39 protein-coding genes and 4 pseudogenes are annotated in these 42,440 nt (G+C 62.8%); 30 read left to right on the top strand and 13 right to left on the bottom strand.

From position 1 onward, the window contains the following. Together ACYQ8K_RS19635 and ACYQ8K_RS19630 are read right to left on the bottom strand one after the other, a co-directional pair. On the bottom strand, positions 1–955 hold a 955-nt coding region (locus ACYQ8K_RS19635), incomplete at its 3' end, for a CaiB/BaiF CoA transferase family protein (RefSeq protein WP_459971568.1). Continuing rightward, the gene (locus ACYQ8K_RS19630) at positions 952–2,448 is read right to left on the bottom strand and encodes an aldehyde dehydrogenase family protein (RefSeq protein ID WP_459971566.1); all 1,497 of its coding nucleotides are present in this window, start codon (positions 2,446–2,448) and stop codon (positions 952–954) included. The genes ACYQ8K_RS19630 and ACYQ8K_RS19635, both read right to left, overlap by 4 nt. A 112-nt stretch (positions 2,449–2,560) precedes the next feature. Between ACYQ8K_RS19630 and ACYQ8K_RS19625 the strand changes: the two genes are divergently transcribed. From ACYQ8K_RS19625 to ACYQ8K_RS19605, 5 genes are all read left to right on the top strand, one after another. After that, the gene (locus ACYQ8K_RS19625; protein ID WP_459971564.1) at positions 2,561–3,766 is read left to right on the top strand and encodes an acyl-CoA dehydrogenase family protein; all 1,206 of its coding nucleotides are present in this window, start codon (positions 2,561–2,563) and stop codon (positions 3,764–3,766) included. Positions 3,767–3,786: 20 nt separating this feature from the next. Next, positions 3,787–4,737, top strand: a complete 951-nt coding sequence (locus ACYQ8K_RS19620; protein ID WP_459971606.1) for an acyl-CoA dehydrogenase family protein — start codon at positions 3,787–3,789, stop codon at positions 4,735–4,737. 6 nt (positions 4,738–4,743) lie between these two features. After that, a complete protein-coding gene (locus tag ACYQ8K_RS19615; protein WP_459971562.1) occupies positions 4,744–5,886 on the top strand; it encodes an acyl-CoA dehydrogenase family protein in 1,143 nt (380 codons plus the stop codon). A 100-nt stretch (positions 5,887–5,986) separates the two neighbouring features. Then, positions 5,987–6,727 carry a FadR/GntR family transcriptional regulator gene (locus ACYQ8K_RS19610; protein WP_459971560.1) on the top strand — a complete coding sequence of 247 codons (741 nt, stop codon included), beginning with the start codon at positions 5,987–5,989 and terminating at the stop codon, positions 6,725–6,727. Continuing rightward, positions 6,724–7,557, top strand: a complete 834-nt coding sequence (locus ACYQ8K_RS19605; protein ID WP_459971558.1) for a PaaI family thioesterase — start codon at positions 6,724–6,726, stop codon at positions 7,555–7,557. The genes ACYQ8K_RS19610 and ACYQ8K_RS19605 overlap by 4 nt, the downstream gene beginning before the upstream one ends. On the opposite strand, the gene ACYQ8K_RS19600 is transcribed toward ACYQ8K_RS19605, so the two are convergent. The 3 genes from ACYQ8K_RS19600 to ACYQ8K_RS19590 are packed head-to-tail and all read right to left on the bottom strand — an operon-like array spanning position 7,548 to position 10,752. Then, on the bottom strand, positions 7,548–8,369 hold the full coding sequence (locus ACYQ8K_RS19600; RefSeq protein WP_459971556.1) for an enoyl-CoA hydratase-related protein: 822 nt from the start codon (positions 8,367–8,369) through the stop codon (positions 7,548–7,550). The two genes, ACYQ8K_RS19605 and ACYQ8K_RS19600, sit on opposite strands and share 10 nt — an antisense overlap. Before the next feature lie 8 nt (positions 8,370–8,377). Further along, positions 8,378–9,538 (bottom strand): thiolase C-terminal domain-containing protein, encoded by a 1,161-nt coding sequence (locus tag ACYQ8K_RS19595; RefSeq protein ID WP_459971555.1) that lies wholly within the window; start codon positions 9,536–9,538, stop codon positions 8,378–8,380. Continuing rightward, the gene (locus ACYQ8K_RS19590; RefSeq protein ID WP_459971553.1) at positions 9,535–10,752 is read right to left on the bottom strand and encodes a Zn-ribbon domain-containing OB-fold protein; all 1,218 of its coding nucleotides are present in this window, start codon (positions 10,750–10,752) and stop codon (positions 9,535–9,537) included. The genes ACYQ8K_RS19595 and ACYQ8K_RS19590 overlap by 4 nt, the downstream gene beginning before the upstream one ends. A 111-nt stretch (positions 10,753–10,863) precedes the next feature. Between ACYQ8K_RS19590 and ACYQ8K_RS19585 the strand changes: the two genes are divergently transcribed. The 6 genes and pseudogenes from ACYQ8K_RS19585 to istA all read left to right on the top strand — a co-directional run bounded on the left by ACYQ8K_RS19585 (position 10,864) and on the right by istA (position 16,715). Then, on the top strand, positions 10,864–11,721 hold the full coding sequence (locus tag ACYQ8K_RS19585; RefSeq protein ID WP_459971551.1) for an SDR family oxidoreductase: 858 nt from the start codon (positions 10,864–10,866) through the stop codon (positions 11,719–11,721). 7 nt (positions 11,722–11,728) lie between these two features. After that, positions 11,729–12,877 (top strand): acyl-CoA dehydrogenase family protein, encoded by a 1,149-nt coding sequence (locus ACYQ8K_RS19580; protein ID WP_459971549.1) that lies wholly within the window; start codon positions 11,729–11,731, stop codon positions 12,875–12,877. After that, complete coding sequence (locus ACYQ8K_RS19575) at positions 12,874–13,950, top strand: acyl-CoA dehydrogenase family protein (protein WP_459971545.1); 1,077 nt, start codon at positions 12,874–12,876, stop codon at positions 13,948–13,950. The genes ACYQ8K_RS19580 and ACYQ8K_RS19575 overlap by 4 nt, the downstream gene beginning before the upstream one ends. A 41-nt stretch (positions 13,951–13,991) precedes the next feature. Further along, the gene (locus ACYQ8K_RS19570; protein ID WP_459971543.1) at positions 13,992–14,771 is read left to right on the top strand and encodes an SDR family oxidoreductase; all 780 of its coding nucleotides are present in this window, start codon (positions 13,992–13,994) and stop codon (positions 14,769–14,771) included. A gap of 461 nt (positions 14,772–15,232) precedes the next feature. Further along, a complete protein-coding gene (locus tag ACYQ8K_RS19565; protein WP_459971542.1) occupies positions 15,233–15,490 on the top strand; it encodes a hypothetical protein in 258 nt (85 codons plus the stop codon). A gap of 55 nt (positions 15,491–15,545) precedes the next feature. Further along, a pseudogene (gene istA / locus ACYQ8K_RS19560) lies at positions 15,546–16,715 on the top strand (IS21 family transposase). Between the two features lie 101 nt (positions 16,716–16,816). Here istA and ACYQ8K_RS19555 read toward each other — a convergent pair. Then, the gene (locus ACYQ8K_RS19555; RefSeq protein WP_459971541.1) at positions 16,817–17,395 is read right to left on the bottom strand and encodes a zeta toxin family protein; all 579 of its coding nucleotides are present in this window, start codon (positions 17,393–17,395) and stop codon (positions 16,817–16,819) included. Between the two features lie 14 nt (positions 17,396–17,409). Beyond that, on the bottom strand, positions 17,410–17,820 hold the full coding sequence (locus ACYQ8K_RS19550; RefSeq protein WP_459971539.1) for a TA system antitoxin ParD family protein: 411 nt from the start codon (positions 17,818–17,820) through the stop codon (positions 17,410–17,412). Between the two features lie 580 nt (positions 17,821–18,400). Between ACYQ8K_RS19550 and ACYQ8K_RS19545 the strand changes: the two genes are divergently transcribed. Beyond that, complete coding sequence (locus tag ACYQ8K_RS19545) at positions 18,401–19,165, top strand: tyrosine-type recombinase/integrase (protein ID WP_459971537.1); 765 nt, start codon at positions 18,401–18,403, stop codon at positions 19,163–19,165. 263 nt (positions 19,166–19,428) lie between these two features. Here ACYQ8K_RS19545 and ACYQ8K_RS19540 read toward each other — a convergent pair whose 3' ends face one another. The 4 genes and pseudogenes from ACYQ8K_RS19540 to ACYQ8K_RS19525 form a co-directional block, all read right to left on the bottom strand. Next, positions 19,429–19,932 carry an IS30 family transposase gene (locus ACYQ8K_RS19540; protein ID WP_459971535.1) on the bottom strand — a complete coding sequence of 168 codons (504 nt, stop codon included), beginning with the start codon at positions 19,930–19,932 and terminating at the stop codon, positions 19,429–19,431. A 531-nt stretch (positions 19,933–20,463) separates the two neighbouring features. Next, positions 20,464–21,003 (bottom strand): hypothetical protein, encoded by a 540-nt coding sequence (locus ACYQ8K_RS19535; RefSeq protein ID WP_459971533.1) that lies wholly within the window; start codon positions 21,001–21,003, stop codon positions 20,464–20,466. 817 nt (positions 21,004–21,820) lie between these two features. Further along, positions 21,821–22,050, bottom strand: a pseudogene (locus tag ACYQ8K_RS19530) (hypothetical protein); the annotation flags it as partial. Between the two features lie 178 nt (positions 22,051–22,228). Beyond that, on the bottom strand, positions 22,229–22,741 hold the full coding sequence (locus ACYQ8K_RS19525) for an SDR family NAD(P)-dependent oxidoreductase (protein WP_459971531.1): 513 nt from the start codon (positions 22,739–22,741) through the stop codon (positions 22,229–22,231). Positions 22,742–22,847: 106 nt separating this feature from the next. Between ACYQ8K_RS19525 and ACYQ8K_RS19520 the strand changes: the two genes are divergently transcribed. The 9 genes and pseudogenes from ACYQ8K_RS19520 (at position 22,848) to ACYQ8K_RS19480 (ending at position 32,877) form a co-directional block, all read left to right on the top strand. Then, positions 22,848–23,906, top strand: coding sequence for an amidohydrolase family protein (locus ACYQ8K_RS19520; protein WP_459971529.1), 1,059 nt, complete (start codon positions 22,848–22,850; stop codon positions 23,904–23,906). 246 nt (positions 23,907–24,152) lie between these two features. Beyond that, positions 24,153–25,664, top strand: coding sequence for a flavin-containing monooxygenase (locus ACYQ8K_RS19515; RefSeq protein ID WP_459971528.1), 1,512 nt, complete (start codon positions 24,153–24,155; stop codon positions 25,662–25,664). Positions 25,665–26,169: 505 nt separating this feature from the next. Beyond that, positions 26,170–26,706 (top strand): TetR/AcrR family transcriptional regulator, encoded by a 537-nt coding sequence (locus ACYQ8K_RS19510; protein ID WP_459971527.1) that lies wholly within the window; start codon positions 26,170–26,172, stop codon positions 26,704–26,706. Continuing rightward, entirely contained in the window at positions 26,703–28,052 is a 1,350-nt protein-coding gene (locus tag ACYQ8K_RS19505; protein ID WP_459971525.1) for a cytochrome P450, read from the top strand. Before ACYQ8K_RS19510 ends, ACYQ8K_RS19505 begins: the two co-directional genes overlap by 4 nt. A 13-nt stretch (positions 28,053–28,065) precedes the next feature. Beyond that, positions 28,066–28,739, top strand: a pseudogene (locus ACYQ8K_RS19500) (LLM class flavin-dependent oxidoreductase); the annotation flags it as partial. A 46-nt stretch (positions 28,740–28,785) separates the two neighbouring features. Next, on the top strand, positions 28,786–30,006 hold the full coding sequence (locus ACYQ8K_RS19495) for a hypothetical protein (protein ID WP_459971523.1): 1,221 nt from the start codon (positions 28,786–28,788) through the stop codon (positions 30,004–30,006). Between the two features lie 59 nt (positions 30,007–30,065). Further along, positions 30,066–30,881, top strand: coding sequence for an SDR family NAD(P)-dependent oxidoreductase (locus ACYQ8K_RS19490; RefSeq protein ID WP_459971521.1), 816 nt, complete (start codon positions 30,066–30,068; stop codon positions 30,879–30,881). Continuing rightward, complete coding sequence (locus ACYQ8K_RS19485) at positions 30,874–31,761, top strand: IclR family transcriptional regulator (RefSeq protein ID WP_459971520.1); 888 nt, start codon at positions 30,874–30,876, stop codon at positions 31,759–31,761. Before ACYQ8K_RS19490 ends, ACYQ8K_RS19485 begins: the two co-directional genes overlap by 8 nt. 28 nt (positions 31,762–31,789) lie before the next feature. Further along, a pseudogene (locus tag ACYQ8K_RS19480) lies at positions 31,790–32,877 on the top strand (NAD(P)H-dependent amine dehydrogenase family protein). A gap of 717 nt (positions 32,878–33,594) precedes the next feature. Here the strand turns inward: ACYQ8K_RS19480 and ACYQ8K_RS19475 are convergent. Both ACYQ8K_RS19475 and ACYQ8K_RS19470 read right to left on the bottom strand, forming a co-directional pair. Next, a complete protein-coding gene (locus tag ACYQ8K_RS19475) occupies positions 33,595–34,164 on the bottom strand; it encodes a TetR/AcrR family transcriptional regulator (protein ID WP_459971518.1) in 570 nt (189 codons plus the stop codon). A gap of 105 nt (positions 34,165–34,269) precedes the next feature. Further along, complete coding sequence (locus ACYQ8K_RS19470) at positions 34,270–34,434, bottom strand: MmpS family transport accessory protein (protein WP_459971516.1); 165 nt, start codon at positions 34,432–34,434, stop codon at positions 34,270–34,272. A 398-nt stretch (positions 34,435–34,832) separates the two neighbouring features. Between ACYQ8K_RS19470 and ACYQ8K_RS19465 the strand changes: the two genes are divergently transcribed. The 9 genes from ACYQ8K_RS19465 to ACYQ8K_RS19425 form a co-directional block, all read left to right on the top strand. Further along, the gene (locus ACYQ8K_RS19465) at positions 34,833–35,675 is read left to right on the top strand and encodes an SDR family NAD(P)-dependent oxidoreductase (protein WP_459971514.1); all 843 of its coding nucleotides are present in this window, start codon (positions 34,833–34,835) and stop codon (positions 35,673–35,675) included. Then, complete coding sequence (locus ACYQ8K_RS19460) at positions 35,672–36,049, top strand: hypothetical protein (protein WP_459971512.1); 378 nt, start codon at positions 35,672–35,674, stop codon at positions 36,047–36,049. Before ACYQ8K_RS19465 ends, ACYQ8K_RS19460 begins: the two co-directional genes overlap by 4 nt. Before the next feature lie 111 nt (positions 36,050–36,160). Then, complete coding sequence (locus ACYQ8K_RS19455) at positions 36,161–37,009, top strand: TIGR03621 family F420-dependent LLM class oxidoreductase (RefSeq protein WP_459971511.1); 849 nt, start codon at positions 36,161–36,163, stop codon at positions 37,007–37,009. Positions 37,010–37,518: 509 nt separating this feature from the next. Beyond that, entirely contained in the window at positions 37,519–38,403 is an 885-nt protein-coding gene (locus ACYQ8K_RS19450; protein WP_459971509.1) for a TIGR03619 family F420-dependent LLM class oxidoreductase, read from the top strand. Positions 38,404–38,411: 8 nt separating this feature from the next. Beyond that, entirely contained in the window at positions 38,412–39,554 is a 1,143-nt protein-coding gene (locus ACYQ8K_RS19445; protein WP_459971507.1) for a sulfotransferase family protein, read from the top strand. Beyond that, complete coding sequence (locus ACYQ8K_RS19440; RefSeq protein ID WP_459971505.1) at positions 39,544–40,902, top strand: hypothetical protein; 1,359 nt, start codon at positions 39,544–39,546, stop codon at positions 40,900–40,902. The genes ACYQ8K_RS19445 and ACYQ8K_RS19440 overlap by 11 nt, the downstream gene beginning before the upstream one ends. Before the next feature lie 25 nt (positions 40,903–40,927). Next, positions 40,928–41,542, top strand: a complete 615-nt coding sequence (locus ACYQ8K_RS19435; RefSeq protein ID WP_459971503.1) for a nuclear transport factor 2 family protein — start codon at positions 40,928–40,930, stop codon at positions 41,540–41,542. Between the two features lie 28 nt (positions 41,543–41,570). Then, positions 41,571–42,218, top strand: coding sequence for a TetR/AcrR family transcriptional regulator (locus tag ACYQ8K_RS19430; protein ID WP_459971502.1), 648 nt, complete (start codon positions 41,571–41,573; stop codon positions 42,216–42,218). Between the two features lie 21 nt (positions 42,219–42,239). Further along, the coding region (locus ACYQ8K_RS19425) for an SDR family NAD(P)-dependent oxidoreductase (RefSeq protein WP_459971500.1) at positions 42,240–42,440 on the top strand (201 nt) is incomplete at its 3' end.

The raw sequence follows: 42,440 nt of genomic DNA, 5'->3' as shown, positions 1-42,440 counted from the left end.
CGCCAACCCTTCTCATGCCCCCCCCCCGTGGCCCAACGTGGGGGGCCCATATTGTTTGCGGTTGTCCCCAACCTCTGGGGCCGGGTTTTACTACCCGGCCCGCCGCGGTGGCGAAGCGCTCGTGGTCGATGAGATCGGCACGCCCGAGCCGAGTGCAGAACTGCGCCCAAAAGCGATCGGCCTGCAACAGGACGAACGCGATGTGACGGCCGTCCTGGGTTTGATAGATGCTGGCCACGGGGTTGGGCATCTCGGCCAGGTGAAATTTCGGGATGTCTTGTCCGGTCACCCCGGCGCCGACGATGTCGGGCCCGAGTTGCCAGATCGCGGCACTGAGCAGCGAGACGTCCACCACGGAGGGTGCCCCGGTGCGTTCTCTTTTGAACAACGCGCCCACAATGCCTGCAGCGATGGCGAATCCGCCGTAGACGTCGCCGAACGCGGGCCGCTGCACCGGCGGATAGGATCCGTCGCCGGCTGCGTAACCCTCGCCGACGCCGCCGCGAGCCCAGTAGGCCGCCAGGTCGAAGCCGCCCTGCTCGGCGAGATCACCCTTGGCGCCGTATCCGTGCCCGCGGGCGTAGACGATCTTGGGGTTGCGCGCGCGTACCTGCTCGACGTCGATGCCCATCCGCTTGCGCGATCCGGGCAACAGATTAGTGATGAAAACGTCGGCGGTCTCAATGAGCTTCATCAGCAGCTCGAGGCCCTCGGGGTTTCTGGTGTCGAGTCCGACGCTGCGCTTGCCCCGATTGGGCTGTTCGATGAAGTGGTTGACGCCGCGGGCGGCGGCGACCACACCGGAGTTAATCAGCCCGCGCTGGGGGTCACCGGTCTCGGGATGCTCAACCTTGATGACGTCGGCGCCCCAGTCGGCAAGCACCGCCCCCGCGGAGGGAACGAAGCTCCACGCGGCAAGCTCGACGACGCGGATTCCGTTGAGGATGTCGGTCATGCGATCGGGTATCCGATTGTCTTGGTCTGCAGGTGCTGTTCGAAGCCCTCGTGGCCGTTCTGCCGGCCGAGTCCACTCATGCGATAGCCCCCGAACGGCGCGTCGCTGCCGTAGAACAGCGCGCCGTTGACATTGACCGTCCCGGTTCGGACCCGGCGTGCCACCGCCATCGCGCGTTCATTGGAACCCATCACCGTGCCCGACAATCCGTAGAGGGAATTGTTGGCCATGGCAACCAGACCGTCGTCTCCTCCGTCGTAGGGCGTGATCGAAAGCACGGGCCCGAAAATCTCCTCCTGGAAGATGCGGTGTTCGGGTGCGACGTCGGCGAAAACCGTCGGTGCGACGTAATATCCGCGGTCGAGCCCGTCTGGCTTGGCGCCGCCGACGGTGACGCGCGCACCTTGTCGCTTACCGATGTCGATGTAGTCGAGCACTCGATCGCGCTGCTTGGCCGACACCAACGGCCCGCAGAAGTTGACCGGGTCGCTGGGATCGCCGACGCCGATGGCGCCAAAAGTGGCGGTGGCGACCTCGACCGCTTGGTCGTAGAACTGGCGCGGCACCAGCATGCGGGTCGTCAACGCGCACCCTTGACCGGAGTGAATCAATGCCCCGATGCAACCGGGTAGCGCCGCGTCCATGTCGGCGTCATCGAGCACCATGTATGCCGACTTCCCGCCCAGTTCGAGCAGGTTGCGCTTCATGGTGTCGGCAGACAGGCGTTGAATGAGCTTGCCCACCGCGGTGGATCCGGTGAAAGACACCATATCCACGTGTGGATCGGTGACCAGCAGTTGCGCAATGTCGTTGTCGGAGGTGGGCACGATGTTGATGACGCCCGGGGGGATGTCGGTCTTTTCGGCGATGATCCGGCCCCAGCGCAGCGCACTCCACGGCGTCTCGATCGCGGGCTTGAGCACCATGGTGTTGCCGGTGGCAAGGATCTGGCCGATCTTGTTGCTGATGATTTCGAAAGGGAAGTTCCACGGCGTGATGGCGCCGACGACGCCCATCGGCTCTTTGACCACCTGACGGTGATAGGGCGCGCCCATCAGGGCAGCGTCGGGAAGTGCATGCTCCCATGCGAACTCCGAAATGTAGTGAGCCGGCCAGCGGATTGCATCGGCCAGTGGCCACTCCAGCTGGGCTATATGAGTGGCCGACACCGGTGCGCCGACTTCGGCGACCAACTCGGCCCTAATGTCTTCTTTCTCGTCCTGCAGCGCCCGGTGCAGCTGGAGCAGACAGTGCTGACGGAACTCGTGATTGGTCGACCAGTCCGTGGTGTCGAATGCGCGGCGGGCAGCCGCGACGGCCTCCGCCATGTCATCAGCGCTGGCGTCGGTGCAGTCGCCCAGCACTTCCTCAGTGGCCGGATTGATGTTGTCGGCGACTTTTCCTGTCGAAGATTCGCGCAGCGTACCGCCGATATACAGCCGGCTTTCGGGGTTGAAGTTCACAACGGTGGCAGCGACCGACGACGCCGTCATTGACCCATCCTCTCGCTGGACTCGGAGCGTGACCTAGTGTACCCATTATAGATAATTGTTTATCTAATTCGACCCCAACCTTGCCAGGTCGAGACGATGAGGAGGTGGCGCCGTGACGGTCTCAGTCGATGATGTCGCCAGCGTGGGCCGCTCAGGCGACTACTTGTCACACGTTGCACGGTATCGGCAGGATCTTCGCGGATATTTGGGCACGCTGGATTGCGCCAAGGAGTGGAGGTCGGGCTCATTCCGCTCCGCCGAGGAGGGGCTGCAGCGCGACGCCGAAGTGATGGCGCGCCTGCATAAGGACGGCTGGAACCGCTATGGGTGGCCGCAAGCCGTCGGAGGTCTAGGTGGCAACGAGATCCACCGGGCCGTGCTTTACGAGGAGATGGCCTTCGCGATGCTACCCATCCCCGCTCAGGCGTGGACGCTTGAGGTGATGGGCGCGGCGATGCAGAAGTTCGCACCGCACCTGGCAACTGAGTACCTGCCTCGTTATCTCGACGGCTCCGAGTGGTGGGGGCAGGGTTTCTCCGAGCCGGAGTCGGGCAGCGATTTGGCCTCGTTGAGGACCCGGGCAGCCGAAGATGGCGCGGGCGGATTCGTCGTCAACGGTCAAAAGATCTGGACTAGCCAGGGAGCGACGGCCAAGCGCCTGATGGTGCTGGTGCGCACGGGATCACCCGATAGCAGGCACCGTGGTCTGACCATGACGCTGGTCGACACCGACGCACCCGGCGTCACAATCCGACCGATCGCGCTGGCCAGTGGGCGGCGGGAATTGGCCGAAGTGTTTTTTGACGACGTGCGGGTCCCCCGCGAGCGGCTGGTCGGTGACGTCGGCAGCGGGTGGGCCGTCACGATGTTCCTCATGCAGTACGAGCGCGGCATGTACGGCTACGCCGTGTTGAACAAGGTTTTGACGGAGTTGGCACGACTTCGCGAATACATGGTCAACGGGGCTGCCACCGCCGCGCAGCGCGAGCGTTTCGCCCGCGTTTACGTCGATGTGGTCGCAGCGCAGGCCCGGGCGGCCACGACGGTGCGCAAACTCGCCGAGGGCTGCTCGGTGGGCCCGGACAGCAGTGTTGACAAGTTGCTGTTCAGCAGGGCCGAACAGGAGGTCAACGATCTGATCTTCGACGTGGCGCGTGACCGCATGACGGCGGGGTTGGGTGGCGACGCCGAACTCGACACCGCCCGGGCCGAGTGGTGGTTTTCGCGTGCCGCCACGATCATGGGCGGCACAGCCGAGGTTCAACGCGGGATCATCGCCGACCACATTCTGGGGTTGCCGAAGGAAAGGCGCGCGTAGTGACCGACGAATCGTGGCCGATGGTCGAGGAAGCAGTTTTTCGGCTGTTCGACGAGGCGGCAGCCAAGGACGAGCACGTTTGCCTCGGTCCTCGTCTGGCCGATCTGGGGTGGGCTGAGATTGAGGCCGAATACTCGGCGGAGGCCGGTGAGCTGTTGTGCCGCGCGCAGGGCCGTTCTTTGGCGCGGACCGACGCCCTGGACCGGCTGATGCTGGCCGAACTGCGTGCGCTATTCGATGGACAGGTTGACGGCATCGTGCTTCCCTGGCTGTCGTCTGGCTGGGTGCCCAGTTCCAGCGACGGCCGAGTACATGGACTTGTGCTAGGTCCGCTGCGCGGTCGTCTGCTGGTGCCCTGCTCGGGCGCAATGGGAACGGTCGCCGTTGCCGTGGTCGATGCCGACACTTTGCACGGCGAGCGACTCGACACCTTTGACCGATCCGTCGTGTGGACCGCTGTCAAGGGCACGTGGGCAACAGAGCCGATCGACGCCTCGACGGAGTGGGCGCGAGCCCTCGCGGCGGGTCATCGTGGGCTGGCCACGGAGTTGGTTGCGCTCGCCGATCAGGCGTTGCGCATCGCCGTCGAACACACCAGTGTGCGTGTCCAATTCGGCTCGCCGATCGGGTCGCTGCAGGCCCCACGCCATGCTCTGGCGGATTCGGCCGCCACACTCGAGGGCGCGCGGGCACTGCTCAATCACGCCTGGCGGTGCGGCGGAGCGTTAGCGGCCCAGGTTGCCAAGATCGCCGCCGGCCGGGCGCACCGTGCGGTCACCGACGCGGTTCTTCAGGCCTGTGGCGCCGTCGGCTTGACCGCCGAACACGATCTGCATCGTTATGTTGCGCGCGGCTTTCAGGCAGATGCTCTGTGCGGCTCCTACCAGCAGCTGGAATCCTTACTTGCCGAGCAGCTTTTCGATGCCTACGCGCCCGGCAAGGCACTTCCCGCGATCATCAACGCGAACTGAGGAATTATGCGGCGCAATATTTTCAAATCCGTCCACGACGATTTCCGGGCAACTGCGCGCGCCTTCTTTGAGCGGGAGTGTGTCCCGAACGTGGAGAAGTGGGAGCGCGACGGCAAGGTCAGCCGTGAGGCGTGGCTGGCTGCGGGTGAACACGGCCTGATCGGGTGGGAGTTCGACGAGAAATACGGCGGTTTGGGCATTAAAGACTTCAGGTTCAACCAGATCATCTCCGAGGAGATGTTCATGTCGGGGTCGGTCGGTATCGGTCTGGGTGTCCAAAACGACATCCTGATGCCCTATCTCAACAAGCTGACCACTGAGGAGCAAAAGCAGCGCTGGCTGCCCAAGTTCGTCACCGGCGAATACATCGGGTCTATCGCGATGTCTGAGCCGGCGGCAGGGTCTGATCTGGCCGGAATCAAGACCACCGCCCACGATGGGGGTGATCACTGGGTGGTGAACGGCCAGAAGACGTTCATCAGCAACGGCTTGTTGTCCAAGCTGGTGCTCACCGCGGTGAAGACCGATCCCTCCGCCGGCCGCAAGGGCATCAGCCTGCTGATGATCGAAGACGGCATGGAGGGCTTCACCCACGGTCGCAAGCTGGACAAGATCGGGCAGCACTCAGCCGATACGGCCGAGTTGTTCTTCGACGACGTCAAGGTTCCCAAGGAAAACCTCGTAGGAGAGCTCAATCGGGGCTTCTATCACTTGGTGTCCAACCTGCCCTACGAGCGCGTCGGGGTGGCCTGCTATGCGCTGCCGGCTGCCCGGCGTGCCTTGGAATTGACCAAGGCGTACGCGTTGGAGCGCACGGCTTTTGGGCAACCGATCGGGACGTTTCAGGTCAATCGGCACTTCATCGCCGAGATGCAGGTGAAGCTCGATGCTGCCCAGACCTACCTTGACCAGTGTGTCCTGTCGGTCAACGACGGCACGCTGTCTGACGCGGATGCGGCAGGGCTCAAGTGGTGGACTTCGGAGGTACAGTGGGAAATCATCGATCGCTGCCTGCAGCTTCATGGCGGGTACGGCTACATCAACGAGTACGAGGTGGCGCGCCTGTGGCGCGACTCGCGGGTGCAACGACTCTATGCCGGCACCACCGAGATCATGAAGGATCTGATGGGTCGAGCGATGGGTTACTGAGCATGACCTTGCTCACCCATCGGCGCCCCATGATCCGCTTTCTGTCGGGAATCCGTTAATCTTCTAACATTTAGCGGTTACTGAGCGGGTGGAGTATGACATGCAGGTGATCAACCTTCGCGAGCCCAAGATGGCCGACCGGGTCGCAACTGTGCTTCGCCGCATGTTCATCCGTGGCGAGATCGAAGAAGGAACGATGCTCCCGCCCGAGTCGGAGCTAATGGAGCGCTTCGGTGTTTCGCGGCCCACTTTGCGCGAGGCATTTCGTGTTTTGGAGTCCGAATCGCTGATCGTCGTCCAGCGCGGCGTTCGCGGCGGCGCCAAGGTTACCCGGCCGCAGCGGGCGACGCTTGCCCGCTACGCAGGATTGATCCTCGAGTACGAAGGCGTGACGCTCAAAGACGTTTATGACGCCCGCAACGCCCTGGAAACACCGATGGTCATCCAGATGGCCAAAGACCGCAATGCGAAAGTGATCGCGGCGCTGGAAGAGATCGTTGATCGTGAGGCGCAATTGAAGCCTGGCGGTGACGCGGTGGATCAATTGACTGACTTCCATGCCGCGATAGCTCGGCTTTCCGGCAATAAGACGCTGCAGATTGTTTCGGACATGCTGCACCACATCGTCGAGAAGGCGAATCGGTCAATGCAACCCACCGACGACACTCGCGCGGCGCAAGCCATGCGCCGCTCGGCTAAGACTCACCGGATGGTGTTGGACATGATCAAAGCCGGAGAAGCGGAAAAGGCCGGCGAACTGTGGCGGCGCCACCTGCAGAAGGCCGAGGAATTCGTGCTGTCCGGTAGTGAGCTGTCCACCGTCGTCGATTTGCTCGAATGACTGAATCAGCGACGCGCTCGGACTACGGCATTGAGACACCGGGCCATATTCTGCGCCGCTTCGATATCGACGTAATCGAGATCAACACCGGCAAACGCACAGCACAGATGTCGATGTCGCTGCGGGATTTGACCAACCCGTTCACCGACCTGCCTGCTATGGGACCGCTGGCGATCCTCGTCGACGCGGTAGGCGGTCTGGTCAATCATTTCTGGCACGAAGCCCACGAGTGGACGGTGTCGAGCGAATTGGCGATCGAGCTGAGCCCTGATGCCAGCGAGCGTGCCACCGCTCCGGAGGCGCCCCCCGTGCTGGCCGTTGCGAAGACGCTGGGTCCGCGCAGCAGCACGTCACTGTCGCTATGCGAGCTACGGTGTGGACAGGCCGTGATCGGCAGCGCCACGGTACGCTCTTACTTCATTCCGCCTGACAATGTGGTTCTCGCAGAGCTTCGAGACGACCTGACCAAGACTGAGCGAACCGGCTTGGCCGATTTAATGGCCGTCGAACCTGTTGCCCGATCGGATCAGATGCGGGTTCTGCGACAGCGTCGTGATGCGTTTCTCGACAACGCGATCGGTGTGGTCAACGGCGGTGTGGCTTCGGCCGCCTTAGAACTGGTGGCATCGGCGGCGATGCACCGACCGGGGATTCCGATGTGGACTTCGTCGTTGCGGGTGAATTTCTTGCGGCCATTTTTGTCCGGCGCCGCTTCGCGCTATGAAGGGTCGCCAGTTCGCCTCGGCCGCGGTAGCGCCGTTTGCGACGCCCGTGCGGTAGGCGATGACGGCAAAACGTCGCTTACTGCGCGCGTCACCGCTTACCGCTGAGGCTTATTTTGCGTACGTGTCCTAAATGCCACTACCCGTTCATTAAACTCTGGTGTGGAGAACGAGGTGAATTCTTCAGCGAGGGCGTACTCGAGTATTCCCTGGGCGGCACGCGAAAGGTGCATGTTCAGCGCCACTTTGCTGGCGCGAAGGGCCTGCGGTGGCAGTGCGGCCAGCCGTTCGCCGAGTGCGAGTGCCTCGTCGAGGACCGCGTCGTCGCCGGCGACCTTGGTGACCAGATTGAGTTTTTCGGCGATGGCCGGCGTGATCCGGTCACCAAGCAAGACGTATTCCTTGGCCTTCATCATGCCGATCAGCAAGGGCAGCATCGCTGCTCCCCCGTCGCCGGCCACCAGCCCAACGGCGACGTGCGGATCTGACAGATAGCTGCTTTCCCCCATCACCAGAAAGTCGCTGAGCAAGGCGATGGAACAACCTAAACCGACCGCCGGGCCATTGACCGCCGACACCAGCGGCTTGGGAAAATTGATCACCTCCAGGAAAACCGTTCGCGCCTCGGCGATCTGGACCTGGCGTGCGACCGCGTCCTCGATCAGCCGGCCGAACATGACCATGTCGCCGCCGGCAGAGAAGGCCTTACCCACGCCCGTCGTCACGACGACACGAACATCGTCGTCTTTGTTCAGTGTCCGCCAGATCGTCGCGAATGCGTGGTGCATGTCTTCGTTGACGGCGTTGAAGGCTTCGGGCCGGTTGATGCTCACGACGTGGACGTTGCCGCGCTTTTCTACCAGCAGTGCGGGTGCGAACTTTTCGTAACCGGGCAGGGTGGCGATCTCCGAGGTGGTCATGCGGGCTCCTAGTTCTTGTCGCTGGAAAGTATGGTCACCGCGGAAACGGCGGTCGGGCCACCGATGTTGTGCGCCAAGGCGATCCGGGCACCGTCGACTTGGTTTTCGGCGTCTCCTCGCAGCTGATTGAACAGCTCGTAGCACTGCGCGACGCCGGTGGCGCCTGGCGGGTGTCCCTTGGCTTTGAGGCCGCCGCTGGGGTTGATCGGAATGGAACCTCCCACGTAATTGTCCCGTGCTTCCACCACTTTGTAGGCTTCAAAGCGGTCGGCGAAGCCCAGATCCTCGTAGCTGATCAGCTCCACACCGGTAAAGCAGTCGTGCACCTCGGCGACGTCGACGTCGCTGGGAGTTATGCCTGCCATTTTCATCGCCGACTTGGCGGCGCGCACCGTGGGCGGAAATGTCGTCATGTCCGACTTGTGCTGATGCATTACACGATCCATTCCAAGGCCCACACCACGGACCCAGACCGGGCGGTCAGTGTAGCGGGCTACGACATCCTCGGACGCCAAGATCACGGCGGCGGCGCCGTCGCTTTGCGGCGTGCAGTCATACAGGCCGAAGGGTTCCACGACGATGGGAGCGGCCAACGCCTTTTCGACGGTGATCTCGTAGCGCAGTTGAGCTTTGGGGTTCTTCAACGCGTGAAAGTGATTTTTGACCGCGACCATGGCCATGTGTTCCTTGGTGGCCGGGGACTCGTGCAGATAGCGGTTGACGTGTAAGGCGAAGTTAGCTGGCGCTACCAGCCCGAGGGGATAGTCCCAGGCGTTGTCGCGGGTCATGGCAGCCCAGTCCCAGAAGGTGGTGTTGGAGGCGGTCTCTCGAACCTTGTCGGCGCCGGCGACGAGCACGACGTCATACAGCCCCGAGGCGATGGCCAGCACGCCGTTGCGGATGGCGTCGTTTCCCGTCGCGCAGGCGTTTTCGACGCGTGTCACGGGGATATCGGTGAGGTCGAGGGTGTCGGCCAGTATTCCCGAAGGGAATCCGTCGGTGGTGGACAGCTCGCCGAACCAGGCGGCCTCGATGTCAGACTTCGCGATCCCTTTGTCCACCCGCGCGACCGTTTCGGCGTAGGCCATCGGAAGCAGGTCTTTGATGCCCAGTTCGAAGTGCTCGGCAAAGGGTGTCATGCCCGCCCCGACGATTGCGACGTTTCTCATGCCTTAGCTCCTTGTTCGACGCGGCCCGGCCAAAAGGCGTACCCGTAGTCTGGTATGCCCGCCCGAGTAGCGATCCGGCGCAGCACCACTGATCCGGCTTGTCCGATCGTGGTCTCCCCGGCGGGCACGCCGGTGACCTTCATCAGGACTCGCACTGGGCTGCCGTCTAACTGGACCAGGGCCAACGAGTAGGGGCTGGGCAAGCCTGGGACCGGTATCCGGATCGTGGTGTGCGTGTACACGGTGCCCGTGCGCGGCAGCGGCTGCATCCGGTAGTCGGTGGCCAGTCGACCGTCATCATCGACGCGAAGCCGGGGTGGGAATTGGGGCGCGGCGTCGATGCCGGCACGCTCCTCGAAAACGGCGGCTTCCCAGCGTATTTTCGGCTCGAACGCGCGACTGTAGGCCGGCATAGAGATCGGGATGCCCACGCCCTCGGCGACCCGGGTGGTCGGCAGTTGCTGGGCGGGCGCCTCGTCGCGGATGACGCGCGGTGTGCCACTTGCGCACAGCTGGGCGACACTCATCGTGGACTGCTCGACGGCCAACACCAAACCGGCGCAACCTTTTTCGGTCGCCTCGGCAATCAGGCAGATGATCGCAGACCCCGACGGCCGCGGATCATCGATGGCGGCTGACGTGTCCAGTTCGCGGCCAAGCTGCCCGGCCGCGACGCCGCCTACGGCCACCACGGACGCCGCTTGCTCGAGCGCTAGTTTCTTTAGCGTGGCCCGTATCCCGACTTCGCGCTGCAGTCGTGGGTCAGCGTAGGAATGGCGTCCGCCATCAGCTCCGCGAGCTTGCAGCGGAAGGCTACGTGTCTGTCGGCCAACCGGAGTCAACATCACCTCGCCTGCACCCGTGAGCACCGCTGCTGCACCCACCGCTGCATCGTTGTCGTCGGCCGCGATCACCAGTGTGTCCGGCGGCGCGGACACGAGTTGGTCTAAAACCGCCGGGGCCCCGCCCAAAACTTCGGTGACCGGCGTGTCACCCGGCAGCGAGAGAGCCGCCAGCAAGACCGCGCTGTTGCCGCCCTGCAGAAGGGGAAAATCACGAGACACCAGCACAACACGGTGTGCAGAAACGTCGGGGTCAGCGGCGCGACCCGCAGCGACCGCCATGGTCAGGGCGTCCTCGTCAGGTCCTTTGGTTGGGCGGTCGCCTACGCGCCACGGCGGTGCGTAGGTGCCGATCGAGATGAGCTGAGTCATGGTGCCTTACTCCTGGGCCGCCGGAGGCGGCTGTCTTCGCCCGAACTAATAAGCTATATAGTTATAGCATTCTCGCGGATCGGTCCGGATGTCGGCTGAAAGGAGCCACCAGTGAGCAGTTCGCAGGCTCGAAGTCTTCAGGGCCGCGTCATCCTGGTCACCGGTGCCAGCCGGGGCATCGGCCGCGAGATCGCCGTTCGGGTCGCCGCAGACGGCGCCACGGTGGTGCTGCTGGCCAGGACGGAGACCCCCAACCCGAAGTTGCCCGGCACCCTGCAGGAAACGGCCGACGCGGTTCGCGATGCGGGAGGCCACCCGTTGCCGGTTATCTGCGATGTCCGTGATCCCGCTGCCGTCGAGGCCGCAGTGGCAACGGTCGCAGCCCAGTGCGATGTGATCGACGCCGTCGTGAACAATGCCGGCGCGCTGGACCTGCGCTCTACTTCCGAACTGCCTCTCAACATTTTTCACCGACTGCTCGAAGTCAACGTCGAAGGGCCATTTGCACTGGTACAGGCGGCCCTGCCGTACCTGATAAAGTCCGCCAACGCCCATATCGTCAACGTATCGCCGCCGCTGAATCTGGCGCCCCCGTGGGTGGCTGCGCATGTAGGGCATACGACGGGCAAGTACGCCGAGAGCTTGTTGACGCTGGGGTGGGCGGCCGAATTCGCGTCCATTCCCGTCGCGGTGAACTCCGTGTGGCCGGCGACCACGGTCGCCAGCACCGGGATGATCGTTGCCATGGGGGATGGGGTGCGAGCGCGAGCCCGCGAGCCGCAGATCATGGCTGATGCAATACGTGCCCTGCTCGCGCGGTCCACGGACTGCACCGGCAATTTCTACACCGACGAGGAGATTCTTCGCGACGAAGGATTAAGTGACATGTCCGGCTATCGTCTGGCCGCCGCCGAGGCGGATCTGGTGCCCAACTTCTATCTGCCGTCCACGGCACTACCGACGCTGTAGGCCCGCTGTGAATCAGTACGACACCTTGCGCGCCAACGAGCCCGAAATGGCCAAGCTTCGGGCTTCGGTCCGCGACTTCCTCGACGCTGATCGGGCCGAGTTCGGCTGGGCGCCCGCAGTGGACTCGTGGCTAGGACAATGGGATGAGCAGTTCAGCGCCCGCTTGGGTGCAGCTGGATTCGTCGGTGTCACCGTCCCGGGGGAATACGGTGGCCAGGGCCAGAGCCACCTGCATCGCTACGTCGTGACCGAGGAGCTGCTGGCCCGTGGCGCCCCGGTAGCGGCGCATTGGGTCGCCGATCGCCAAGTCGCGCCTGCATTGCTGGCCTACGGCAGCCAGTCGCAGCGACAGCGACTACTGCCGCGCATCGCGGCGGGGGAGTTCTATTCCGCGATCGGAATGAGTGAGCACGGCGCAGGCTCGGATTTGGCCGCGGTGCAGACCAAGGCCGTCAAAACCGATGGCGGCTGGCTGCTCAACGGCACCAAGGTCTGGACGAGCGGCGCCCATCGCGCACATCAGGTTGTCGTGCTTGCGCGCACGAGTCCGGCGGACTCGGCCCGACGGCACGTAGGCTTCAGTCAATTCCTGGTGCCCTGCGACGCCGCGGGTGTCCGCATCGAACCGATCCTGCTGATGAACGGAGAGCACCACTTCAACGAAGTGATGTTCGAGGACGTCTTCGTACCCGATAGCGAGGTCTTGGGAGAGATCGGCAACGGCTGGCACCAGGTCACTGCGGAGTTGAGCTTTGAACGCAGCGGGCCCGAACGGTTCCTTTCAACGGCGCCTTTGATCGTGGCTGCGATTCGTGCGCTGCGCAACGATCGGCCGCTGGACGACAACACTGCTGGGGTCATCGGTGATCTGCTGGGTCGGCTGATTTCGTTGCGGCAGCTTTCGGTGTGGGTGGCACGGACGCTGAGCCAAGGCGCGGACGCGACTAATCATGCGGCGCTGGTCAAGGATCTAGGCACCCGATTCGAGCAGGAGTCCGTCGACCTGCTTGCCGACGTCCTCGATCGGATGTCCGTCACGCCCGAGTTGGCCGCCCTCAGGGCCGCGGCCACATTGCACAAGCCGCTGTTCACCTTGCGTGGCGGCACCAACGAGGTGCTGCGCGGCGTGGTAGCGCGCGGGATGGGGTTGCGATGACAATTTTTTCGGCCGGAGTGTTCGCCGGCCGCGCGGCAGACGACGACGAGCACGCTCAACTTTACGAACTCGTCGTCGACATCGGCCAGCGCGCCTTTGATGCCCGCCTGGGGCGGCGCCGTATCCCCGAGCACTTCGATGAGCAATTGTGGCGCACGCTCGATGAAACCGGCCTGACGCGGTTGACGAGCACTGCCGAGCTCGAAGCGGGTCCCTGCGAGCTTGCGATCGTTCTGGCCGGGATCGCCCGGTTCGCTGGTGCCGTCCCGTTGGCCGAGACCGATTTGCTGGCGGGCTGGTTGGGCACGGCGATCGGCCTTGATTTGCCCCAGGAGGCCTTAACGGTCGCGATTGCCGATGCGCAGATCGGCGAGGGACGGGTCCGCGGGACAGCCCTCGATGTGCCGTGGACACGAGCTGCGGGCGTGGTGCTACTGATGGCTCGGGCGGACGACGAGGCCCGGGTGGGGTTGCTTGATCTCGACCGGGTCGACCTGGTCGAGGGCCACAACTTGGCTGGGGAGCCTCGCGATCGCGTGAGCTTTGATTTGCCCTCCGCCGATTTCACCGTCGTCGATGTGGCCCTCGCTGAGGAGTTGGTACGACGGGGTTCGTGGTGCCGTTGCGTCCAGATCATCGGAACGCTGGATGCGGCTGCGGCGATGTGCGTGCAACACACTAGGGAACGCGAGCAATTCGGCCGCGCGCTGAGCAAGTTCCAGTCTGTGCAGCACGCGCTGGCATCGATGGCCGGAGAGATCGAACGCGCCCGGGCGGCCACCGCGCTCGCGGTCGCCGCGGCAGCCGACTACGGATTCGGGGCATACCAGACCGACTATGCCACGACAGTGGCCAGAGTCGCGGTCGGCCGTGCCATCACCCCGGTCACGACGATTGCGCACCAGCTGCACGGCGCGATCGGCGTGACCGCCGAACACCCGCTGTGGTCGGTCACCATGCGTGCGCAGAGCTGGGCAACCGAATACGGCACCACGCAAGGGTATGTGCACCGCCTGGGTCGCGTGGCCCTGGAACAAACCGACCCGTGGGACCTTGTGATCGGCAACTTTTAACCCGCCGATCGCCACTGCAGTCGAAACCAGAAGGAGAATGAGTGGGAGTCGAGAAGTTTGATGGCGCGTCGGCGATCGTCAGCGGTGGCGCGGGCGGCCTGGGTGAGGCGACGGTACGGCGGTTGCACGCTGAGGGCCTCGGGGTGGTCATCGCCGATCTTGCCGAAGACAAGGGCAAAACGCTCGCCGACGAGCTGGGCGGGCGTGCGGTGTTCGTGAGTACCGATGTCACCAGCGAAGATTCGGTAACCAAGGCCATCGATCAGGCCAATGAGCTGGGTCGGCTGCGCTACGCCGTCATCGCCCACGGCGGTTTTGGTGTCGCCGAGCGCATCGTGAAGCGTGACGGCAGCCCAGCTGCTTTTGAGGGCTTCACCAAAACCATTGAGCTGTATCTGAACGGGACCTACAACATTGCGCGGCTGGTCGCCGCCTCGGTCGCTAAGGCCGGGCCGCGGGCTGACGGCGAGCGCGGCGCGCTGGTGCTTACCGCATCGATCGCCGGGTATGAGGGCCAGATCGGGCAGACCGCCTACGCCGCCGCTAAGGCCGGGGTGATCGGATTGACCATCGCCGCTGCGCGCGACCTCAGCTCGACAGGTATTCGTGTAAACACGATCGCCCCCGGCACGATGAAGACCCCAATCATGGAATCGGTCGGCGACGACGCTCTTGCCGCGTTCACAGCCAACATCCCCTTCCCTAAGCGTCTGGGCGCACCGAGCGAGTTCGCTGACGCTGCAGTCTTTTTGCTAAGCAATGGCTACGTCAACGGAGAGGTCATGCGTTTGGACGGCGCTCAGCGTTTCACTCCGCGCTAGGCGCCGAGCTGGCCGGGAACAGGTTGCTGCGATCCGCGCTGCTTTCCGTCGCGGCCTGCCGCGAGCCATGGCGTACCAAGTTACCGACGAGATGCTCTGGGCGGTCGCGGTGTGCGGTGACTCCGCACAGGCACGCCAGATGATGTCGGACCGAAATCACCTGCCAGAACTGAGTTTTTGGTGCCGCCAATTTTTCTTGTCGGCAAACGCCGCCGGTCTGGCTATGATGCAGCGGCAATCCAATTGATGCGCGATGTGAGTGCCTGACGGCCTGCTGTCGCGATCGGACGTGCTTGCGCGGGAGGCGTGAGCATCTCGTCACCCTCCACCGGGCAACACGCTCCTGGATAACTGCCGATGTCAACGAACGGCTGTCATGTTGGGAGGGTGCCTGGGACACGACGCCATCGAAGTCAGCTCCTCTCCCCTGCCCCGGCTGGTTCAACGTCCTGGCTGACTGCGTGATTCGTAAGCCATCCCCGCACACGGCGAAGGCTTACCGTCAGGATTTCGAAGCGATCTCCGTTGGTGGCCGGCTTGCCGGAGATGTTTTTTGCTTTCGAGCGAAAGACTTGAGTAAAGATAATCTGCGTGCGGCGTTCGCCGCCTGCGCCGAAAAACACTCGCCGGCCTCGATTTGGCGTTGCTGGTCGACGTGGAACACCCTGTGTAGCTACCTTTTCACCGCCGAACTCCTCGACGCTGTCGCTTCCGGTTGAAGACTGACCCGGTGATTCCGAGGGAATCCTGACCCACCCTGTGAACGATCATGAGGTGTTGAAGGTGGAGGACTGGGCGGATTCGGCGGCTGCATCGGGCCGAGGGTTTGGCGATTCGTGCTATCGCGCGAAGGCTGGGTGTTTCGAAGTACACGGTGAAGAAAGCGGTGGCGTGTCATGCGCCGCCGCGTTATGAGCGGGCGCCGCGCGGGTCGGCGGTGGATGGGTTTGAGCCGGCGATCCGGGCGTTGTTGGCGGAGTTCCCGGAGATGCCGACATCGGTGCTGATGGAGCGGGTCGGCTGGTCGCGGGGCCGGTCGGTGTTCTATGAGCGGGTCGCGGCGCTGCGGCCGTTGTTTGGGCCGGTGGACCCGGCCTCGCGCACGGAGTATCAGGCCGGCGAGCTGGCGCAGTGCGATCTGTGGTTTCCGCCGGTGGATGTGCCATTGGGGTTCGGCCATGTGGGGCGGCCGCCGGTGCTGGTGATGGTGATGGTGTCGGGCTATTCGCGGATGATCACTGCGACGATGATCTCAACTCGGCAGAGTCCTGATCTGTTGGCCGGGCACTGGGCACTGATCTCGCGCTGGGGACGAGTTCCGCGAGCCTTGGTGTGGGACAACGAGTCCGCTGTCGGTAAGTGGCGTGGTGGTGCGCCGCAGTTGACGGATGCGATGAACGCATTTCGTGGCGTTCTGGGCCTCAAGGTGGTGCTGTGCCGGCCCGCTGATCCGGAGGCCAAGGGTCTGGTGGAGCGGGCCAACGGCTATCTGGAGACCTCGTTTCTTCCCGGTCGAATCTTCACCGGCCCTGCCGATTTCAACACTCAGCTCGACCAGTGGCTGATCAGGGCGAACCAGCGCAAGCACCGCCGGTTGCAGTGCCGCCCGGTCGATCGGTCGGACGCCGACCGCGCGGCGATGCTGGAGCTGCCCCCCGTGGACCCGGTGATCGGATGGCGTCATCGACTCGGCTACCGCGTGACCATTACGTGCGTCTGGACGCCAACGACTACTCCGTGCACCCGAACGTCATCGGTCGTCGCGTAGACGTGCGCGCTGATCTCGAGCATGTGGTGATCACCGCGGGGAGCGCGGAAAGGGCAAGCGATCTTCAGCGGCCACGGGTCATTTACCGAGGAGCCGCGGTGATCAGTCTTGCAATCTTTCGGGTGCCTTGCGCCCACTGTCGAACGGCCCTGGTCTCGTTCACTCGGCTGAGGTAACCGATCAGCTTCGCACCGAGCAATTTTCGCCGTGCGGTCACCAGATCCGCGATGCCCCTCACCACAACTTCGTTGTGCGCGGCGAGGTGCGGTGGCTGGTGTTATAGCGTCCACCGCGACGCCAGACCCTGCGGGGACCAAGTCGGCCAGCGCGGTGCGCCGAGCGGGTGGCCAAGGCTCATCTGGGCGACGATGAGGGGGCCTTTGCGTGCGCTGTTGTCATAGACCGTGGCCGAGTCGCACCGGGTGATCGCAGTCGCTACTAGCGCCCAGAGGCGTTGGTAGCGTTGCCGAATTTTGTCTTCGGGCACGTCGTGTCCGCCGGCTTGGACCCGGTGTCTGACCCGTTGCACGGCGAGCTCTTCGGGAATGAGCAGCACGTGCAGGGCGACGGTATATCCCGCGTGGTGTGCGGCGTCGATCAGCTCGAGCTTGGAGGGGTGGGAAAACACGGTTTCGGCGATGAAGGATCGTCCCGTTTCGATCAGTCTCATCCGCGTGTCGGCGGCGACTCGTGCCGCCTGGTAGGCGTGTGTGGTCGGGTCGGTGGGCCAGCGGTGCTTGGCGATCTCGTCGGCGTTGACGAAGACGCTTTTGGGTAGCAATGGCGCGAGGGTGAGTTCGACGAAGGTCGATTTGCCGGCTCCGTTGGGTCCGACGACGAGGTCGAGCCGGTTCATCTAGAGGCTGGTGGTCAGGTCGGGCGGCGTACGCGCCGGCGTTTGGCGGGAAGCGCCTTCGTGCTGCCGTCAGGTCGGTATTCGATGATGTCACCGGCCTCGTCGAGGGCAACGGTGGTGATCCCCCGGTTGGCCAACAGGTCGCCGTAGTGAGCGTTGGCCAGATTTTCTTGGATCGACGCGGCGATCTCGGCGTTGAAGACGACGCCTTCTTCGACACTGAGGTCGCGCAATTCGATCTCGCCGGCGAGCGCGGCTTCGACGCGTTGACGAGCTGCGGTCTGCTGACTCGACACTGCCCGGCCCACTCGCGCCCAGTGGTCGAGCTGTTGCTTGGCTGAGCGGCTTTGGCGCGCGCCTTCAACCGCTGCGCTGTCCAGTAGGTCCGCAGCGAACCGTGTGACCCGATCGGCGGTGTCAGCCATCACTTTTCCGTTCTGTAGCAACCTGATACAAGCGTATCATTTTGCTACACGATCGGCACGGGTCCTGACCGCGGGACAAGTTGGCCGCTCGGCAGACCCCCGCTCCCGGCATTGTCGTGGCTGGTGTGCGCTGAGGCTTCCCGCGCGACAATGAGGGCGTTACGCTAAAGCCGTCCCAAACACCGTGTCCGGGGCTCGAAGACGTGATGCCGCTTTCGGCTGCGCTACCAGACGAGATTGCTTGCCGACACGGTGCGCGGGGTGGCTGGCGTGACGGCAAACCGGGGTCGACGGGCGACGACCCTTGAGCCGCGCCGGTCGCTGTGCCTTTCACCGGGGTCTGGCTGATCGTTGTCTTGCCGCCTCGGCTGGCTTTCTCAAGGACGCCGATCCAGGTGAGGCACGGCTGATGGTGTTGGTCAAGGTGCGGTGCTGACACCGCTCACAACCTCACCTCGATTATTGCTCGTGGGGCAGATGAAAGAGGAGCCGGCCGCCATGGTTGTCGTCGGTGTCGATGTACATAAGGCCACTCACACACTGGTCGGGGTTGACGCCGGGGGCCGCAAACTGGGCGAATGTGTTGTGCACCTTTCTCTATACCGGCGAACAGCTTGCCGCTAATCCAATGCAGCTAGTCGGTCGGCCTAAGCCCGCCAAAAGCTTGCCGAAAGCCCTCCCCCGCACTGCCGTCGAAGCACTGCTAGCCACTGTCGCGCGAGACCGCAATTTGCAACGCGAATCCGACTGGGCTGAGCGTGATCTCGCGATCATCCTGACGGCACTATTAGGCGGACTACGCGCAGAGGAACTTCGCGGAGCCAATGTTGGTGACATACGTACCACCGATGAGGGCGCTGCCGTCATCCACGTCAAGGGCAAAGGCGGAAAAGAACGTAGCGTGCCGATTGAGGCCGAGCTCCTATCGGTCATCCAGACTTACCTGCACAGCCGCGCCGTTCGCTACTCTGCTACCGAAAAGCGCTCAGCCACGGCGAGATCAGAGCTATCGCGCTGGCCGGCACGCTCACCGCTTTTCGTCGGGCGCGATGGTGAGCGCATCACCCAGGGCACACTGCAGTCGCGGATTAAGCGGGCGTTCAAACGCGCCGGACCCGACGCGCAGCCAGTACCCGGTGCGCTTGTGCACGGACTGCGCCACACCTACGCCACGGAGCTTGCCAGCTCCGACGTGAGCGTCTACACACTCATGAAGCTGCTCGGGCATGAATCCATGACGACTTCGCAGCGCTACGTGACCGCTGCCGGGACCGAAGCACGAAGTGCCGCAGCGCAGAATCCTCTTTACGCGCTCATATCGGACGAAGACCAACGCGATCGCTAGGTTATGAGCTACGCACCAAGGGTTTTGCCGTCTCCACGTAGTCTCAAAAGCGCAGGTCAACGACCTTCACGTGTCTGGTCCGCGGTGCGCCGCACCGCGGCGATTCCTGGCGGTTTCACCTTATTTTGTTCCCAAATTCGTTCCCAAATGTCGGTTCCGGTCGAAAAGTGAGCAGGTGATTCCGGGGTGGTTTCCAGCGGTCATTGCAACAGGGGACCGTTTAGGAGGTTAGCAACTCGGTGAAGATCTCGGCTGGCGTTCGGTCATTGAGGACGCGTCGGGGCCGGTTGTTGAGTTCGTTGGCAACGTGGGCCAGCTCGTTGAGGCCGTGACGGGACAGGTCGGTTCCGTTGGGAAAGTATTGGCACAGAAGCCCGTTGGTGTTTTCGTTGGTCCCGTTGCCAGGGGCTGCCCGAATCGCAAAAGTAGACCTTGGCGGCGGTGGCCGCGGTGATCTGCAGGTGGCGGGCCATCTCGCTGCCTTGGTCCCAGGTGGTCGATTGCAGCAGGTGGGTGGGTAAGCCGTCGACCGCTCGTAGCAGTCCGTCATGCAGATCAAAGGAGTCGGGGCGCTGGAGGTAGATGAGTTTGACGAAGCGGGTGTGTCGCTCGACGAGCGTGCCGATCGCTGAGCGGTGCTGAGGGCCGACGATGACGTCACCTTCCCAGTGCCCGGGTTGGGTGCGGTCATACGGTGCGAAGGGGCGTTGGTGCACGCTGAGCATCGGTTCACCGAAGCGGCGCCGGCGTCGGGTAAGCCCCCGCATGTGGGCGCGTCGGTGCGTCCGCTGCGTAGCGGTGAGGCGGCGGGAGGGCGTAGCAGCGGGCTGTTGGGCCGGTATGGGTACGCGACTCCAAGCCGACCGCGGGTAGACGTCACCCGCGCCGCCCTTTGGATGACCTGAGGGGTCCACCGAGAACCGCGTCGTCGACACCTCTCAGACACCACCGGGCCTTTTCACGCCTGTGTCGGTTCTGGGGGCTATCGTCCGTCTTCGCACAGGAGATGGGAGACGAAGTGGGCAAGCGAGGAGACAGGACGCGGCAAAAAATCGTGCGCGCGAACGTAAAAGGCGCCGCCATCAGACGGGTGACCTGTCAAAGGAGTGCTGTGGGGGTAACAACCATGGACTCGATCGGGCTGCAAGCAGGAGTCGCGCCGAGTATTCAGTTTCGGTCGGTTTGGGTGAGCGACTGAACGGTGCGTTCGGAGCGAGCATGCAGCGGGCAGAGCAGTGCTGAGGACGCCCGGAATCGCTGTCTGGTCGGCAACGCTGGATGACGGGCTCCCGATGGCTTCAAAGCCCGGCGCTCCGTGTCGGTGCTCCAAGAATGCCGCGGTTGGATTTCAGCGAATAGAGCGTCTCGTGTGTGGCCACCCGCTCCGTCGCAAGCTCAGCCGAGACCATCGCTTGAGTTTTGAACACGCGCGCGGCGTTGCCAAGCGTGTAGCGCAACGCTTTTGACTCGTGCGGAGCGACGCGTCGGCCGTTGGGATCCCACAGCCAGACGTTGGTATGACGATCCCGGCTCGCCTTTACAATATGTCGGCGAAGTGCTTGGTCACGCTCGTACAGCTCAGTCGAAGCGACGACCAGATTGACGTTTTCCGCCGAAGGCCACGATGCATAATCGATCTCGCGGGCACTGATTCCGAGGATATTCAGCGCAGAGGACTGGGCGGGTTCGCTAAGCATCACCGAGATCTTCCATCCTTGCCTCGCGTGATCGAACAGCCACCCCCCGATGCCGACGACCACATCGTGAGCACATGTGGCGATGGTATGTATTTGGTAGGCCCGCGGCCACTCCGGGGTGATCACGATGCTTGCGCCCACCAAATGTTAGGAACCCCAGTGGTTGTGGGCGCGGACAGGACCGCACACAGATACGTAGTTGAGCCGCCATGGTTGCTTTCACCTGCCCGATCGCGGGCAAGATTTTGGGGGTGGACGCAGGTCGCGGCCTGGTTGAGCGACCAAACTATGAGACGAATGTGAGACCCCTGACGAATTTGCAGTATCTATAACGCAATCCACACGGTAGCCGTGGGTGCATCAAATCGGCCCGATGAAGTCTCACTGGCTGAAACACACCGTCACTGGCTGTGCCGCACCATCCACCGCCGCGCAGGCCAGTGCTCGACAACGATTTCGCCGCAATCACCTTGGCCTCAAACCGATCGCGGGCATCTGATTCAGCCAGCGCAACTTGAGTCTTCTCCATCTCGGCGTTGCGATAACTCACCGTTAGCGAGCATTAGATAATGGTGAACGGGAAGCGATGACCGTCCTTCGAAACGCCAGGACAGCCCATCACCGATTTTGGCCATGGTAACTTCGCGTGGTTCGCGTGTGGGTCGGTGCCCGCTGATACCATTCAGTACCCAACCCTGTTGACTCCCACTAACTTCGACATCGCCGTCAGGTCGATCGCGCGAACGATCGCTTGTCACGGCCGCACTTCGCGGGGGCCGATCAGATCCACCCACGCGCGATCCTGATGTGCCAGAGAAGCGTTCAGCAGCCATCGGTCGCCTTGTCGACTCGCCGAGACGTAGGCACCCCGGGTCAAACAACGGATGCAATTCGAGTGCCCGCAATGCTCCTCGGGCGATTGAGTGGGGACCCACAGTAATTCACAACGAATTCGCCGTATGGTGATGACGTCATCGCCCTCAAAGTCGAGCGCCTGTTGGATCCGCTTGGCATAAATCGGGCTGCGAGTATCCACTCTTCGATCGCGATCTGCTCTATGCCTTCGCGGCTCAATGCTCTTGTGCACCAGGGCATTCCGGGCTGATCGATTATGAATCCGCTCAAGAGCAGCTCTGGTAGGAGCGCTGTGAGTTCAGCGTGGCTTAGTTGGGCGTAGCGAGATGTCATCAGTCGTGGTCCTCTCGTTGTGGTGGCTCCCGAGCCACATCACCTGCCGGGCGGGCCCTTCGAGTAGGTGGCACCCGTGAATTCGTGCGCGCCGCGCTCCGCTGTGGGCCGGCCCAGATCAGGGTGCGTGGGTTGGTCGAAGGCCAGTGGACAACGTGGTGGCGGCTCGGGCCCGGCTTTATCCGCATAGGTAGTCCATCCCTACCCGCCGTCGGTGTCCGATTCGCCGCGCCACGGTGGGTTGATGACGGTGCTCAGGCAGTCGTCTACCCAGCCTCGCAGGGTGCGGGGCCATGTCACCCGAGCGTGAGGAAATATTCACGATCGACCCGGCGCCGTCGGTGTCGACCATGGCTTGCGCGGCTAGCTTGCTCAGCACAAAGGGTGCCACGGCGTTGAAGTGCAGTGCGGTCCCGGGGTATTGCGTCGACGTCACCATCGCGGGCCGGGGTTGTGTGCCGCCGGCATTGTTGACCAGGATGTCGAGCTTGCCGAAGTGGGCCAGCGTCTCGCGCACCAAGTTGGCGAGGTCGTCTTCAACCATCACGTCGGCGATGACCGCCAGTCCACGCTGCCCGGTGGCCTCAATCTGGCGGACGGTTTCGTCAAGATCCGCTTCCGATCGGGCTGCCACGACCACGTTGGCGCCGGCTTCAGCCAGCGCGATCGCAATGGCGCGCCCGATACCCACGCCAGCGCCGGTTGGCCGTTGGGACGCAATCGAAGAGCAGGATGAAACGAACCGGTGTCGGTGGGAAAGTGATCTGCGCTTAAACGTCCTCGAAGCAGATGGCATCGTGGCGGAAGTATTTTTCCCGAACACTTTGCCGCCGTTTTTCCCCTCGTCGGCGGTCTTTGCAAATCAACCCCGGGATCACGCGGAGTACGAGCGGCGAGTGGCCGGTATACGGGCCCATAATCGTTGGGCAGTGGACTTCTGCAATGTGGTACCTGGCCGGCGCAAAGCGCCCGTGCAGATTTTCCTCTTCCACATTGATGACGCATTGGCGGACATTAAATGGGGGCTCGACAACGGTTTAGCCGGCGTCTTGATGCCTGCGATTGCGGCGAAGCATCCACTTGAGGGGCTTTGGTCTCGGCGCTATGACCCGATTTGGAATCTCTGCGAGCAGCTCGACACGCCCGTTGTCCAGCACGTCGGAGCGGGCACGCCCGATATGGGATTCGATCCCGCTGAAGGTGCCGCCCTCATGTATGAGGTCTATTTCTATGCGCGACGTAGCTTTTACCACATGGCCTTTGCAGGTGTATTCGAACGATTTCCGGCGTTGAAGCTCGTAATGACTGAGGAAGGCCTCGCCTGGACGGTGGAAGAGCTGGAAAAACTCGATCATTACTATCGGAATGTACTTGAAAATCCCGAAGTCGACCAAGCGAAGTTCTGCTACGCAGCGCTGAGTGAGCTGTCGAAGTCACCGAGCGAATATTTCCACTCCAACTGTTGGATCGGGGCAACAGCGCTCCCTCCGGCGGAGGTCGGGGCGCTAGAGGTCCTTAATCACGAACAGGTGATGTGGGGCTCTGACTATCCGCACCCTGAAGGAACGACGCCGTTCACCACCGTTGCTCTGCGGGCATCGCTTGCCGAGAGTTCCCCGGAACTATGTCGGCGTCTTCTATCTGAAAACGCAGCAGCGCTATACGGTTTCGACCTCGACCTGCTGAATCCGGTGGCTCAACGTATCGGGCCACTAGTCAGTGATGTCCACACTCCGCTCGACGCGTATCCGGAGGGCTCATTGCTGCCGATCTATATGGGCAACCTGAACCCGCGGGACGGTGAGCAAACCGGATTTTGCGGCCAGGTCGATGCCATCGTGGGCACTAGAGCCTGATGTGACGGGGATGTGTTCTCCTATCGCTTTGGCAGCCCATGCTCGATCTGGGAGATCGATACGGAATGCGAGCGGTACTCGTGACTGAATCGACAGCGCGGTTGCGCGCAAGCCGGGCCGGCCGCTGTTGAAAGAGGTTTGTGGGCACGTGCGGAACGACGCTGACCACGACCCGCTCGAGGATCACCCGTCGACCACTCCCGTGATCATTCGTCGACCGTTCTGATTAGGCGCTGAGAGGTTCGCATGGCTGTCGCTCCCTGGGAAATCGCCGACCGCATACCGGCCGACGATCGCTACCTCCACGTGCTTGTCATTGGTGCGGGCATCTCGGGAATCGACGCCGCCTACCGGATTACCGGACGGAATCCTGGGGCGAGCTACGTGATCCTGGAGCGCCGGGCTCGCATCGGCGGCACCTGGGACCTGTTCCGCTATCCCGGCGTGCGCTCGGACAGCAGCATTTTCTCGTTTTCGTTCCCGTTCGAACCCTGGACCCGGGAGGAGGGCGTGGCCGACGGCGAACACATCCGCGAATACCTCGCCGCCACCGCCCGCAAGTACGGCATCGACCGCCACATCGAATTCAACAGCCATGTCCCTTCGGCGAACTGGGATTCGGCCACCGACACGTGGACGGTCATTTTCGACCGCGACGGGGCGCGCCAGAAGATCCGCTCCCGCTTCCTATTCTTCGGCAGCGGTTACTACAACTACGACCAGGGCTACACCCCTGACTTCCCCGGCGTCGAAAACTTCTCCGGCACCGTCATCCACCCCCAGTACTGGCCCGAGGACCTCGACTACGCCGGCAAGGACGTCGTCGTCATCGGCAGCGGCGCCACCGCCGTCACCTTGCTGCCGTCGCTATCGGACAAGGCCGCGAAAGTGACCATGCTGCAACGCTCCCCGAGCTATGTGGCGTCGGCGTCGAAATACGGCAAGTTCGCCGCTATCGCCCGTAGACTGCTGCCCCGCAGGGCTTCTCATATGGCAATCCGGACGCAAGCTGTGCTGATTGAGGCGTTGTTTTACCTGATATGCCGCAAGGCGCCGACCGTTGTGAAGTGGATGCTCCGACGCGAGGCGATCAGCAGTCTGCCCACCGGCTACGACGTCGATAAGCACTTCAAGCCGCGGTATAAGCCGTGGGATCAACGGATGTGCCTGATCCCCGATGGGGACCTCTATAAGGCCATCAAAGGCGGTCGAGCCGAAGTGGTCACCGACCAAATCGACAGTTTCCAAACCAACGGCATCGCGCTGCGTTCCGGCGGCCATCTCGACGCCGACATCATCGTCACCGCCACCGGTCTGCAGCTCCAGGCGTTGGGTGGGGTCGCGATCAGCCTTGATGGCGTTGAGATTAATCCCGCTGACCGCTTCGTCTATAAGGCGCACATGCTCGAAGACGTGCCCAACCTGTTCTGGTGCGTCGGCTATACCGCAGCATCGTGGACGCTGCGGGCAGATATCACCGCCAAAGCAACGGCTAAACTATTGCGATACATGACCTCTCGCGGGTACACCCACGTTTACCCCCACCGCGGCGACGAGCCAATGGCCGAGAAGCCGTCGTGGGACATCAACGCAGGCTACGTGCTGAGGTCGTTGAATGTGCTGCCGAAGTCCGGCACCAAGCGGCCGTGGGATGTGCGGCAAAACTACCTCCTCGACGCTATCGATTACCGCTTCGACCGAATTAAGGAGGCCAGAGTATTCGGCCGACTTCATGACCGGGCACCTCTGAGGGGCTAAGTGCTACTCGGCTTATTCTAGTAACGGCACTTTTGGGTCTATGCATGCTGTCCGCACGCGACCTCTCTGCCAAAACCTCTCTGCCAAAAACGTGGCCGCGATACGTCAGAATCAACTCGGACCTACCGAGGACCGAGACGCACAAGGTGCTCAAGCGCGAGCTGAGCCAGCAGGGCGTAACCCGAGAGGCTGAGCAGCTCTGGACGCGGGCTCCTCGTACATTCGACTATCAGCGCGCCGAAGAGCGCCATCGCGAGCATGTCAAACGACTTTCATAATCTGAACACCTGTCCTATTTGAACAGCTCAGAAGACAACCACTATAGAACATCGTCGTTGAACTGGGCGGTGGCTACGCGCGTTCACCCGTATTTGGCAACACATTTCGTGAGCTATTGCCATTCCGGGCAGATTCACGCTAACTTGAACAGGTGTCTGGAATAAGCGTGGAAGCGGCTGTACAAAAGCCCGTGCTTCGGCGGAAGAACACCCGCGCTGAGCAAAGCGTGCGCAAGCTGCTCGACGCCGCCGTTGAAGAACTCTCACAGTGCAGTTACGCGGCTCTCACCGTGCGCTCGGTCGCGGCGCGGGCAGCGGTGTCGACCACGACGGCCTACACGTATTTTCCGTCCAAGGACAAGCTGATCGCCGAGACCTACCTACGCCTCCTGCGGGATGCACCCGCTCATGTGGACGTCAACGAAACCGCCGAAGTGCGCGTAAAGGCGCAACTCAGAGAGTTCGTACTGCTCGTCGCCGACATGCCGCTGCTCGCCGACGCCTGCACCATGGCCATCATGGCCGACGACATCGCAGTGGACGATGTTCGCAGCCAGATCGCCGGAGAAATCGGTCGCCGCATCACGTCCTCGCTCGGTCCCGGATACTCCCCGGAGATCGCAGAGACCCTGCACATGATCTTTTCCGGAGCCATGATGCACGCGCGGTCCACCCCCGGCGGCTACCGAAAAGTGGCTGACCAAGTGGACCTGGCGGTCGAGCTCGTCCTGCACTCCGCGCAACCCAAGGGGCTCACGCGATGACTACCGCTATGGTGCCCCGGGTTTCTGGCGGCGAAGAAGAGCACGGCCATCTTGAGGAATTCCGCACCGACCCCATCGGTTTGATGAAGCGCATCCGCGAGGAGTGCGGTGACGTCGGCTGGTTCCAGCTGGTCGACAAGCACGTCATCCTGCTGTCCGGCGCGAGCGCCAACGAGTTCTTCCGCTCGGCCGACGAGGAGCTCGACCAGGCCGAGGCGTACCCGTTCATGGCACCGATCTTCGGCAAGGGCGTGGTGTTCGACGCCAGCCCGGAGCGGCGCAAGGAGATGCTGCACAACTCCGCGCTGCGCGGCGAGCACATGAAGGGCCACGCCGCCACCATCGAGGGCGAAGTCAAGAACATGATCGCCAACTGGGGCGACGAGGGTGAGATCGAGCTGCTCGACTTCTTCGCCGAGCTGACCATCTACACCTCGACCGCCTGCCTGATCGGGCTGAAATTCCGCGAGCAACTCGACTCGCGGTTCTCCGAGTACTACCACGACCTGGAACGGGGCACCGACACACTGTGCTACGTCGATCCCTACCTGGACATCGAGAGCTTCCGGTTGCGTGACGAGTCGCGCGTGAAACTCGTTGCGCTGGTGCAGGAGATCATGGATCAGCGAATCGCCAATCCGCCCAAGAACAAAAGCGATCGCGACATGCTCGACGTGCTGGTGTCGATCCGCGACGAAGAGGGCAATCTTCGCTTCTCCGCCGACGAGGTCACTGGCATGTTCATCTCGCTGATGTTCGCCGGGCACCACACCAGCTCGGGGACGTCGGCGTGGACCCTGATCGAGCTGATCCGACACCCCGAGGCGTACGCCGACGTCCGTAAGGAACTGGACGAACTCTACGCCGACGGCCAGGAAGTGAGTTTCCATGCGCTGCGGTCGATTCCGAAGCTGGACAATGTAGTCAAGGAGACCCTGCGGCTGCACCCGCCGCTGATCATCTTGATGCGAGTGGCCCAGGGCGAGTTCGAGGTGCAGGGCTTCCCGATCCATAAGGGCGATTTCGTCGCCGCGTCGCCTGCGATCAGCAACCGGATTCCGGAGGACTTCCCCGATCCGAACGCGTTCAAGCCGGACCGCTACAACAAGCCCGAGCAGGCCGACATCGTCAATCGGTGGACGTGGATTCCGTTCGGCGCGGGCCGGCACCGCTGCGTGGGTGCGGCGTTCGCGCAGATGCAGATCAAGACGATCTTCTCGGTCCTGTTGCGCGAGTACGAGTTCGAGATGGCACAGCCGGCCGACAGCTATCACAACGACCACTCCAAGATGGTCGTGCAGCTGGCCCGGGCCGCCAAGGCCCGCTACCGCAAGCGCAGTGCCTAGTGGTCCGTCTGCGATTTCATCTGGCGGAGGGTGTCGTATGAAGCGACGTCGGCTCGAACCGCTGCAGCGGCGTCTACCCGTTCAACGTGATTGCATCACGCTGGCGAAGTCGATCGCGACCTTAGATCACCTTTCGGGCGGCCGGGTGGAGGTCTGCGCGGGGTTCGGCTGGAACCTCGACGAATTGGCCGACCACAGGGTTCCGGCTGACCGGCGACGGACCATGCTTCGTGAGTACCTCGAAGCAATGCGGGCGCTGTGGACAACGGAGGAAGCGTCCTACAAGGGTGAATTCGTCGACTACGGACCTAGCTGGGCATGGCCGAAGACCGTCCAAAAACATGTCCCGGTGCTCATCGGCGCCGCCGGCACCAGCAAGAATTCAGGTGGATCGCGAAGCATGCCGACGGTTGGATGTCGACCCCCGCTGATGCTGACATCGACGAATCAGTCAAATCCTTGCAGGCCGAGTGGGATTTGGCTAGCCGTACCGGACGGCCGCGGATCGTGGTACTCGACATGCACAAGCCCGACCGACCGCGACTGTCACGATGGGCGGACCTCGGTGTCTGCGAAGTGGCCTACGGGTTGCCTGACAAGTCGACAGACGAGGTCGAGGCACATCTCACCAAATTGAGCGACAGACTCGACTCCTTCGGCTCGATCGGCGTCGCCGCCGCACGCTAAACGCAATCCCGCCCACCGTCGCCACCTATCGAAAGACAGCCCGCCCATGACGTCTCGCTACGCACAACTGAATCAAGTCGAGCTGGCTGCGCTGCTCCCCGAGCTTCTGCTCATCGGATTCTGGATTGATCGTGCCGGCATGCCCTGGTGCACCTTCGAATTCGGCCGAGAGATCATGGAGCAGATCGCAATAGACGAGTGGGTGGTCGCAAGTCCTATCTACGCCAAGCGAATTCAGAAGGCGCTGGACTTCGAGGGCGACGACGTACCGACGATCTTCAAAGCTATGCAATTCGACATCGGCGCGCCGCCGCAGCTCATGGACTTCCGCTATGCTCTGCACGACAGCAATCACGGTGAGTTCTGGCTCGATCATTGCGGCGCCCTAGTCGATCTCGAGCCGTTGGGGAACGATTACGTGCACGGGATGTGCCACACCATCGAAGACCCGACCTTCGACGCGACCGCGATCGCCACGAACCGACGTGCCCAGATGCGGCCGATCCATCGACCCCCGCGTGTCCCCAGCGACCGCCATCCCCACTGTGCATGGACGGTCACGATTGAAGACCACTACCCAGAGGCCACCGATCCGCCAGGCCTAGCGGCAATGCGACAAACACGTATCGCCACGCTGGAACTGGACCCGATCGACCGCACCGAGCCCGGCAAGTCCGACTACGCCGGCGATCTCGTCAGCGACGTCGACTTCCGCGAATTCTCCCATTCGGCGCTGGTACGCCTTGCCGACGAGGTATTCGTCGAAATGCATCTCTTGGCTTTGGGTTTTCACCGGGCCTTGCAACAGCGCTGCGACCCCGAGAACGCACGCTCCATCTACACCGCCCAACTGATCGGCTTCAGTGCCTTTGCGGCCGAGCGGCTGCGCGATGCGCTCGGCGTAACGGCTGACATTGACGGCGCCATGAAAGTTCTCGAGTCGCACCCGCTGATCAACCCGGCAGCTTACGTGACAGCCACAATCACCAACGATGCGCTGACAGTGACACGCTCGCCAGCCCACGACGACGCTGCCTGGATCTCGCTGGTAGGCCCCAACGAAATTCGCCCTTTGCAGGCAATCGTGCGCGCTGTGAGTCCCACTCTGGACGTCGAGATTTCCGGTGATGGCGAATGCTGGACTGCACGAGTGACCGACGGCCATGCCCCAGTACCTGAATCGCCCGAAGTCAGGATGGGAAAAATTGGGAGTGCCCCGGGCTGGAAATTCGAACAACGACGATCACTACCCCTGACAGTGCTGTGAGGCCTGGCTGACATGAAACCGGTGGCACCAGCCATTCATTCAACGAAAGGACCGCAACGGTGGCCGACCGTTTGAGGAACAAGGTAGCGATCGTCACGGGCGCGGGCAGCGGCATCGGCGCAGCCACGGCCTGCGCGATGGCCCGTGAGGGCGCCTCCGTCGTCGCCGCGGAAATCAACGCCGACAACGCAATTGCCGTCGTTGACGAAATCCGATCAACGGGAGGGTCCGCTGTAGCCTCACGCACTGATGTAACTCAAGACGCCGAAGTCGCGGCGATGGTCAAAATCGCAATCGACGAGTTCGGTCGGCTCGACATCATCCATAACAACGCGGGCGCGGCTCAGGAGGCAATCGACACTGACGTCGTCGACACCCCAGAATCGGCGTGGCGGCACGCTTATGACGTCGATCTCATGGGCGTGGTATTGGGTTGCAAACATGCCATCCCGGAGATGGTGAAGACAGGAGGCGGCTCCGTCATCGTGACCGCCTCAGCCGGACCGCTCTTTGGCAGCAACACCCTCATCGCTTATGCCGCCGCGAAAGGCGCAGCACTCGCGGTGACCAAGTACATCGCAACAAGCCATGGCCGCCAAGGGATCCGCTGCAATGCCATCGCACCGGGACTGGTACTCACCCCCGGCGCCGAGAGCGTATTTCCCAGCCAAGGCCTGTTGGATGCAATCGCCCGCCACCAGACCCTGCAAGGCTTCATCCGGCCTGACGACGTCGCACACCTCGCAGTCTTCCTTGCCAGCGACGAATCGCGATTCATCACCGGTCAAACTCACATCATCGATGCGGGTGCGCTGACGATGGGGTCCGCGGTGCCCGACGTCAATGATGTAGTCAAGGAGCTCTTAGGTGGCTAACGATTCACAGTCCGCCGACGCGGACTGTAACCCGCGGTCGGACAGCGTAGTTCGCGCTCAGGGCGCTCACCCCGTCACTGTGCTTTCTAGACTGGACCTGCACGACGCGGACCATGGAGAGTCGCGCAGATCGGGGGTTATCGAGCGAGTCACGTTGGTGATGGAGGTATTTGGCCCGCACCGACAGTCCGCGCGCCTTGAGGAGATCGCCGAACGCAGCGGACTCCCCCGGTCGACCGCATTCCGCATTCTGCGTCAACTCGTCAATCTTGGCTGGCTCGAGCACGGCGCCGACGGCTTCCGGCTAGGAAAGAGGCTGCGAAAGATGCACGGGTGCACATTGGACTACACCGACATTCGAGCAGCGGCATCGCCCGTGCTGACGGAGCTGAATCTCAAGACCGCGGCGGTGTGCCATCTCGCAGTGCCAGACGGTAGCTTCGTGCACTACCTCGACAAGGTCGGAGGCGCAGCAGCACACAGCGTACCGTCCCGCGTCGGCGCGCGGCTGGGCGCCGACGAGACCGTGTCCGGCCTAGCCATCCTCGCCCAACTAACACCCGAGGACGTCGACCAGCGCTACGCCGATGACCGCCGCAAAACCACCCGCGATGGAATGTGCATCGAACACCTCCACATGCGACTCGAACGCGTGCGAAGACGACGAGGGATAGCCTTTTCGGACGCGAGCCGTTGCGGCATGGGAATCAGTTCGATCGCCGCACCCGTGCTAGGACCCGATGGCGCGGTTGCCGCCATCTCGCTGGCCGCATACCAGTCCACGTGGATCGAGACTCTGGGCCCGGTCGTCGCCGCGGCCGCGAAGGCAACCAGTGCACGCTTGTTTCACCATTGGGGAACAGAACAATTAGCCCGGTAACCCGGGACCGGAAACCAGAGGAAAGTCGATGAAACGACCGATACGCGTCTTTCAAGTTGCCACCGGCAACGTCGGAACAGAGATGATCGGCCGCATCCTGGGCCACTCCGACCTCGAACTCGTCGGATTACACTGCTACACACCAGAAAAGGTCGGGCGCGATGCCGGCGAGATCGTTGGGCTACCCGCGATCGGAATCCCGGCGACGGGCACGATCGCCAACTCATTGCGGCCACACCCGATGTGGTCACCTTCCATGGCATCTTTCCAGACTTCGACTTATACGAACGCGTCCTGGAATCGGGCATCAACATTGTGACCACCGCAGACTGGATTACCGGTCACCATCGCGAGCAGAACCACCCGCACCCCTCGGGAAAATCGCCGCGGCTCGTGATCGAAGAAGCCTGCCGCCGCGGCGGGGCAACGTTTTACGGCACCGGTATGAACCCCGGTCTGTGCCACATACTCGGCGTGATCCACAGCTGCGATGTCGCGCAAATCAAATTCGTCAACGTCACCGAGTCGACTGACGCATCGTGCCATCACTCCGCAAAGACATGGTATAATTGTGGATTCGCCCGTCCCGTAGACGATCCGGCGGTGCCACAGAAGCTGGAAGTAGGCACGCGCGTATACGCCGACGGCGTCTACCTGCTCGCAGATTGCTTCGGTGTGGAACTAGATGGACCGCCCGAGTTCGAATACGAACTCGGGGCATGCACCGAAGACATCGACTTGCAGTGGTACTTCCTACCCAAGGGCTCACTGGGTGCGTGCCGCCTGCGCTACATCGGCAAGGTCGACGGGATAGCGCGCATCGAATCGGTGATCGAATTGGCTATGAGCCCGAAAACCAGTCCGGAAGTGAAGATCCGAGGCTGCTACATCACCAAGATCGATGCAGATCCGGTGATCTACAGCAGGCACCTGATCCTTCCTCGACCCGGCACCGACTTCTCGACTCCCGAGGCGCTCGCGTCGGTCGGTATGACCGTCACCGGCATGCCGGCGTTGAACTCCCTTCGTGCCGTGGTCGAAGCCCGCCCCGGATGCATTACCAGCGCTGATCTCCCATTGCGCGCCTTCGCCGGCAGTTTCGAAACGATCCAATGAAATCCGGAGGTACGCGGTGTTCGACTAACGGGCCACCGGTAGCCGCGTAGACCATCAAGATGGCCCGGCAGCGTTCACAAGGTGGCGGTTAGGGATCCGCAATGGCCACCAGCCGACGCTGCCTGAAGCGCCTTGCGCAACGCCCCATCGTGGGCGGCGTGCCCTGCGGCTGAAGGACCACCGCATCGCGTGGTCGCAAAACGCTGTCAGCAAGGATTCTCACATCGGTTGGAAGATCACGATGGCTGTCACGGCGGCGACCGGCCGGCCTGCACGACAACGCCATACGCGATGTTAGACCGCAGGCTGACCGACGGCCGTCGGGTAGATGGCGGTCGGTATTCAAGGCTGCTGAAGGCTCTTTCGACCATGTAACTGGCGCTGGTGATCCGTCGGCCACGGTCGGAGACGAGCAGCGCAACGACCTCGGCGGGTCGCGCCGAGGCGACGCATCTCAACGCCGGCCAACATGGCATCAACTGGTGCGCCGAGGACGTTGGCGAACTCTTGCCGTCGGCGCCCAAGTAGTTAGGTCTGCATCGCTGACGCTGGAAACCTATGAGTGGATCAGTTAAGTGCTTGTGCCGGACAATAACTCGTCGTTGCGTGCAGGGACGGTGATGGCGGTCAAGGCGCGCCCGGTGGCCCGTCGCAGGAGGCCGCCTCGGGCTTCCCTACGGCTGGTGGCAGCTTCGAGCCATCACGAATGGAGCTCAATTAGCCCAGCAGGTGATGGCGCAGAGTGTCGGCAATCCAATCGCGGTAGCGCTTTTGGGACCAGCCACGAGTGGCGACCAGGGTATGGTGCAGCCCGGGATCGTTGTAGACCCAAATGATGTCACGGGCCGTCGCGCGCGTTAGTCCCTTGCGCAGTCCGCCGCGGTCGGCGAGCAGATCGACGATCTGGCCCGCGCCGGTGAAGCGTTCCTCTCCGGTGGTGACCCACAGTTGGTGAACCTCGGGGTCGCAGCCGGTGGCCGAGACGATAACCTGATAGATCGGTGACACACGCTCGGCGGCATCCGCGACAATCCGAGTGTAGGCGGACACGATTTGGACAGGATCGGTCAGCTCGAACAGCCGTCGAGCCTGCGGTCGGTCGAGCAGCGGGACGGGTTCATCATCGCCGACGACCGCACGGTCATAGGCAGTTTTGAGTAGCCAGGATTTCCCGCCGGCCGCGGCAAACACTGTGGAGCGTCCCACCCCGGCAGTATCGGCGATGGCGTCAATCGAGGTGCCTGCGTACCCATATTCGACGAACAACTGCGTTGCGGCGTCGAGCACGAGCTGGCAAGTCGCTGCCGCTTGCACCGCCCGTAGCCGTGAGTGGTAGGGCCTCCGTGTGGCGGGCCCATTTTTCGCCGGACTCATAATTTATTGACAATACCTTCAGAGTTCGATAGGGGTGCGCCAGGGGCGCAGGCGTTTGGGGTTGAACTCCGTGATGTCGCTGTACGTCGCGTTGGCCATTGACCTTTCGGGGTCGGTGCCGAAGATTCCCCGTAGCCGAATGATGCAGAACCCGGCGACCGCCACGACGGCGAGGATCGGCATCCGTCGACGTGTCGCCTGTTTGTCAAACGAGATTCCCTTCATCCCCGACCTTTCGAGACCCGGCGTAACGATTTCCGCAGCCGGCTCGTCCACCGGCGCACTCGGCATCGGTGCAGATGCCGCGCCGTTCCGGGCCAGACTTCGTCAACCCACAAGACAGCACATCCCCGACTGTCAGTCTATTGAGCATACGAGCAGTATGTGTAATTTTAAGCGGCGATATTCCGGGGGCGGAAGTGTCCACACAACAAATGTGGTCCCCACACGCGCTGTCAGGCCAGGTTCGATCGCGCTCCGCTCGGCCCATCGGGAAATTAGTTGGACCATCAGAATGTTAGACGTACTGTGAGTATGATTAATATGTGGGGAGCCCAGGGCCCCGCAGGAAGGATTCTCTGATGATCGACCTCCGCGCTAAGTACGGCAGATACGCCCTCGTCACCGGCGCGTCGTCGGGCATCGGCGCCGAATTTGCCGCCCAGCTCGCCGACACCGGTTTCGACCTCGTCGTGGTGGCGCGGCGCCGTGACCGCCTAGAGGCATTGGCCGACAAGCTTCAGAGCCGGACCGGGCGGCACGTGTTCGTAGCGCCTGCGGACCTCGCCGCCCCTGGGGCGGTCGATGATCTGATGAGGCAAACTAGCGATCTAGACATCGGGCTGGTGGTGGCGGCCGCCGGGGTGATGGTGGCAGGCAAGTTCGTCGACAACGATTATTTCGCCGAGACAGCCACCGTGCAGGTCAACGTTCTTGCGCTGATGCAGCTCACGCAGCGATTTGGCGCGGCGATGGCGCGCCGAGGCCGGGGCGCATTGATCTTGGTAGCCTCCACCGTCGGCCATGCGGCCGTGCCCTATACCGCGAATTACGCGGCGAGCAAGGCCTATGTCTCGTCGCTGGGGCGGGCGTTGCATTACGAACTGAAACCGGCCGGAGTGGACGTCTTGACTCTGGCGCCGGGGCCGACCGACACCGAGGGCTTCCACGACGCCGAGGGCATCGATTTCACTGCGCTGCCAATGCCTGTGATGCCAACCGAGTCGGTGGTGCGCTTCGCGCTGAAGAAGCTTGGGCGACGAGCACTAGTCATTCCCGGCGTGATGAATCGCTTCGCCGACCGGCTGGGCAAGTTCGTGATCCCGAGCTCGTGGATGACCGCGCTGTTCGGGCGGATGTTGGCTAAAGCCACCGCTCTCGCAGGGCCCACACCGGTCGCTATTCGTGGGGATCAGGCGTCATGACCGCGCCGGCCGATGCGGACTTGATGCGCGCGGCGCAATACGACCGCTATGACCCGCCGGCAATGCTGCGGACACACAGCGTGGCGATCCCCGAGCTGCGGCCCAAACATGTTTTGAGGCGCGTCGCTGGCACCAGCGTCAACGCCGCGGACATCACGATCCGCACAGGCAAGCTGCGCCGGCTGACAGGTCGCCGATTCCCGCGCGGCACCAGGGTTCACTTCACCGGCCAGGTCGTCGACGTGGGCGCCGAAGGCTGTCTGACATCAGCTCGGCCCCCCGGGCCCTGCAGGGCGGCGGGTTGGGCAAAGCAAGTCATCGTCGCCAATCCGATCCCGTCTGACACCGTGCCACGACCGTCAACGACCGGGTAGAGCCGGCCTCACCAAAAGCGCTAAGCAACGTGATCGGGGCAGACGGATAGCTACACGCCAGCCAAAAAGGCTGGCGCTCAACCGATCCGCAACCACGAAAGGACACGACCAATGACCCCTCGACCGCTCAAGCTCGGTCTGCAGTTGATCGGCCTAAACTCGGTGCCCGAAATGGCCGAAGAAGCACGCCGCGCCGAGGAACTCGGTTTTGACGTAGTGCTGCTCGGCGACCATCTCGGCATGACCGCACCCTTGGCGCCGTTGCCGATGCTGGGCGCAGCCGCTCCCAGCTTGCAGGTGGGCAATATGGTGCTCAACACTGCCTTCTACCGTCCCCCCCTACTCGCCCGCGACCTGGCCAGCGTGGACTCGGCAACTGGGGGGCGGTTGATCATCGGGCTCGGAGCCGGCTACATCGAGCAGGAATTTGCCGCCGCCGGACTTCCGTTCCCCAGCCCCGGTGCCCGGGTGAAGCTGCTGACCGAACACGTCACCGAAATCCGCAGGCTGCTCTCGGATCCCGCCCACATTCCTGCCCCGGTCCAGGCCCCTCCGCCGATCATGATCGCCGGAGCCGGCGACAAGCTGCTCACCATGGCCGCTCAGCACGCCGACGTCGTCGCGGTTGGATCGATGGGCTCCGAAGCTGATCTGGCCGAACGAGTCGCCTTCGTCAAAAACGCCGCCGGAGCGCGCGCCGACGACATCGAGCTTCAGTTCGGCTTCTTCCAGGTCTCCATCGACGACCCCAGCGACCTGTCGATTCTCAACATGGTCGCACCCGGCGTCCCCGAGGTCGAACTGCGCAAGCTCACCACGCTAATCGATGTCCCCGTCGAAGCAGCCGTCGAACGGGTTCAGCGCCTCCACGAGGAATTAGGGATCAGCTACTTCACCTTCAACAGGACACCCGGTACATCCTGGGACACCTTCGCAAAGCTCGTGAGCACCCTGCGATAAGACATGCTGCACGACAACGCCACCAGGCTCTCCGACGCGACAGAGGCCACCCCCGCGCCTCGCGGGACTCGGCGTTGAGAGGATGCCGTGGGCATTGACGCCGCCGCCGACGGCCCCCGACACGTCGCTGCGCTGCTCACCAGCATGGGTCCAAAAGGCCGCAGAAGCGGCTGGGACAGCTCACTACTCTCCCATTTGATGGCGCACCGTTCACGCATCCGCCATTCCTGTGAGACAACCGCCACCGTCGGCTCTGCCATCGCGCCGCCCACGCTTGCTAATCAGGCGGCCTCGCCCACCGGACGAAGCGTCCGTCCCTACGGAGCCCAGGTCACCCGCTAGAAATCGCCTTCCACGAAAGCCATGACACCGAAATCACCGGCGCGGCATGCTATTCAACGTCGAGGCAATGTCGCTTGCGAGGTCGCCAAGTCGCCATATTTCCTCACTTGACTAAATGCCCATATGTACGTCACGATGTGATGGACAGACACTGGAAGAGGTGATAAATGCGTTTCACGTTCTCGGACTCGATGACGCGTTCGGAGTACGTGCCTCGCCTTGCGGTAGCCGCCGAGGCGGCCGGGTATGACGGGTTCACGATTCCCGATTCCATCGGGTATCCCGAGCATTCAGATGCCGTGTACCCCTACACAGCCGACGGTGATCGCAGCTTCCTTGAGGGCAAGGAGTTCATCGAACCCTTCGTCCTGGCCGCCCATCTCGGCGCGATCACCCAACGTATCCGCTTCAACACCTTCGTGGTCAAGTTCCCAGTCCGCTCACCGGTATTGGCCGCCAAGCAAGCCTTCTCGGTTGCCAAGCTGACCGGCAACCGACTCGGCCTCGGTATCGGCATCGGCAGTAGCCCCTTCCCTGACGACTACCTGATGGCCGGCGTAGACCCAGCGCACAAGGGTGCTCGCCTGGACGAGACGATCACGGTATTCCGGGGACTAGAGGGCGGCGACTTCTTCGAGTTTCACGGACGCTTCTACGATGTCCCCTCGATGAAGGTGTGCCCAGTGCCGACTCAACCCATTCCTTTGCTTATCGGCGGACACTCAGAGGCAGCTCTGCGCCGCGCCGCCACCAAGTCCGACGGATGGATGCATGCCGGCGGGCCTCCTGAGCTTCTCGAGAGCATGGTCGGGAAATTGCACGCGCTGCGCGCTGAGTCGGCAAAGGCCAACGAACCCTTCGAGATTCACGCTGCAAGCCCAGATGCTCGGACAGTCGACGGGTGCAAGCGTCTTGAGGACATGGGTGTCACCGATGTGGTGATAGGCATCCGAAATCCCTACATCGTCGGCGTCGATCCGCAGCGGCTGGAGACAAAACTGGCCAAGTTGGAGAAATTCGCCGAAGACGTCATCAGCAAAGTCAACCGCTAAGGCATCCTGTGAAGAACCTCTTCTACTTCGACTGGCGTACCTGGTGGACAATGATCCGGCTAGTTCGCCGCGAGCAGGACCCTGCCCGGCGTCGCCGTCACTATCGGACACTTTGCGTCGTCGTCCCAGCCATGGCAGCGCTGCACGCGGTCACGTTCGCGCTCGACCCGATCTTCTTTCCCGCCCTGCGCCGCACCGAAATTCGCAAGCCGGTCTTCGTGGTCGGCCACGCTCGCAGCGGTACGACTTATCTGCACCGCATGCTCGCCAAGGATCCGCGTTTCTCCTATGTGTTGTTGTGGGAGATGTTCTTCCCGTCACTGATCGAAAAGAAGCTGCTGCGGGCGGTGCTGCGCTGGGACCAGCGGCTAGGCGGTCGGCTGCGCAACCGGATCGACAAGCTCGACCAGCGACTCTTCGGCAAAAGCAACAAAGTTCACGAGTCGGGGCTTTTCGCGCCCGAGGAGGATGAGTTCCTGCTTACTCTGTCCTGCGCATCAGGCTTTTGGGTCGTGCAATATCCCTTTGTCGAGGAGCTGGACTTCTACTATGTCGACGACCGGTGGCCGACCGCCAAGCGCGATCGCGTGATGCGATTCTATCGGGAGTGCATACGCCGTCAGCTGGTGCTCAACGGCCCTGGAATGATGCACCTTTCGAAGGCGCCCGTTCACTGTGGTCGGGTGGAAAGCCTCATCCAGACTTTTCCCGACGCCCGCTTTGTGGTCCCCGTGCGCAACCCGTACGAGACCATTCCGAGCTTCCTCAAGCTGATGCAGTTCGCCTGGTCGGCGCGCAAGCGCTCCGAGGACGACATGCGCACCTCATTCCGGTCGTTCGTCAATTCCTCGTATCACTATTACCAGCACCCGCTCGATGTGCTCGAGGCTCATCCCGAGGTCCCAAGCGTGGTCGTGGACTACCGCGACCTGGTCACCGATCCGGCCGGCACGATGCTGCGCGTGTACGACGAGATTGAGATCGACATGGTGGCAGAACAAGAGAAGGCGCTCGCTGAGGAAAAGGGCCGCGAGTACCGGTCTGGACACAGTTACAGTCTGGAAGAGTTCGGCCTGGAAGCGGATGAGATACGCACGCGGTTGGCGCCGCTGTTCGAGCGTTTCGACTGGGAGACCGAACATGCCGGCTGAGCATGCGGATGCATTGCGCGCCGCCTGGGACGAGATGATCGATCAGCTGGGCCGGGCGCGGGAGGCCCTCGAATCACCCGAGTTGCATGCGCCACCAGAGGCCGGACCACGCGACCTGGCGGAGGGTTACCGGTACCTGCTCGGTTTCGTCTACTCCGCCGTCGAGCGCGCCTTTTTCGGGAACCCCGACTTCCCCTACTTCCGCCGCAGCCTCCAGGTACTCAATAAGGCCACCATCGAGAACTCCGACGCCATGTACCTCTCAACGCCGGTGGACGGTCGGTCCTCCTACCTGATCTCCGGTCGTGTTCAGGATTGGCGACACTGGCACGGGTCACGGCCTGCGCCAACGGGTCCCATTGCACCGCAATATCTGATCATCGAGGCTCACACCGGTTACGCCGGCGACAGCGGCGATCTTGGCGAACTTCAGCCCGGAGCACGCGGCAACACCGGCAAGCTGGACTCAGCCGAACTGCTCATCGGAGATGACGGCCGCTTCGAGATTCTGCTTGCGCCAACCCGTCCGGATGGGTACATCGGCAACTTCATTGCCACCCAACGCATCTCACGCGGTAGCGGCATGACGTTTTACGCCCAGCACGTGACGGTGCGGGTGCTCTTCCATGACTGGGCGCGGGAAGAATCGCCCGAGTTGCTGATTCACCGACTGGACAAGGTTGGTGAACACCCGCCGGCGCTGGACCCGGTCACCGCGGGTGCTGCACTGCGTCGGATCGGAGAGATCGTCGACAACCAGATCCGCTTCTGGAACAAGTTCTACGACGTGGTGCTGGAGGCCCACGGTGATCGCAACGGTGACGGAGCTACCTTCATGCCGCGCAACGACTTCAACGCCCCCGCGGGTGCGTCACTCGCGACCGGCGGCGGGCAGAGCACAAACGTCTATGCCGGCGGCGTCTACGAACTGGCCGACGATGAGGCGCTGCTCATCGACACCGAGGTGTTCAAGCGACCCGAGTACATGGGCTTTCACCTATCCAACATGTGGGGCGAGTCGCACGACTATGCCAACCACGTGAGTAGCCTCAACGGCACGCAAACCCGACAGGACGACGACGGTCACTACCGCTACGTTGTGGCCCACAGTGACCCCGGCGTCCCGAACTGGTTGGACACCACCGGGCTGCGTATGGGTTTCATGGCGATGCGCTGGACCTACTCTCAGCCCACCGATCGTCTGCCGACCGTGACCGTACGCAAACTCGCCTTTGACGAACTGCGCGACCACCTTCCCCCCTCCACACTTCGGGTGTCGCCCGATCAGCGTCGCGAGCAGGTACGCGTCCGCCAAGAGCACGTCCAACGCCGTTACCGGCAGTACTGATGTCAGTGCTTATGAAAGGAACATCATGACCGACAACTTCACTCGTGGCGAGATCGAGGCGTTCTGGGCAGGTTGGTTGGAGGTGAACCGCGAGGCCGAGCGAACGCGCGATTGGGAGCCCCTGGCCGACTGGTATTTCGAGAACGCCACCTATGGCTGGATGTTCAGCCCGGACGAGCACTTCATGGCGATGGGCCGCGACGAGATCCGCCGATGGGCGCTGGGCACGGAGATGGAGGGGCTCGACGGGTGGCATTACGACTACATGGCCACTGTCATCGACGAGAAGAACGCCATGATCGTCGGTTTCTGGAAGCAGATGTCGGGCCTGCTCGACGACGACGGTCAGGAATATGAAATCCGTGGCATCGGCGGCAGTTGGTTTGGAGTGGCGCGCGACCAGACAGACGGCGAAATCCGCTTCTCTTGGCAACGCGACTGGTTCGACTTCGCATCGACAGCGCACACCTTCGTCCAGGTCGCGAAATCGGGAAAGGCTCCACAAGCATTCCTGGACCGGATTGCGATACCGAGCATGCAGATGCCCGGTCACGTGCGTTACGCAGACCTGCCTTCGACGTTGTGGCCGCCGCCGGTCGAGGCGGGGCAGTTCGTCACCCAAAACGCGCTGGGTCAGTGACTGTGGGCGCGCGGCGGCCGAGGCGTTCGTGACGCAGCAAATCCAGCGGCGCCGCGGCCCCCGAAGCGACGTCGACGTGCGCGATGTCATCCTCGACGCCACCGAGGCGATGGCCGGGCACACCAACCCCGATGCCGTGTCGCTGCGTGCCATCGCCCGCGAGGCGAACGTGGCTCCGCGGGCGCTGTCCTACCATTTCGCGTCAAAGCGCGATCTTTTGGAAGCCGTGGTACGACGCCGCTCCGGCGTGATCTCCGAGCGCATCATGGAGAACCTGGTCGCACTACGAAACCGCGACGGCGCCATCGCCATACGGGAGGCGGTCGAGGCGGTGTTGATGCCCATCGTCGAGCTTTTCGAGCGTGAACCCGTCGGCGGCGTGCGTTGGATACGGGTCTTTTCGACGCTTAGTCACACCGAAGAGCCAGCCGATGTCGTACAGGTGGGCTTCGATCCCGCGGTTGCAAGCCTGTACTTCGAGATCGCCGAGCGGGCGCTCGGCGAGGCATCCGACAGCGGCGCACGACGGCGCATCGGTCTGGGCATGCTCAGCATGCTCGAGGTGCTCAGTCGAGTCGACCAACCGGTGTACGGCAGACCACTAGGTGAGTCGGGGCTAGACCCCGACTTCGTCGAACAACTTGCCATCTTCACCAGCGCGGGCATTGCCGGGTGATCTGAGGTCGAAAGGGACACAATGACTGCACACGAACATGAAGCACCGCGGCCGCTCGAGGGCCGAGTCGCCTTGGTGACCGGAGCCAGCCGGGGCATCGGAGCCGCAATCGCGAAGCGGTTCGCCTGTGAGGGTGCCGTCGTCGCCGTGGCCGCCAGGAGTCTGGATCACACCGCGCAGGGTGTCATTCCCGGGACTCTGCGGGAGACGGTGGCCGAGATC

The sequence above is a fragment of the Mycobacterium sp. MUNTM1 genome (genome assembly GCF_054660795.1).
The sequence above is the reverse complement of the archived record's forward strand: the minus strand, read 5'-3'. Positions and strand labels throughout refer to the sequence as shown.

What these genes read in the sequence shown, in the direction of transcription:
- ACYQ8K_RS19630 (WP_459971566.1), bottom strand. Translation starts at nt 2,448, where the DNA reads ATGACGGCGTCGTCGGTCGCTGCCACCGTTGTGAACTTCAACCCCGAA.
- ACYQ8K_RS19620 (WP_459971606.1), top strand. Translation starts at nt 3,787, where the DNA reads ATGGTCGAGGAAGCAGTTTTTCGGCTGTTCGACGAGGCGGCAGCCAAG.
- ACYQ8K_RS19615 (WP_459971562.1), top strand. Translation starts at nt 4,744, where the DNA reads ATGCGGCGCAATATTTTCAAATCCGTCCACGACGATTTCCGGGCAACT.
- ACYQ8K_RS19610 (WP_459971560.1), top strand. Translation starts at nt 5,987, where the DNA reads ATGCAGGTGATCAACCTTCGCGAGCCCAAGATGGCCGACCGGGTCGCA.
- ACYQ8K_RS19605 (WP_459971558.1), top strand. Translation starts at nt 6,724, where the DNA reads ATGACTGAATCAGCGACGCGCTCGGACTACGGCATTGAGACACCGGGC.
- ACYQ8K_RS19600 (WP_459971556.1), bottom strand. Translation starts at nt 8,369, where the DNA reads ATGACCACCTCGGAGATCGCCACCCTGCCCGGTTACGAAAAGTTCGCA.
- ACYQ8K_RS19595 (WP_459971555.1), bottom strand. Translation starts at nt 9,538, where the DNA reads ATGAGAAACGTCGCAATCGTCGGGGCGGGCATGACACCCTTTGCCGAG.
- ACYQ8K_RS19590 (WP_459971553.1), bottom strand. Translation starts at nt 10,752, where the DNA reads ATGACTCAGCTCATCTCGATCGGCACCTACGCACCGCCGTGGCGCGTA.
- ACYQ8K_RS19575 (WP_459971545.1), top strand. Translation starts at nt 12,874, where the DNA reads ATGACAATTTTTTCGGCCGGAGTGTTCGCCGGCCGCGCGGCAGACGAC.
- ACYQ8K_RS19555 (WP_459971541.1), bottom strand. Translation starts at nt 17,395, where the DNA reads ATGAACCGGCTCGACCTCGTCGTCGGACCCAACGGAGCCGGCAAATCG.
- ACYQ8K_RS19550 (WP_459971539.1), bottom strand. Translation starts at nt 17,820, where the DNA reads ATGGCTGACACCGCCGATCGGGTCACACGGTTCGCTGCGGACCTACTG.
- ACYQ8K_RS19540 (WP_459971535.1), bottom strand. Translation starts at nt 19,932, where the DNA reads ATGCGGGGGCTTACCCGACGCCGGCGCCGCTTCGGTGAACCGATGCTC.
- ACYQ8K_RS19515 (WP_459971528.1), top strand. Translation starts at nt 24,153, where the DNA reads ATGGCTGTCGCTCCCTGGGAAATCGCCGACCGCATACCGGCCGACGAT.
- ACYQ8K_RS19505 (WP_459971525.1), top strand. Translation starts at nt 26,703, where the DNA reads ATGACTACCGCTATGGTGCCCCGGGTTTCTGGCGGCGAAGAAGAGCAC.
- ACYQ8K_RS19495 (WP_459971523.1), top strand. Translation starts at nt 28,786, where the DNA reads ATGACGTCTCGCTACGCACAACTGAATCAAGTCGAGCTGGCTGCGCTG.
- ACYQ8K_RS19470 (WP_459971516.1), bottom strand. Translation starts at nt 34,434, where the DNA reads ATGCCGATCCTCGCCGTCGTGGCGGTCGCCGGGTTCTGCATCATTCGG.
- ACYQ8K_RS19465 (WP_459971514.1), top strand. Translation starts at nt 34,833, where the DNA reads ATGATCGACCTCCGCGCTAAGTACGGCAGATACGCCCTCGTCACCGGC.
- ACYQ8K_RS19460 (WP_459971512.1), top strand. Translation starts at nt 35,672, where the DNA reads ATGACCGCGCCGGCCGATGCGGACTTGATGCGCGCGGCGCAATACGAC.
- ACYQ8K_RS19455 (WP_459971511.1), top strand. Translation starts at nt 36,161, where the DNA reads ATGACCCCTCGACCGCTCAAGCTCGGTCTGCAGTTGATCGGCCTAAAC.
- ACYQ8K_RS19450 (WP_459971509.1), top strand. Translation starts at nt 37,519, where the DNA reads ATGCGTTTCACGTTCTCGGACTCGATGACGCGTTCGGAGTACGTGCCT.
- ACYQ8K_RS19440 (WP_459971505.1), top strand. Translation starts at nt 39,544, where the DNA reads ATGCCGGCTGAGCATGCGGATGCATTGCGCGCCGCCTGGGACGAGATG.
- ACYQ8K_RS19435 (WP_459971503.1), top strand. Translation starts at nt 40,928, where the DNA reads ATGACCGACAACTTCACTCGTGGCGAGATCGAGGCGTTCTGGGCAGGT.